Below are 57,671 nucleotides of genomic sequence, written 5' to 3'. Positions count from 1 at the left end.
CCAGTTGCACCAGATCCGGGGCCGGGTGGGCCGGGGCCGGGAGCGGGCGTACGCGTACTTCCTCTATCCGCCGGAGAAGCCGCTCACCGAGCACGCGCACGAGCGGCTGGCCACCATCGCCCAGCACACCGAGTTGGGCGCCGGCATGTACGTGGCGATGAAGGACCTGGAGATCCGGGGCGCCGGCAACCTGCTCGGCGGCGAGCAGTCCGGGCACATCGAGGGCGTCGGGTTCGACCTCTACGTCCGGATGGTCGGCGAGGCGGTGCAGGCGTTCAAGGGCGAGCGTCCCGAGGAGGAGACGGACGTCAAGATCGACCTTCCGGTGGACGCGCACCTGCCGCACGACTACGTGAGCGTGGAGCGGCTGCGCCTGGAGATGTACCGCAAGCTCGCCGAGGCGCGTGACGAGGAGCGACTGCGCGAGGTGGCGGCCGAGATGACCGACCGCTACGGCGAGCCGCCCGCGCCGGTGCAGAACCTGATCGCGGTGGCGCGGTTCCGGCTGCTGGCCCGGCAGTACGGCCTCACCGACGTCAGCATGCAGGGCAAGCACCTGCGCTTCGGGCCGCTGCCGCTGCCCGACTCGAAGCAGATGCGGCTCAAGCGCTACCACCCGGACTCGGTCTACAAGGCCGCGCTCGACCAGGTCAGCGTGCCCCGGCCGACGACCCGTCGGATCGGTGGCGAGCCGCTGCGCGACCAGGCGCTGCTGGAGTGGTGCGCGCAGTTGCTCTCCGACGTCCTCGGTGCCCCCGCGGTGGCCGTGGGTGCTGGTGGCACCGGTGGGTAGGGGGCATGAGAGAGTGACGGGCATGCGTGCTCGCCGTCTTGTCGCCGTCGCCAGCGTGGCGGTCGGCCTCGTCGCCCTCTCCGGTTGCCGTTCCGAGCCCGGTGTCGCCGCGTACGTCGGTGACCACCGGATCACCGAGGACGCCGTCACCGAGGTCATCGACGACGCCCGGGCCAAGAACCCGGAGCCGACCGAGGCGGCCGAGCCGGTGCCCGGCCAGCAGGTTCGACTGCCCGCACGCGGCGAGGTGGTGAGCACCCTGGTGCTCGGTCAGGTCTGCGAGCGGATCTCCGCCGCCGAGGGCTACCGCCCCCAGGGGCAGGCCGAGGCCGCCCAGGTGGCCCAGCAGCTCGGCATCAGCCCGGAGGCCACGTACGCGCGGCAGGTCGCCGAGCTGTACACCTGCCTGTCCGGCATCCCGGTCGGCTCGCCGGTGGCACCGACCGAGCAGGAGTTGGCCGACCTGGTGGCGGCGGGCAAGCGCGCCGGTGCCGTACCCGCCGACGTGACCGTGGAGCAGGCCGCCCCGCAGCTCGACGGCGAACAGCTCCGCCAGGCCCTGGCCACCCGCGACGCCCTGGCCGGGGCGGTCGAGACCTACGACGTGACGGTCAACCCGCGCTACCGTCCGCTGGAGTTCCCGGTGCTCAGCTTCGCCGGTCAGGCGGTCGCGGTGGGTGTGCCGCTGGGTGAGCCGGGTTCCGACGCGGTCACCGACGTCTCCACCCCGAGGCCGGCGCAGACCGGCCCGGCCGACGGCTGACCGTGCCCCGGATCGTCCTGCTGGTGACCTCGCCCCGGTTGCCGGCCGGTCTGCTGACGGCGGCCGCCTGGGACGTCGTACGCGCCGCGCCGGTGCTCGCCGGTGCGGAGAGCGAGCTGACCAACGCCCTGCGGGTCGCCGGTGCCGAGGTACGGGTGCTCGACGGGCCGGCGGTGCCCGCCTTGCTGGACGCCTCGGCGACGCACGAGACCGTGGTGTGGCTGGCCGGACCGGCCGGCGACGAGTCGTTGGCCCGTCAGTTGGGGCTGCGGTTGGCCCGCGAACCGGGGCTGGCGGAGCTGGAGCTGATGTACGGCTCCTGGGATCCGCCGGGTGCCCGGCTGCTCGATGCGGTGGCGGTGCTGGACCGACTGCTCTCCCCGGGTGGTGATCCGTGGAAGCGGGCGCAGACCCACCAGAGTCTGGCCGGGTTCCTGCTGGAGGAGTGCTACGAGGCGTACGACGCGATCGGCGCCGGGGACACCGACGCGCTGCGCGAGGAGTTGGGTGACGTGCTGCTCCAGGTGGTGCTGCACGCCCGGCTGGCCGAGGAACTGCCCGAGGGCGAGCGGTGGACCGTGGACGACGTGGCCGGTGGCCTGGTCGACAAGATGGTCCGGCGCAACCCGCACGTCTTCGCCGACGCCGAGGCGGGCAGCCTGGAGGAGATCACCGCGAGCTGGGAGCGGATCAAGCAGGCCGAGAAGTCCCGGGACTCGGTGCTCGACGGCATCGCGGTGAGCCAGCCCGCGCTGGCCCTGGCCGCCAAGATCCTGGAGCGCGCCACCCGGGCCGGGCTCGGTGTGCCGCTCCCGTCGGCGGAGGCCCAGCCGGACGCCGAGGCGGCCCTGGGCGCCGCCCTGCTGACCGTCGTCGCCGAGGCCCGCGACGCCGGCCTGGACCCGGAGACCGCCCTGCGCCGCGCCACCCTCGCCCACGCCGAGTCCATCCGCAAGGCCGAATCCACCTCCCGTCCGAGCTGACGCACCGACCCAGTCGACTAACGACGGTGCCGGGATCGTGGCAGTGCAACTGCTCCAGGCCCGGCGTGTCGAACAGCTACGCTGCCACGCTGTTGCCAAGGGAGGCGGGGGCGCATGAAGAAGCCCCCAGCATCGCGCTGAGGGCTTCTGCGGACGGGTCAGCCCAGGGGGCCGATCTGCTTGGCCAGGTTGACGAACCCCTGCCAGTTGTTCGGGCTGACGTGGAGGGTGCCGCCGTCGCGGTCCTTGGTATCGCGGACCAGAACGACACCGGGCAGGTTGTCGGCCACCTCGACGCAGTCTCCGCCATTGGCGTTGCTTCGGCTGGACTTGCGCCAAGCGGCGTGGGTCAGGTCCATGTCTCCGCCACTTCCCTTATCAACTCGATCGACTGCCGGTGGGACAGGGCCTCACCGCGCACATTCTCCCACGCACCCATCAGAGTGACCAGGTCGCCCGGATCACTGACCACGTGGCCGTGCAGGGGCGTGTCCAGGTATCCGGCGGTGCGGTGCGGCCCGGCGAAGCTGGTCCTTCTCCGTGAGTACGCGGGTCACACGCTGGCGTTGGTCTTCTACCTCGCGCTTTTGATGCGGGATGCCGTGGACGACATCGCCGCGCTCGGCTTCACTCCCGACCTTGCCGCGCTGAACGACCGGTTCATGCGATGGATCAACCGACCGATCGACCTGAACGAGAGGGCCGCACGTGAGCGCCCGAGCCCCGGCAGCTCTGGCGCATCCCCGCGCTCTGAGTGAAGTGATGTCGTCGAACGTGCGCAGGGCAGGGCGCCGCCGACGAGCGCGCCTGGACCCGGCCCGGCCTGCGCAGCGGTGCGCCGGAGGTGGACCCGCACCCGGACCTGGTTCCGGCCGACCCACCATGTGACACCTAACCTTTCGCCCGCCCCGGGTCGCCGATCTCTTCCGTGGTGCGCGACGCTAGCGAGGCCAGCGAGGCATGGTGACAGCACAGACGGTTCAGCTCGATAGGCCGCAAGGGAAGGAGAAGACCCTCCATGGCGCGGCTGTCGTCGCCACCTCCGCCGATCCGCCGCGCGACCCGCCGCGCTCCCGGCGTACCAGCACCGGCGACATACCCCCGACCACCTGGCGGTGGCGTGGCTCCGTGATCAAGAGGTTTGCGTCGGAGAACCGTGTCGGCACGACGCAAATTCCTTGATCAACGGGGTGGGTGGCCTGTTTGCGGTGGGCGGGGTTTATCGGCGTGCTGGGCGTCGGGGGCGGGGGGTGGGTGGGGTGGTTAGGGTCGGGGGGTGGAGAAGTTCGGGGTGGTGGCGGAGCGGATCGTCGAGGCGTTGCTGGTCAGTCGGCCGGGGGTGGCCACCTCGGTCGGAGACCACCGGTACGACGACCGGTTGCCGGATCTCTCCGCCGACGCGGTGGCGGCCGACCGGGCAATGCTCGTGGACGCGGCCAGCGTGCTGTGCGAGATCGACCCGGATCCGGGCGACGTCGAGGAGCAGGTGGACCACGCACTGCTGGCGGCGGCGGTCGACCGGGAGTTGTTCGAGCTGACCGAGATCCGGGCACACGAGTGGGATCCGCTCGTGCACAATCCTGGCCCGCTGCTGCACGCCCTCGTCGCCCGGCCGTACGCGCCGGTCGAGGAGCGGTTGACCGCGCTCGCCGGTCGGCTCGCCGCCGTACCGGACGCGTTGGCGACCGCGCGGGCGACGCTGCGCGACATGCCCCGGATCCACGCCGAGACGGCGGTCGGGCAGTTCACCGGCACCGCCGCGCTGGTCCGGGACGAGGTGCCGGCGCTGCTGGCGCAGGCACCGGCGCTGGTCGACCGGGTCGAGCCGGCGGCCACCGCGGCGATCGCCGCGCTGGAGGAGTTCGTCGCCTGGCTGCGCACCGGGCTGGCCGCCGAGGACGGGCCGGGGCGGGATCCCCGGTTGGGGCGGCGGCGCTGGGAGGCCCGCCTGTGGCACACCCTCGACACCGAGCTGGGCGCCGCCGAGATCCAGCGGCGGGCGTGGGCAAACCTGGACCGGATCGGTGCGGAGATCCGCGCGGCGGCGGTCGAGCTGGTCGGCGGTCCGGCCGACGACGAGACGGTACGCCGCGCGCTGGACCTGCTGGCCGCCGAGCACCCCGACGACCACACCATCGTCGACCTGGCCTCGATCACGATGGACGAGGCGAGCGACTTCGTCCGCGCGCACGATCTGGTGAGCGTGCCGGACGACCCCTGCGTGATCCAGGTGATGCCGCAGTTCGCGCGCGGCGTGGCGGTGGCCTACTGCGACGCGCCGGGCGCGCTGGAGACCGCCGAGCTGCCCACCTTCTACTGCATCGCGCCGACTCCGGCGGACTGGCCGGCGCATCGCGTGGACTCGTTCTACCGCGAGTACAACGACCACATGATCAGGAACCTGACCGTGCACGAGGCGATGCCCGGTCACTTCCTCCAACTCGCCCACGCCCGCCGTCACCGGGGCACCACCCGGGTCCGCGCGCTGACCCGCTCCGGTCCGTTCGTCGAGGGTTGGGCGGTCTATGCCGAGGAGCTGATGGCCGGGCACGGATTCGGTGGGCTACCGGTGCGGTTGCAGCAGCTCAAGGTGCAGTTGCGGATGACCCTCAACGCGTTGCTGGACCAGTTGGTCCACGCCGAGGAGGCGTCCGAGGCGGAGGCGATGGCGCTGCTGACCGGGCGCGGCTTCCAGGAGGAGGGCGAGGCGGCCGGCAAGTGGCGCCGCTCGCTGCTCACCTCGGCCCAGCTCTCCACCTACTTCGTCGGGTACGCGGAGGTCGCCGACATCGCCGCGGCCCGCCCGTCCGAGGTGCCGCTACGGGACTGGCACGACGAGATGTTGGCGCACAACTGCCCGCCCCCGCGCCATCTGCGGACCCTGCTCGGGATCTGAGCCTCAGGTGGCGGGTCGACGGTCGACCACGCCCGCGCCCGGCGGTACCTCGAACGCGGCGCCGTCGACCTGCTCCTGGTAGCGGCTCAGTGCCAACTCCACCGGCACGCCGTCGATCTGGCCGGTGAAGCTGCCGAGCACGCCCTCCGCGGTCACGCAGGCGTTGAAGCTCTCGGCGGTCTGGCGTACGTCGACGCAGGTCGCGTGGTGCCCGGCGATGGTGTTCTCGCGCTGGGTGATGACCGCGCCGGGATCCAGGGCGGCACTGGTCAGCAGGCCCATCACCAGCGGCGGCGTGACCAGTCCCTCGCGTTCGGCGGCAGCGAAGACGACCACCGGCGGTTTGCTGTTCGGGGCGGGCGGCGCTTCGAGCGTGCAGACCGTCCGCCCGTCGTCGGCCTCGCAGCGGGTGGTCGCCTCGGCGGTGACGGTCAGCTTGCCGTCCGGCCACTCGTACGCCGACCGGGCCGGGTCCTGCGACTGGTTGATCGACGCGGTCCGGCCGCCGGAGAGTTGGTACTGCGCCGAGTAGGTCAACTCCAGCGCCCGATCGATCCGGGCGGCGAGGTCGTTGACCACGTCGGCCCGTCCCATCGCCCGTCCGGCGTCGTCCAGAGCCTGACAGCCAGTGACGGTGAGCAACGCGATGACCGACACGGCGAGCGTACGGAGGGTGGTCGAGGCGGCGGGCATGGCGCCAAGCCTGATCGATCAGGTCCCGCTCGTGCAAACTCGTTGCCGGTTGCCGCACGAGAATTCGGGAATGTCCGACCCGTCGGCGGTCACAGAGCGGGTCGTGGCCCGCCCGGTCGCGGTGCGCGGGAACGGGGACCGATACGCTGCGTTCAACACCTGCCTCAGCCGCACCGTCGCGGCCCATACCGCACGAGACGACACGAACGAGGAGCGACTCAGTGGCAACCATCGAGGTAATCGAGGCTCGGGAGATCCTGGACTCGCGGGGTAACCCGACGGTCGAGGTCGAGGTCGGGCTGGACGACGGCACGGTCTCCCGGGCGGCGGTGCCCTCCGGCGCCTCCACCGGCGCCTTCGAGGCGGTCGAGCTGCGCGACGGTGACAAGGGCCGCTACCTGGGCAAGGGAGTGGAGAAGGCGGTCGCCAACATCGAGGACCGCATCGTCGACCAGCTCATCGGGTACGACGCCAGCGAGCAGCGGGTGATCGACCAGAAGATGCTGGACATCGACGGCTCCGACAACAAGGGCGAGCTGGGCGCCAACGCCATCCTCGGCGTCTCGCTGGCGGTGGCCAAGGCGGCGGCCGGCAGCGCCGGACTGAGCCTCTTCCGCTACCTGGGCGGGCCGAACGCGCACCTGCTCCCGGTGCCGATGATGAACATCCTCAACGGTGGAGCGCACGCCGACAGCAACGTCGACATCCAGGAGTTCATGATCGCGCCGATCGGCGCGCCGAGCTTCCGGGAGGCGCTGCGCTCCGGTGCCGAGGTCTACCACGCGCTCAAGACCGTGCTGAAGAAGAAGGACCTGTCGACCGGGCTCGGCGACGAGGGCGGCTTCGCCCCGAACCTGCCCACCAACGCCGCCGCCCTGGACCTGATCGCCGAGGCGGTGGAGAAGGCCGGCTACACGCTCGGCACCGACATCGTCTTCGCCCTGGACGTCGCCGCCACCGAGTTCTTCGCCGACGGGCGCTACACCTTCGAGGGCGTCGCCAAGAGCGCGGAGGAGATGAGCGAGTACTACACCAAGCTCGCCGACGCGTACCCGATCGTGTCGATCGAGGACCCGCTGGCCGAGGACGACTGGAGCGGCTGGCAGACGCTGACCGCCGCGATCGGCGACCGGGTCCAGATCGTCGGTGACGACCTGTTCGTCACCAACCCGCAGCGCATCGCCCGGGGCATCACCGAGCGTGCGGCCAACGCGGTGCTGGTGAAGGTCAACCAGATCGGCTCGCTGACCGAGACCCTGGACGCGGTCGACCTGGCCCACCGGGCCGGCTTCAAGTGCATGATGAGCCACCGGTCCGGCGAGACCGAGGACACCACCATCGCCGACCTCGCGGTGGCCACCGGCTGCGGCCAGATCAAGACCGGTGCCCCGGCCCGCTCCGACCGGGTGGCCAAGTACAACCAGCTCCTGCGCATCGAGGAGGAGCTGGCCGACGCGGCGCGGTACGCCGGTGCGGGCGCCTTCCCGCGTTACCGTTCCGCCTGACGGGTGGTGAACCTCGGGGGAGGGGTGTGATGCAGCAGCGCCGCACGCCGGGTGGTCAACGTCCGGCCCGCCGGCCGGGCCGCACCGGTCGGCCCGGCACCGGCCGGGGCGCGGTCCGGGACGGCGGAGGGGTCCGCGCCGAGTCGCGTACCACCGCCGGCCGGGCGCCGTCGGCCGCCCGCGGTGCCGAGGGCGTACGCTCCGCCAAGCGGCCCGCCGCAGCCCGGCGCACCGCCGCAGGCGGCGTCACCCGGCTCTCCGCACCCCGATCCCGAGGTCTCACCGGCCGGGCCACCGTGCTGGTCGCGGTGCTGATCGCGCTCGCGCTCGCCTACACGTACCCGGTCCGGGTCTATCTCGACCAGCAGGCCGACATCGAGCGGATGGAGGCCTCGCAGGCCGCCCAGCGCAAGCTGATCGCCGAGCTGACCGAGGAGGCCGAGAAGTGGCAGGACGACGCGTTCATCGAGGCCAAGGCGCGGGAGCGGTTCTTCATGACCCGGCCCGGTGAGAAGTTGGTGGTGCTGCTCGACGACCCGGCCGGCGCCGCCCGGGACGCCGGCACCACCCAGCCCGGCACCCCGTCCATACCGGACCGCTGGTACGACACGCTCTGGTCGAGCGTGCGCGCCGCCGACGCGACACCGACCGTCGACTGAGCACCGATCCACCCCCGCACGAACGAGAGATGGCACCGTGACTGTCGTACCACCGCAGGAGCCGGCGGCGGCCTCCGTACCCCCACCGAAGCGGGAGCCGGCCACGGAGGCCGACCTCGCCGCGGTGGCCGCGCAGCTCGGACGCCCGCCGCGCGGCACCCGGGCGGTGGCGCACCGCTGCCCGTGCGGCCTGCCCGACGTGGTGGAGACGACGCCCCGGCTGGCCGACGGCACCCCCTTCCCGACGCTCTACTACCTGACCTGCCCCCGCGCGACCGCGGCGTGCAGCCGGTTGGAGTCGGCCGGGTTGATGCGGGAGATGGCCGACCGGTTGGCCGCGGATCCGGACCTGGCCGACCGCTACCGGGCCGCGCACGAGGACTACCTGGCCCGGCGGGACTCGATCGCCGAGGTCCCCGAGATCGCTGGCATCTCGGCCGGCGGGATGCCCGGCCGGGTGAAGTGCCTGCACGTCCACCTCGGTCACGCGCTCGGCGCCGGGCCCGGCGTGAACCCGTTCGGTGACGAGACGCTGGACCTGGTCGAGCCCTGGTGGGCGGCGGGCCGGTGCGTCGACGTGCCGGACGCCGAGTGAGCGGCGAGCCCGCTCCGGACCGGGCCGACGACATCCTGGTCCGGCCCGCCCGCACCGCCGACGTCCGCGCCATCCGTCGGCTGGTGGACACCTACACCGACGACCGGCGGCTGCTCAGCAAGGCCACCGTCACGCTCTACGAGCACGTGCAGGAGTTCCGGGTCGCCAGCCGGGTCGCCGACGGCGCGGTGGTGGGCTGCGGCGCGCTGCACGTGATGTGGGAGGACCTGGCCGAGATCCGGACGGTGGCGGTCGACCCGACCTGCCGGGGCCGGCGGATCGGGCACCGGATCGTGGCCGAGCTGATCGAGGCGGCGCGGGACCTGGGCATCGCGCGGATCTTCGTGCTCACCTTCGAGACCCGGTTCTTCGGCTCGTTCGGCTTCACCGAGATCGACGGCGCTCCCGTGCCGAACCCCGTCTACGAGCAGTTGCTGCGCTCGTACGACGAGGGCGTCGCCGAGTTCCTCGACCTGGAACGGGTCAAGCCGAACACGCTGGGCAACACCCGGATGCTGCTGCGTCTCTGAGGCCGGGTGCCCGGTCGGCTCGCCACTGTAGGGTGACCGTCGTGACGACGCGTGTGGCCGCCATCGACTGTGGCACCAACTCGATCCGGTTGCTGGTCGCCGACCTGCCCGACCCGTCGGAGGGGCCCTCGGCGCCGCTGCGCGACGTGTCCCGGCGGATGGAGATCGTCCGGCTGGGCCAGGGCGTCGACGCCACCGGCCGGCTCGCCCCCGAGGCGATCGAGCGGACCCGGGTCGCACTGGTCGACTACGCCGCCGAGATCGAGAAGTCGGGTGTCGAGCGGGTGCGGATGTGCGCCACCTCGGCCAGCCGGGACGCGGAGAACGCCGCCGACTTCCGGGCCATGGTGCAGCAGACGTTGGGCGTGGCGCCCGAGGTGGTCAGCGGCGACGAGGAGGCCCGGCTCTCGTTCACCGGCGCGGTACGCGGGCTGCCGTCCGAGGCGCGGTCGCCGTACCTGGTGGTGGACATCGGCGGCGGCTCCACCGAGTTCGTGGTCGGCAGCCGGGACGGCGGCGTCGACGCGGCGATCTCGATGGACATCGGCTGCGTCCGGATGACCGAGCGGCACCTGCACGGGGACCCGCCCGGGCTGGAGGAGATCGCCGCCGCGCAGGCCGACATCGCGGTGGCGGTCGACCGCGCGCTGACGGTGGTGCCGGGACGCGAGGCGGCCACGCTGGTCGGGCTCGCCGGGTCGGTCACCACCGTGGTCGCGATCGCCGAGGGCCTCACCGGGTACGACCCGACCCGCATCCACCACGCCCGGGTGTCGTACGACCGGGTGGCACAGGTGACCGCCGAGTTGCTGGCGGCCAATCGGGAGCAGCGGTTGGCGATCCCGGTGATGCACCCGGGCCGGGCCGACGTCATCGGTGCGGGCGCGCTCGTCCTCCGGGTGATCATGGAACGGGCCGGGATGGACTCGGTGGTGGCTTCCGAGCACGACATCCTCGACGGCATCGCCTGGAGCCTCGCTCCGGTAGGCTGAGTGCCTTCTGGGAAATGGCTGAACGGTTGATGCCCACGGGGCGACGGACGACATCGATGATCGCTTACGGTGTCGTCTGCTCATCCACCCTGGAAGGACAAACCGTGTCAGAGCAGGTCGCATCGGCTCCCGCGCCGAATGCTTCGCAGGACCCGTCGAGTGTCCCGGCACCGCCCTCCGGAGAGGCGGCGGGACAGCCGGCGCCGCCGACCGAACCGGCGCGTGGGTCCGGTGGCAAGAAGAAGCTGATCGGCATCGTCGGCGCGCTCGTCGTGTTCGCGGTCATCACCGGTCTGAAGTTCGGCCTCGCCAGCCTCTTCGACTCCGACAAGACCGCCGAGGCGAAGTCCGGTGACTGCATCGCCGAGCTCCCCGAGACGATCGGCGAGCAGGAGACCGAGGTCAGCGGTGCGAAGGTGGTCGCCTGCACCGACACCGACGCCGCGTACAACGTGGTCGGTCGGGTCGACGACCAGACCGAGGCCCAGGCCCGCACCGGTGAGGCGTGCGAGCCGTACTTCAAGGAGGGCGAAGACGGCTACGTCTTCTACAGCGTCAAGCCCGGCGCCACCGGCTACCTGCTCTGCCTGACCCGGAAGGCCTGACGGCAGGGCATGGCCCGGCACCATCGACGGCGGCACCGGCCCGGTGCCGCCGTCGGCGTGTCGAGCGGGGCGGGCGAACGGGAGGTGAACACCACTGCTCCCGCATCTTCCTAGCGATGGTCACCGCGTGGCAGGCTACCGACACGTACGACCACTGGGCGACCAGCCAACGATGACTGACCGCTAGGAGGATGGGCCGATGGGCGAGATGGTTACTTACCGTGGCGACGGAGGTACCGGCGAAGGGTATCTCGCGGTGCCCGCCAGTGGCACGGCCAGCCCTGCGGTCATCGTCATCCAGGACTGGTGGGGCCTGGTGCCGCAGATCCGGTCGGTGGTGGACCGCTTCGCCGAGGCGGGCTTCGTCGCGCTGGCGCCGGACTTCCGGCACGGCGAGCCGGCGGGCAAGCCGAGCGAGCCCCGTCGCCTGTTGAACGGTCCACAGATGGACGAGGCGGCCCGCGAGATCGCGGTGGCCGCCGACTACCTCGCCGGGCGTGCCGAGGTGACCGGAAAGGTCGGCTGCGCGGGCTTCTGCGCCGGGGCGAGCCTGGCGCTCTGGGCGGCCAGCCACTCCGAGCGGATCGTCGCCGCAGCCGCGTTCTATCCCCGGCTGCCCTGGGAGGGTATGCGTCCGGAGTGGACCGACTACGCCGGCAAGGACGCCCTCGTGCACTGCTCCGAGGCGGACGGCACCTCCACCGACCCCGGCGTCCAGACGGTCCGCCGGGCGATCGAGAACGCCGGCGGCACCTGCCAGTTGCACGACTATCCGGGCACCGCGCACGCCTTCTTCAACGAGGACCGGCCGGAGAAGTTCGACCTGCGTGCCGCCACCAGCGCCTGGGCCCGCACGCTCGAACTGTTCCGGGCCAAGCTTGGCTGAGTCGGGTACCCCGGCCGACGTGGTCGCCCGCGCCACGCGGGCGGCCGACCTGGCCGACCTCGACGCGGCCGTCGCCGACTGCTTCGCCTGTCCCCGGCTGGTCACCTGGCGCGAGGAGGTGGCGCGGACCAGGCGCGCCGCCTTCCGCGACCAGGAGTACTGGGGTCGGCCGGTACCCGGCTTCGGTGACCCCGAGGCCCGGATCGCCGTGCTCGGACTGGCCCCGGCGGCACACGGCGGCAACCGCACCGGACGGATCTTCACCGGCGACCGCTCCGGCGACGTGCTCTTCGCCGCGCTGCACCGCGCGGGCCTGGCCAACCAGCCGACCAGCGTGGCCGCCGACGACGGGCTGGCCCTGCGGCACACCCGGATCTTCGCGGCGGTGCGGTGCGCCCCGCCGGACAACAAGCCGAGCCCGGCCGAGCGGGACACCTGTGCGCCCTGGCTGCACCGGGAGGTCGACCTGATCCGACCGACGCTGCGGGTGGTGGTGGCGCTGGGCGCCTTCGCCTGGGCAGCGTGGTGGCCGGTGGCACGCCACGTGTACGGCGTCCGTCCGCCCAGCCCGCGACCGTCGTTCGGCCATGGGGCACACTGGTCCGGCACGGCCGTACCGGAACTGCTCGGTTGCTATCACGTCAGCCAGCAGAACACCTTCACCGGACGGCTGACACCAGGAATGCTTGACGATGTGTTCGCCCGGGCGAAACAACTGGCCGGGTTGGACTGACGCTGCGGGGTGGTGGAGATGGCGGACGCGACGCAGACGAGCCCGCCGTACGCCCTGGTGGAGCGAAGGTAGGTCGACGTGGACCTGCTGCGCAAGTGGTGGCCCGTCACCGCGGTGATCGGCCTGCTCGCCGTCGTCACGCTGGCCGCCGCGCACTCGTCGATCGGCGCGAGCCGGATCCCGCCGGCCGTGCAGGACGCCCCGTTCGTCCTGGAGTATCCGACCGGCGACCCGCGTCCCTCGATCCCGGTCGAGCCGCGCGACGCCGCCGAGCAGACTCGGGCCGAGATCCCGCCCTGGATCGGCACGCTGGCGCTGGTGCTGCTCGGGCTCGTCCTGCTCGTGGTCATCGGCTACCTCGCCTGGACGGTGATCCGGGGCATGGCCCGCCGGGTCACCCGGCGGCTGCCCGCGCGTCCGGCCCGCCGCAGCGCCGCCGGCACCGCCCGCGAGGTGGTCGCCGCGGTCGACGCCGGCCTGGTCGACCTGGACGACCGGGACACCGACCCGAGGACCGCGGTGATCGCCTGCTGGGTCCGCCTCGAAGAGGCCGCCGCCGGTGTCGGGGTGCCCCGACTGGCCGGTGACACCCCCACCGACCTGGTCACCCGGCTGCTGCGCGGGGACTCCGCCAACGGGGTGCCGGCGATCGTCAGCGCCGACGTGCTGGCCGAGCTGGCGCAGGTCTACCGCGAGGCGCGGTACGCGACCCGCCCGGTCGAGGAGCGCACCCGCGACCAGGCCCGCGCCGCCCTGCGACGGTTGCGCGGCGAACTCACCGCCACCGTCGAGCAGGACCAGGTGACGGCGTGAGTAAAACCAGTATCGACGACCTGCTCAGCTTCGAGGAGGAACGGCCGGTCCAGCAGGAACCGCCCCGGGGTGGGCGGCTGCGGAGCCTGCTCGGGTTCCTCGGCCTCACCGCCGCCGCGACCGTCGTCCTGATCGCCGGGTTGCGGGCGGTCGGGTTGCGGGTGTCCCTGGTGGTGCTGGTCGCCGGAGTGGTCACCGTGCTCGCGGTACGCCGCATCGTCGCCACGCTCGCCCCTCCGCCGCGCTCCGGACAGACCGTGGCGCGGCCGCAGCAGGACGGCGAAGAGGACGGGATGTACAACTGGGACGCCCGGGACGCGCTGCGCACCGCGATCAACGGGTGGGAGCTTCCCCTGGAGTGGTCCAAGACCCAGCCGGAGCGCTTCTCCCAGCTGATCCTGCCCCGCCTCGCCGAGCTGGCCGACGAGCGGCTCCGGCTCAAGCACGGCGTGACCCGCGAGTCGGATCCCGGCCGGGCCCGCGCCCTGCTGGGCGAGCGACTGTCGACGTTCCTGGACACCCCGCCCCGCCGTACCCCTTCGCCGCGCGATCTCGCGGCGATCGTCGCCGAACTGGAGAAGATCTGATGAACGACGTCGGCCAGACGATGCCCCCCGCCGAGGTCGGCCGCCTCGCCCGGGCGGTGTTGGACGCGGTGGGCCAGGTCGTGGTCGGCAAGCGGGACTCGCTGGAACTGGTCCTCGCCGGCATCCTCGCCGGTGGACACGTGCTCCTGGAGGACCTGCCCGGCCTGGGCAAGACGCTCACCGCGCGGTCCTTCGCCCAGGCGCTCGGGCTGGACTTCCGCCGGCTCCAGTTCACCCCGGATCTGCTGCCCGCCGACGTCACCGGCTCGTTCCTCTACGACCAGCGCAGCGGCGACTTCACCTTCCGGGCCGGCCCGGTCTTCACCAACCTGCTGCTGGCCGACGAGATCAACCGGACGCCGCCGAAGACCCAGTCCGCCCTGCTGGAGGCGATGCAGGAGAAGCAGGTCTCGGTCGAGGGGGTCACCTACCGCCTGGACGAGCCCTTCCACGTGCTCGCCACCGCCAACCCGATCGAGTACGAGGGCACCTATCCGCTGCCGGAGGCGCAGCTGGACCGTTTCCTGCTGCGGGTGTCGTTCGGATACCCGGAGCACGAGGAGGAGTGGGAGGTGCTGCGTCGGCGGATGGCCCGCCGCCGCGAGGAGGCCGAGATCAAACCGGTCGTGGACGCCGCCACGCTGCGCGCCATGCAGGCGGCGCTAGAGGACGTGGTGGTGGAGGACTCGGTCGGCCGGTACATCGTGTCGTTGACCGCGGCCACCCGGGAACACCCGTCGGTGCTGGTCGGTGCCTCGCCGCGTGGCTCGCTGGCACTGCTGCTGCTGGCCCGGGTACGGGCCGTGCTCTCCGGCCGGGACTACGTGGTGCCGGAGGACGTCAAGGACGTCGCGGCACCGGCGTTGGCGCACCGGATCACGCTGCGGCCGGAGATGTGGCTGCGCCGGGTCGACCCGTCCTTCGTCGTCGGCGAGGTCCTCGACGGCACCCCCGCGCCGGCCAGTGGCGCGCTGCCCAGTTACGCCGCCGGTGGACCGGGACACTGACCCGTCGTGACCGCTCCGGACCGACCGGCCCCGCCGAGCTGGACGCCGACTGCGGCGCTCGGCCGCGCGGTGCTGCTCACCGGCCTGCTGCTGGCCGCCGCGGTGCTGTTGGGCCGGGTCGACCTGGTCGTGCTGGCCGTGCCGTTCGCGCTCGGCACCGCGTACGCGCTGCGTCGCCGACCGACCGAGCTGCCCCAGGTGTGGATCAGTGCCGACGAGGCGCACCTGGTGGAGGGCTGCGACGTGAGCGGCACGATCAGCGTCGGCAACCCGGGCACCGTGCCGTACGACGTGGCGGTGCTGCGTACCCGGGTCTCGCCGTGGCTGCGGGTGACCCGGGCGGCCCTCGCCGGTGGTGACGCGCCCGCCGGCCGGCGGTCCTCTCCGACCGACCGGCCCTTCGTCACCTCGGTTGCCCCGGACACCGCAGTCGACCTGGAGCTGTCCGGCACCGCGTTGCGGTGGGGACGGCACCGGATCGGCCCGGCCGGTGCCCGGGTCGCCGCCGCGCAGGGCCTGCTGACCTCCCGTGCGGTCTACGCCGAGCCGATCAGGTCCAAGGTGTACCCGAAGACCGAGCCGTTCGACGCGGTCGAGGCGATGCCCCGGGCCGCCGGCCTGGTCGGCGCGCACCATTCGCGTCGGCCCGGCGAGGGCGGCGAGCTGGCCGGTGTCCGCGTGTTCGCCCCCGGCGACCGGCTGCGCCGCATCGACTGGCGGGTGTCGCTGCGGGCCCGGCAACTGCACGTGGCGTCCACCCTCTCCGACCGGGACGCCGAGGTGGTCGTGCTGCTCGACGTGCTCGCCGAGGCGGGCCGCTCCGGCGGGATCGCCGGCACCGCCTCGGTGCTGGACACCACGGTCCGGGCCGCCGCCGCCATCGCCGAGCACTACCTGCACCGGGGCGACCGGGTGGCGTTGCTGGAGTACGGCCCGAGCGCCCGGCGTCTTCGCCCGGCCACCGGACGCCGCCAGTACCTGACCGTCCTGGAGTGGCTGCTGGACGTGAAGGCGCAGTCCTCCCCGCACGAGCCCTACGACCAGGTGTTCGGACCGCAGGTGCTCTCCGCCGACGCACTGGTGGTGGTCCTCACGCCGCTGCTGGAGGAACGGTCGGCGCAGATGCTGGCCCGGCTGGCCCGCTCGGGGCGGTTCGTGGTCGCGGTGGACACCCTGCCGGCCGACCTGACCCCGCCGACCGACCGGGGCTGGGCCGAGGTGGCGTACCGGCTGTGGCGGCTGGACCGGGAGACGATGATCGCCCAGCTTCGCGAACACGGGGTGCCGGTGGTGCCCTGGGCCGGTGCGGGCAGCCTCGACCAGGTGCTGCGGGACGTGGCCCGGCTGGCCACGGCACCCCGGGTGGGTGGCCGGTGATCGCGCGGCTCAAGGCGGTACGCACGGCGGCCGGTCGGATCACCCTGGCCCCGATCCTGGTGCGCTTCGGCGTCTTCCTCGTCACGTTCGCCGGGTTGCTGCTGTCGTACCCCGTCCAGATGCTCCAGGGGCAGACGCTCGGCGCGCTGGCCGTGGTCGCGGTGGCGCCCGCGGTGTCACCGCACCGGTTCTGGCCGAGTTTCGCCGCGCTGGTCACGGTCGCCGGCTGGGTGCTCGCCACCGACCTGCACGAGCGGCCGATCGCGCTGTGGCGGCTGCTGTTCGTGGCGGCGCTGCTCTATCTCGCGCACACGCTGACCGCCCTGGCGGCACTGCTGCCGTACGACGCGGCGGTGGACCCGGATCTGATCGTGCGTTGGCTCACACGGGCGGGCACAGTGGTGCTCGCCACGTCGGTCCTCGGGGTGCTGCTGGTCGAGTTGGCCCGGGTCGGCAGCGACGGCACCGGACGGATGCCGGTCACGATCGCCGGTCTGCTGGTGGTCGTCGGGTTGACCGCGATGCTGGCCTGGCTGCTGCGACGCAGGTGAACGGCGGTTCCGACGGGATCGCCGGGGCCTGCGGTGCCGCTGTGATTCGTCCGGTTTCGTCCCTGCGGTAGCGCGGGTCACACTGAGGTTGTGCTCGGTCACAGAAGGGTGCCGCGAGCGGGGTTACCGGCGCTGGCACGGGAAAGATGTAAGCGTGAATCCGAAGCGGATCCTTGTGGTGGGTGCCGGGCACGTCGGGCTCTACGCGGCCCTGCGCCTGTCGAAGAAGCTCAGCTCCCGTGAGGCCGAGGTCATCGTCGTCGACCCGCAGCCGCACATGACCTACCAGCCGTTCCTCCCCGAGGCGTCGGGAGGGAACATCTCCCCACGGCACTCCGTGGTGCCGCTGCGTCGCGAGTTGCGGCGGTGCACGGTGGTGTCCGGTGCGGTGACCCGCATCGAGCACGACCGCAAGACCGCCACCGTGCAGCCGATCATCGGACCGCCGCGCGAGATCGCGTACGACCACGTCGTGGTCGCACCGGGTTCGGTCTCCCGGACCCTGCCCATCCCCGGCCTGCACGAGCACGGCATCGGGTTCAAGACCATCGGCGAGGCCATCTATCTGCGCAACCACGTGTTGGAGCAGTTGGACGTGGCGGCCGCGACGACCGACCCGGAGGTCCGGCGTCGCGCCCTCACCTTCGTCTTCGTCGGCGGCGGGTACGCCGGCATCGAGGCGCTCGCCGAGATGGAGGACATGGCCCGGCACGCCCTGAAGTACTACCCGGAGCTGACGGCTTCGGACATGCGGTGGGTGCTGGTCGAGGCCACCCAACGGGTCCTTCCCGAGGTCGACCGGGACATGGGTGCCTACACCGTGCAGCAGTTGCTGAAGCGGGACATGGACATCCGGCTGGACACCCGCCTGGAGTCCTGCGTCGACGGGGTGGTGAAGCTCTCCGACGGGGACAGCTTCAGCTCGGACACCATCGTCTGGACGGCGGGCGTGAAGCCGGCGCCGATGCTGGACGCCACCGACTTCCCCCGCGACGAGCGGCGTCGGGTCACCTGCCGGCCCACCCTCCAGGTGGTCGACGGTGACCGGGTGGTCGAGGGCGCCTGGAGCGCCGGGGACTGCGCCGCCGTACCGGACCTGACCAAGCCGCCGGGCAACTTCTGCTCGCCGAGCGCCCAGCACGCGGTACGCCAGGCCCAGCGGATGGCCGACAACATCGTCGCCGTGGTCCGGGGCGGGCAGCCGGTCGACTACAAGCACAAGCACGCCGGCAGCGTGGCCAGCCTCGGCCTGCACAAGGGCGTGGCCCAGGTCTACGGCGTCAAGATGACCGGCTGGCCGGCCTGGTTCATGCACCGGACGTACCACATGAGCCGCATCCCCTCGTTCAACCGCAAGGTCCGGGTGGTGGTCGACTGGACGTTGGCGTTCTTCCTCAAGCGTGAGGTGGTCGCCCTCGGTCAGTTGCACGACCCGCGCGAGGAGTTCGCCGAGGCGTCCTACCCGGGCTCCAAGGCGTAGTGGTCCGAGCCCGCGCGGCCCACCGGCCGCGCGGGCTCAGACCCGCCAGATCCAGGCGTCGGCCACCCGGGTCGAGGGCCCGTAGAGCGCCTCCAGGGTCAGCCGCAGGCTGTCCGCGTGCGCGGTGGCGACCGCCAGCACCACGCAGGAGGCACCCCAGTGCCGCACGTCCTCGGCGGCCCGGCGGCGCTGGTTCTCGCCGACCACCGGGCGTAGGCCGCTCCGGCTCACCTCGGCGAGCAGCGCGGCCGTGGGCCGTGGGGCCACCCCCATCGCGGCGCTGCCGCCCCGGCCGTGCGGGCCGATGAAGAAGCCCTCCGGCATGCCGAACGCGGCGTCGGCCGCCGTCGACCATCGCATCGGCCAGGGGTCCTTCGGCGTCGCCAGCGGCACCGGCACCAACACGCCGCCCGGTTCGACGCAGGTCCGCCAGTGCCCGGCGGTGACGAACTCGGGCACCGGCGTGCGCGCGGCGGTGGGCAGCGGCGTCGGGACCAGTGGCAGGAGCACCACACCGGCCGTCACCAGCGCCATCCGTCGGGCGCGCCGCCCCGCGCGCAGCGCCCGGTCCAGCGCGACCACCAGGATCGTCGCCGCCAGCGGCGGCACCGCCAGGGCGAAACGCATCGGCAGCGCACCGTCCACCACCGGCAGCCCGGCCAGCAGCGCGTACGGCCCGGGTAGGCCGGTGCTCTCGCCCGCGTGGACCACCTCCGGGCCGAGCGAGAGCGTGCCCATCACCAGGATGCCGGCGAGGCAGGCCAGCACCAGCGGGCGACGCCGCAGCCGGAGCGCACACCCGGCGGTGACCACCAGCAGGGGCCAGCCCAGGAAGGTGTTGTACTCCGCCGGCCCGGTGGTCAGCTCGGCCGAGCGTTCGTCACCGAGCAGGGTCAGCGGCGAGACCGCCCACCAGCTCCGCAGGTCGGCCGAGAAGTAGTGCGGGCTGAACATGCCGTCGGCGACGCCGAGCGGCCCGGCGAACTGGAGCCACAGCGGGCGGGCGAGCACCAGCAGGGCCAGGCCGGTGGCGAGCGCCATCCCGCCGACGAAGGCGGGCAGCGCGCGGCGGGTCAGGTCCCGGTCCACGGCGGCCACGGTCGCCGCCATCACCAGCAGGGTGACGGTGGCGAGGAAGAGCACCTCCTCGCCGACGAACACCTGGACGCAGACCACGGCGGCGAGTCCCACGGCGGAGGTCACCAGCCGCCGCCGGTCCGGCCCGGCGCGCCCGGTGCTGTCGGCGGCCCGGAGCAGGCGCACCACCAGCCAGACCACGACCGGCAGCAGCCACTGGGCGGTCATGTGCAGGTGGCTGTTGGTCTGCGAGACCATCCCGGGGCCGAAGCCGCACAGCGCGCCGCCCAGGACGGCCGCCAGGCGGTGGACGCGCAGCACCCGGGCGAACAGCAGGTACCAGGCGGTCGCGGTGGCGGCCAGGTTGCCGGCGGCGAGCAGGGCGAAGGTGACCGGCGCGCCGAACGCCAGGGTGACCGGCGCGAACAGCAGGCCGAGGGCGATGACCGAGGTGTTGGCCATCAGGTTCACCCCGTCCGGGGCGTTTAGTCGGTCGGTGTGCAGCCCGAAGTCGCCCAGCAGGGCCCGCGCGTCCACGGTCAGGAACCACTCGTAGAGGACCTGGTCCTCGGGGTTGAGGGCGAGCACCCGGCCCGTCGGGTCGGGCCAGAGCCCGTGCGTCAGCCATCCCGCCAGCACCACGAACACCAGCCCCACCAGCAGGTCGGCCCGGTGCCGCGTGACGGCCGCCACCAGGCGGGTCCGGCGTGGCAGGCGTACCCGATCGGTGGTGCGGATCGCCCGCTCGGACACGCCGTTCTCGCGTGCGGTGGGTGCGGCGCTGCTCACGGCCTCGACCCTAGTGCGGGTGCTCCGCGCGGGACGCCGCAGCGAGCGGGAAACCGCTACCGTGGCACTGCACCACGCGTGTCTTCGCGTCGGGGTCACCCGCCCGGGTGGTGGAACGGCAGACACGGCCGCCTTAAAAGCGGCTGCCGCAAGGCGTGCGGGTTCGACCCCCGCCCCGGGCACTCTCAGGGTTCCCTCAGCATTCCGATCGACATGCCGCCGCTCCGGACGTTTACTCTTGTAGCGCGCGTTGACGTGCCACGACCCCCTTAGGGAGGCCAGAGAGTGAAGACTTCGAACCCGGTGCTCGCCCGGCTCGGTCAGGCGGCCGAGCGGGAGCGTGCCGCCGGGTACGCCCCGACCGGGCCGTACGGACAGCCCGGATACCCCCAGCAGCAGTACCCGCCGCAGGCCGGTTACCCCGGTGCGCCGGGTTACCCGTCCGCGCCGCCGGCGGTCACCCCCATGTCGATCGACGACGTGGTGGTCAAGACCGTCATGCTCCTGGCCATCGTCGGTGTGACCGGCGCGGCGGCCTGGGTGATGGTGCCCGACGCGCTGCTCGGCGTCGCCTGGATCGGTGCCGCCGTCGTGGGCCTCGTGCTCGGCATGATCATTTCGTTCTCCAAGATGGCGAACCCGGCTCTGGTCGTCGCGTACGCGGTGGTCCAGGGTGTGCTCGTCGGCGCGGTGAGCAAGTTCTTCGAGTCGCTGTACGACGGCATCGTGATCCAGGCGGTGACCGCCACCTTCGGTGTCTTCTTCGTGATGACCATGCTCTACCGGGCGAAGGTCATCCGGGCGACGCCGAAGTTCGTCAAGGGCATGGTCGCCGTGATGGCGGGTCTCTTCGCCGTCATGCTGATCAACCTGGTGCTGGCGATGTTCGGTGTGAACACCGGTCTGCGTGACGGCAGCCCGCTGGCCATCGGGTTCAGCATCGTCTGCATCGTGGTCGCCTCGCTGAGCTTCATCCTCAGCTTCAAGGAGGTCGAGGACGGCGTCCGGATGGGCCTGCCGCAGCGCTACTCCTGGGTCGCCGCCTTCGGCATCCTGGTCAGCCTGATCTGGCTCTACATCGAGATGCTGCGCCTGCTGAGCTACTTCCAAGGCGACGACTGACCATCGCCGCCCAGCGACCGACCGGCGCCCGCCCCACCCGGGGCGGGCGCCGTCGTTCGTCGCCACCCCCGTCGCCCGGGCCGCAGCCGTCGGCGGCCGCCATGATCGCCGGCTCCGGGCCGGTGCGTACAGTGCGGGGATGGGTGATTCGCCGGGGCGGGACGAGGTGGGCCGAGGCGTGGAACTGCTGGTGCGGCAGGTGGGGCACTGGCAGCACGCCCGCTGGGCGGCCGCCGCCTCCCGAGGCAACGTGTCGCGGGCGGACCTGGTGCACCGGTTGGTGCAGGAGATCGCCAACCTGGCCGCCGACGCGGAGGGGCAGCCCCGGCGCAGCGTGCCCCGGCTCGACAACGACCTCGTCCTGCCCGACCAGCTCCGGGTGGTCGCCGCCGACCTGCTGGCCGCCGGCCCGCCCGAGGAGACGCTGACGCGGGCCGCGACCGAGGTGGCCGCGACCCGCACCGCGCTCTAGGGCCTGTGTCAGTTCAGGCGTTCGAGGACCATCGCCATGCCCTGCCCGCCGCCGACGCACATGGTCTCCAGGCCGATGGTCTTGTCGTGCCACTGCAACGCGTTCAGCAGCGTGCCGGTGATCCGGGCACCGGTCATCCCGAAGGGGTGACCGACCGCGATCGCGCCGCCGGCCACGTTCAGCTTCTCCTCGGGAATGCCGAGCTGCCGGTACGACGGGATCACCTGAGCCGCGAACGCCTCGTTGATCTCCACCAGGTCGACGTCGTCGATGGTCATGCCGGCCCGCGCCAGCGCCTGCCGGCTGGCCTCGACCGGACCGAGCCCCATGATCTCCGGCGAGAGCGCGGTGACGCCGGTCGAGACGATCCGGGCCAGCGGGGTGACCCCCAGCTCCTCGGCCCGCTGGGCGCTCATCACGACCACGGCGGCAGCGCCGTCGTTGAGCGGGCAGCAATTGCCGGCGGTGATCCGCCCGTCCGGCCGGAACACCGGCTTGAGCGCGGAGACCGCCTCCAGCGTCACCCCGGCACGCGGACCGTCGTCGGCGGAGACCACGGTGCCCTCCGGCGTGGTGACCGGGGTGATCTCGCGAGCCCAGAAGCCGTCGGCGATCGCCTTCTCCGCCAGGTTCTGGCTGCGGACGCCGAAGGCGTCCATGTCGGCGCGGCTGACGTCGTGCACCTGGGCCAGGTTCTCGGCGGTCTGCCCCATGGCCAGGTAGACGTCGGGCAGCGCGCCCTGCTCACGGGGGTCGGTCCAGACCGGGCTGCCGGCCTCCGTACGGCTCTTGGAGCGGTCCCGCGCCTCGGCGAACCGGGGGTTCTCCCAGCGTCCCAGCAGGGCCTGCGCCTCCGGGGGCAGGACGTCGGAGTTGCCCCGGGCGTAGCGGGAGACGGTCTCGACACCGGCGGAGACGAAGACGTCGCCCTCACCGGCCCGGATCGCGTGCATCGCCATCCGGGTGGTCTGTAGGGACGAGGCGCAGTAGCGGGTGGTCGTGGCGCCGGGGAGGCCGTCGAGGCCCATCAGCACGGCCACCACCCGGGCCATGTTGAAGCCCTGCTCGCCGCCGGGCAGACCGCACCCCAGATAGAGGTCGTCGATCTCGCGCGGGTCGAGTTGGGGGATCTTGTCCAGGGCGGCCTGCACGATGGTGGCGGCGAGGTCGTCCGGCCGGACATCACGGAGGGAACCCTTGTGGGCCCGGCCGATGGGGGAGCGGGCGGTGGCGACGATCACGGCGTCGCGGGACGACTCAATCGGCATGGGCACACGCTAACTCGGTGGTAACTTGCAGCGGAAGTTTTCCGCAGTCGGGAAATGTCACCCCGCCGGGGCGGCCGATCGACCCAGGTCAGCGGCGAGGCGTCACCGCCGCTGCGGCGACCACGGCCGGCAGCAGTGCGTGCGCCCAGACCCGGTAGCCGTCCGCCGAGGGGTGGTAGCCGTCGTGGCAGAACGTGCCCGCGTCGGCCCGGAACACCGGACCGGTCTCGGTGGCCAGGTCGACGACCGTGCCACCGGCGTCCAGGACCGCGCCGGTCTGCGCCCGCGCCACCCAGCGCCCCACCAGGCCGACGACCTGACGCAGGGGAGGGGCGATCGCGCGTACCGCGCCCAGGTCCGGGCAGGTGCCGACGACGACCTCCACGCCCGCCTGGCGCAGCCGGTGCACGGCCGCCCCGAGGTAGGCGGCGGCGTCGGCCGGGCGGCGCATGCCGGTCACGTCGTTCGCGCCGACCAGGATGACCGCGACGTCCGGCCGCTCGCCGAGCAGCGCGCGGGCCACCTGAGTGGCCAGGTCGGTCGAGCGGGAACCGGAGACGCCGACGCTGGACAGGTGCACCTGCCGCCCGGCGGGCCCCTCGGCGAGCAACTCGGCCAGTTGACCGCCGATGGTGTCGCCCAGCCGGTCGACCCCGACGCCGAGCGCCGAGGAGTCGCCGAGCAGCACCAGCCGCAGCACCGGCGCGTCGCTGCGGCCGACCGTGGCCCGCAACGCGAGCCCCAGCTCCGGCTGGGCGTACCGGCGGTTGCGCGCCGCCACGGCCTGTCCGGCCAGGACGGCGGCACCACCGAGCGTGCTGGCGAGCAGGGAGACGGCGGCGGTGCGGGCGACCCGGGCACCGGGAGAGAGCCCGGTCATCGTGTCGCTCCCAGGCGCGTACCGGCACACCGTGACCCGTGCTGCGGCCTGATCCGCTCAGTCATCTGAGTCCCTCCACTGCGGGTGAGTCGATCGCGGAGGCCGGCTGTGGCGTCGCGCCGCCTCCGAAGAAGCCCCGGCGGCGAAGCTGTGCCCACCGACCGGCCGGCCCGCTCTCCCTGCCGCGGACCTGCGTGCCGCTGACCTCCGTCCCCGGGTGCTGGGCCGCTTCCTGAGCAGCCTTCGGCAATGACCGTACGCCTTCCGGGCGTGTGCGCGAAGGCCCGCGTTCGGGGCCCTGCGAGAGCGCGGAGACCACCGTGGGCAACAGGGCCGCGGCGGCGGCCGCGTAACCCTCGGCGGACGGGTGGAACCGGTCCCAGGCGAACATCCGCCCCGGCTCGGCGTCGAACCGGGGACCGAGCAGGTCACCGAGGGAGACCGTCCAGCCGCCCGCCGACACGACCGCGACGGTCTGGGCGGCGGCGAGCTGCCGACTCCACCGACGGGCCAGCCAGCGCAGCGGCGGCTGGATCGGCCGGATCGCCCCCAGGTCGGGACAGGTGCCGACGACCACCTCGGCCCCGGCCGCCCGCAACGCGCGAACCCCCTCGGCGAGATGGCGGATGGCCAGGGCGGGCGGCGTCCGGTTGGTCACGTCGTTGGCGCCGATCAGGATCACCGCCACGTCGGGATCGCAGTCCAGGGCTGCCTCGACCTGGAAGCGCAGACCCGCCGAGATGGCGCCGACCACGGCGAAGCGGTGCAGCCGGACCGGCCGTCGCAGCCGCCGGGACAGGCCGGTCGCCAGCAGCGCACCGGGCGTCTCGCGGCGGCGGTGCACGCCGAAGCCGGCGGCCGAGGAGTCACCGAGCACGACCACGGTGATCGGCGTACCCGGGAACTTCGCACCGTAGACCCCGTCGCAGCGCGGCGGTGGCGCCTCGGCCATCGGGATGGTCCGCCGGGCCTGCCGGGCCTGGCCGAACAACACTCCGGTGGTGGCCGCCGCGGCGGCGACCGAGGCACCGATGCCGATGGCCGCGAGGCGGGCCACCCGCCGCGCGCGCTGCCAGCGCGGACGCTCCGAGACGACGGAATCAACCACCCCCATGAGGCGACACTAGCGCGCGGGTACGACGGCTCGCTGTCGTCGAGCACTCTGCACGGATGCCTGGAAAACGACCGATCTGGGTACTTGGCGCTGCGGCGTCGTGTGACGGATCGTGGAGGTTGCGCCGGGTCGTCACGCTGCACGGTGGAGAGGAGCACGACGATGGCTAAGACGTTGAAACGGGGTGCGGCGTTCGTCGCCCTGGCCCGGGCGCTGACGGCCGGTGCGCGGGGCGGCCCGTCGATCGGCGCACGGGTCGGGGCGCTGCCCCGGATGATCGGGGCCACCGCCCGCGGACAGTACGACGGCGGCCTGCGGTTGGCCATGATGACGGCGGCCACGGCCTACATCGTCTCGCCGATCGACGCCGTACCGGAGATGTTCCTGACGGTGTTCGGGCTGATCGACGACGCGGTGATGGTGACCTGGTTGGCCGGCGCGGTGCTGGCCGAGACCGAGCGTTTCCTGGAGTGGGAGGCGCGGGGCGGCTCCGTGGTCCCGGGGCACGTGGTGCCCTGACCCGACGTACCCTGGGCGCGGGAATCACGCGATCACCCGCCCGGCCTCCGGCGCCGGCGCCGGAGGAAAGGGCACAACGAGGTGCAGTACTACGACAACGTCGTCGAGATGATCGGCAACACCCCGCTGGTACGTCTGCGTACCGTCGCCGAGGGCATCCAGGCGACCGTGCTGGCGAAGGTGGAGTACCTCAACCCCGGCGGCTCGGTCAAGGACCGGATCGCGGTGCGGATGGTCGAGGACGCCGAGGCCGCCGGCATCCTCCGGCCCGGTGGCACCATCGTCGAGCCGACCAGCGGCAACACCGGTGTCGGGCTGGCCCTGGTGGCGCAGCTCAAGGGCTACCGGTGCGTGTTCGTCTGCCCCGACAAGGTCAGCCAGGACAAGCAGGACGTGCTGCGGGCGTACGGCGCCGAGGTGGTCGTCTGCCCGACCGCCGTCGCGCCCGAGGACCCCCGCTCGTACTACAACGTCTCCGACCGGCTGGCCCGGGAGATCCCCGGCGCCTGGAAGCCCAACCAGTACGCCAACCCGGCCAACCCCCGCTCGCACTACGAGACCACCGGGCCGGAGCTGTGGAAGCAGACCGAGGGCCGGATCACGCACTTCGTCGCGGGCGTCGGCACCGGAGGCACCATCTCCGGCATCGGGCGCTACCTGAAGGAGGCGTCCGGCGGCAAGGTCAAGGTCATCGGCGCGGACCCGGAGGGCTCGGTCTACTCCGGCGGCACCGGCCGGCCGTACCTGGTCGAAGGGGTCGGTGAGGACTTCTGGCCGGAGACCTACGACCGGGACGTGGCCGACGAGATCATCGAGGTGTCGGACAAGCAGTCCTTCGAGATGACCCGGCGGCTGGCCCGCGAGGAGGGGCTGCTGGTCGGCGGCTCCTGCGGGATGGCGGCGGTGGCGGCGCTGGAGGTGGCCCGCGCCGCCGGACCGGACGACGTGGTCGTGGTGCTGCTGCCCGACGGTGGCCGGGGCTACCTGTCCAAGATCTTCAACGACGCCTGGATGGCCCGCTACGGCTTCCTGGACAACTCCGGCTCGGAGCCGACGGTGGCGCAGGCGCTGGCCGCCAAGCCCGGTCAGCTCCCCGAGCTGGTCCACGTGCACCCCACCGAGACGGTCCGCGACGCGGTCGACTACATGCGCGAGTACGGCGTCTCGCAGCTCCCGGTGCTCAAGGCCGAGCCGCCGGTGGTGACCGGCGAGGTGGCCGGCTCGATCGCCGAGAAGGACCTGCTGGACGCGCTCTTCACCGGCCAGGCCCAACTGCACGACACGATCGAGCGGCACATGGGGCCGGCGCTGCCGATGATCGGTGGTGGCCAGCCGGTCAGCGAGGCGGTGAACCTGCTGGAGAAGTCCGACGCCGCGCTGGTGCTGATCGACGGTAAGCCCAAGGGCGTCCTCACCCGCCAGGACCTGCTCGCCCACCTCGGCGCCCGCTGAGGTGTAAGGAAGGGCACCTTGTTAACGCCTCGTGCATAGCAGGGGTCCCCTGCTAACGCGCAGAGTTGCCCGCTGGACGTCGGACAACAACCCGGCGTCTGACTCCACCGTTGTCTGGCGGTCCGCCGACGCACAGCAGTTGCACAAGCGGGCCAAAGCGGACGCTTACCTCTCGTTTCTATCGTCGCTGCCAGGGCAACGATCGGGAGGAACAGATGGGGTACGACCACCATGAGGGGCAACGGGTCAGTCGGCGGCGCATCATCGCCGGGATCGGGTCGGTCGGGCTGGCCGGCCTGCTGGCAGCCTGCGGCCGGGGCGGCGGCACCGTCACCACCTCGACCGGTGAGACCGTGGCCCCACAGGCGACCACCGCGAACGATCTCACCGCGTTGTTCGACGGCGCGAACACCTGCACGCTGACGGCGAGCGCCACCCAAGGGCCGTACTACTTCGACGCCGACAAGATCCGCAGCGACATCCGGGAGGACCGCGAGGGCGTACGGCTCCGACTGGCCATCCGGGTGCAAGACAGCGAGCGGTGTGGGCCGCTGCCGAATGCGCTGGTGGAGATCTGGCACTGCGACGCGGCCGGTCTCTACTCGGGTGCGGAGGCCCAGTCCTCGGGCGCGAACGGCGCCTCCGGCGGCGGCACCCCGCCCGATGGTGGCCCCGGGGGCACCCCGCCGAGTGGCACACCCGGGGGTGGAGGTCCTGGTGTCAGCCCTCCCGGGGGCGACTCCGGTGGCGGGGACATGGCCGATCTGAACCCGACCGACGACCAGCGGTACCTGCGCGGGGCGCAGGTCACCAACGCCGACGGTATAGTCGAGTTCGTTACGATCTGGCCCGGCTGGTACCGGGGTCGTACCGTCCACATCCACGCGATGGTGCACGTCGACAACTCGCGGGTGCTGACCACCCAGGTGATGTTCGACGAGATGCTGAACAGTGAGGTCTACGCCAGCCAGCCGTACGCGGCACACACCGGGCGGGACACTTTCAACGACGACGACTCCATCTATGCCGACAGCATGCGGATGACGGTCAGCCAGGACGGTGACGGTTACCTCGGAGTCATCAACTTCGGAGTCGACGCCGACCAGGACGGCGCGTGATCCGGTGTCGTGGAGCTGTGAGATCGACTGTTAGCAGGGACCCCTGCTATGCACGAGGCGTTAATAAGGTGCCCTTCCTTACACCTTAGAGAAGCCGGGTGTAGCGCAGTTGGGGGGTCTGCGTCGTGCCGATCAGCTCGACGCGTTCGACTCCGGTGGGGGACCAGCCGCCACGCTCGTAGAAGCGACGGGCCGGCTCGTTCTCGCGTAGCACCCAGAGCGCCGCACGGCGCCAGCCCCGCGTACGCATGCCGGCCAGGGCGTCGACCATCAGCTCCCGGCCGACGCCCCGGCCGCGCTCGGCGGGAGCCAGGTGGATCGCGCACAGGAGCCCGGTGTCCGGGTCGTCCTCGTCGTCCGGGCCGGAGTAGCTGAATCCGGCGACGGTGTCGCCCCGCATGGCCAGGATCATCCGGTGACTGTCGCGTTCCCAGATCCATCGTTCGGCCCAGTACGCACCCATGGCCTCCGGAGTGGGGTCGGCCAGCGCCTCAGGCGGCAGGAACGACGAGTACGCGGCGACGCGTGAACGCTGGTGCAGGGCGCCCACCGCCATCAGGTCGTCGACGGTTGCGGTACGCAGCGTGACAGTCACTCAGCCGAGGGTACCCGGCGGGGTGGCACCTGAACCGTGGTCAGATCCTCGGCGATCACCAGGTCCCCGTCGAAGTGTCGGCGCGCCTCCTCGGCGAAGCGGAGCGGGTCGCCGTAGCGCTGGGAGAAGTGGGTCAGCACGAGTCGGCGTACCCCCGACTCGGCCGCCACCCGCGCGGCCTGGCCGGCGGTGAGGTGCCCGACCTCGGCGGCGAGTGCCGCCTCCGACTCCAGGAACGTCGACTCGATCACCAGCAGGTCGGCCTGGTCGGCCAGCGCGTACACCCCGTCGCAGAGGCCGGTGTCCATCACGAAGGCGAACCGCTGCCCGGGGCGGGGCACGCTCACCTCCTCCCGGGTGACGCGACGCCCGTCCCGGTCGAGGTGGCCGACGCGCTGCAACTCGCCGACCGCCGGCCCGTCGACGCCGTACGCGGCCAGCTTCTCCGGCAGCATCCGGCAGCCGTCCGGCTCCACCAGCCGATACCCGTACGTGTCGACGGGGTGCCGCAGTCGGCGGGCCTCCAGCGTGCCGCAGCGCAGCGCGATGCGCTGCCCGTCCGCCTCGATCGGCGTGACGGCCAGCTCGGCGGTCTCGTGGAAGGAGCTGGCGTGCCGCAGTCGGGCGAAGTATTCGGCGCCCTCGGCGGGGAAGTGCACCGCCACCGGCCGCGAGACCCGGTCCAGGGAGAGGCGCTGGATGGTGCCGGGCAGGCCGAGGCAGTGGTCGCCGTGGAAGTGGGTGACGCAGATCCGGGTCAGGTCGGTGGCGGTGACCGTGGTGTGCAGCAGTTGCCGCTGGCTGCCCTCGCCCGGGTCGAAGAGGATCACCTCGTCGTCCCAGCGGAGCACGTACCCGTTGTGGTTGCGGGCCCGGGTCGGTGCCTGACTGGCCGTCCCCAGCACCACCAGCTCGCGCATCGACACGGCGACCTCCAGGGAGGGGACCCGGACAAAGGGCGACCCCCGGGGTTTCCGCGCGGACGCGGACCGACTGGACTGAGTCGGCACCCCGGGGGTCGGGTGGCTTGTCGTGGATTCGCCGCACCGCTGCCACACGGTCTCGACGCTTGTCACTGCCCGCCTGCGGAACAGACGGTCACTGTCGAGGACAGCGGCTAGCGGACAGCCACCTCACGAGTCCGATTGCTATACAAGTCTGGACCACCTCCTTTCACGTGTACCGCCACGTTATCCAGCGGCGGCCGCACCGGCAACGGATTTCGATCACATCTGTCGGGACGGCCCGTGCCGGACGTCCCGGTCAGTCCTGGGCGATGCCGATCGGGCCCTTGCGGGGGCCGTCCGCGCTGGCCGGCTGCACCGCCAGCGACGGGAAGTCGGCCAGGTCACCCTCCGGCTCGGCGTCCCACTCGGGGAACACCAGGTCGCTCTGGAGATAGAGGCAGAGCAACTGGGCCAGGTGGTGCAGCCCGTCCAGGTGGGTGCGCTCGTGCCCGTGGGTGGCGTCGACACCGAAGCCGAGCAGGGCCACCCGCGCGTGGGCGCCTGCCTCGACCGCCGCCGCCACGTCCGAGCGGTAGTAGTCGAAGACGTCGCGGACCAGGTCGACGTCGTGTTCACGGGCGATCGCCGCGAGGTTGCGGGTCAGGTGGTAGTCGAACGGCCCCACCCCGTCGCCCATCGCCAGGGTGGCGGCGTTCTCCCGGGACTGCTGCCCGGGGGCGACCACGGCCGCGTCCACCGAGACGATCTCGGCCACGTCCGGGTCGAGCCCGTGCGACGCGCCGTGGCCGATCTCCTCGGTCACGGTGACCAGCAGGTGCGCGGTGACGGCGGGCTTCACCCCCGCGTCGACCATCGCCTTCATCGCCGCCAGCACCGCCGCCACGCCGGCCTTGTCGTCCAGGTGCCGGGACTTCACGTAGCCGCTGGGCGTGACGGTCGGGTTGGGCAGGAACGCCACGAAGTCCCCCGCGTCGATGCCGAGCGCCCGCAGCCCGGCGATGTCCTCCACCGGCTCGTCGATGCGTACCTCGACCTGATCCCAGCCGATGCCCTGCTCGTCCACCGCCTCGTTGTAGCGGTGCCCGCTGGCCTTGAGCGGCAGCACCTGACCGGTGACCACCCGGTCCAGGTCGTCGGTGAAGACCCGGACGTGCGCGCCCTCGGCGAACCGGGCGCTGTGTGTACCGATCGGGTTCAGCTCCAGCCGACCGTTCTCCTTGAGCCGCTTGACCATCCCGCCGATCGTGTCGGTGTGTACCACGATCGCCCGGTCCGCCCCGGTTTCCCGGGGACCGGGCAGGCAGGCGCTGAGCGCGCCCCGGCGAGTCAGCGTCGACGGGATGCCGAGCGCCGACAGGCGCTCGCCGACGTACTGCTGCACGTGGTCGGTGCGCCCCGACGGGCTCGGGATGTCCAACAGCTCGACCATCACCTGACGCAGATAGTCGAGGTCGATGGGGAGCGGAGTGGTCTTGCGTACGGTCATGCCCCAGATGGTGCCGCACCGGCCGGGGTCCACAGCCGTTGCGGTGCCCGAGTCCCGGGGAAAAGCAGGTCCACGAAGCGTTCGGCGGTCGGCTGGGGCTCGTGGTTGGCCAGCCCCGGCCGCTCGTTGGCCTCGATGAAGACGTGTTCCGGCCGGTCCGGGGCGGGTACCAGCAGGTCGAGCCCGGTGACCGGGATGTCCAGCGCCCGACTGGCCGCCACGCACGCCTCCGCGATCATCGGGTGCAGCTCCCCGGTGACGTCGTGGATGGTGCCCCCGGTGTGCAGGTTCGCGGTCCGGCGTACGGCCAGCACCTGACCCTCGGGCAGGACGTCGGTGAGCGCGTACCCGGCCTCGGCGACCACGTCCCGGGTCATCTCGTCGAGCGGGATGCGGGACTCACCACCCGTGGCGGCGGCCCGACGCCGGCTCTGCCGCGCGATCAGCTCGGTGATGTCGTGCACGCCGTCGCCGGTGATCGAGGCGGGTCGGCGTACGGCGGCGGCTACCACCTCGTGGTCGATCATCACGACGCGCAGGTCCTCGCCGGTGCACAGCTCCTCCAGCAGCACCTCGGGACAGAACCGGGCGGCCAGTTCGACGGCGGCGGCCAGCGCCTCGTCGGTGCGTACGCCGACGGTGATGCCGTTGCCCTGTTCGCCACGGGCCGGCTTGACCACCAGGTGACCCACCTCGGACAGGAACTCGGCGTCGGCGGCGTCACCGGTGGCGGTCCGGCCCCGCGGCACCGACAGGCCGGCCTCGGTCAGGATGCGACGGGTGACCCGCTTGTCGTCGCAGCGGCTCATGGCCACCGCCGAGGTCAGCTCGGAGAGCGACTCCCGGGTGAGGATGGTCCGGCCGCCACTGGTCAGCCGCAGCTCACCCCAGGCCGCGTCGGTCACCTCCACCCGGATGCCCCGGCGCATCGCCTCGTCGGCGACGATCTTCGCGTACGGGTTCAGCTCGTCGTAACCGGCCGGCATGGCCGGCAGGAACAGCCGCTCGTTGATCGGGTTCTTCCGCTTCACACAGAGCGTGGCGGTGCGATAGAAGCCGAGCCGCTCATAGAGCCGGATCGCCCCGGCGTTCTCGGCGAGCACCGAGAGGTCGACGTACGCGCGCCCCCGGGCCACCAGCCGGGTGGCCAGCTCGGTGATCAGCGCCTGGCCGGTGCCGGGCGGCGCCTGGTTGAAGTCGACCGTGAGGCACCAGAGGCTGGCCCCGTTGTCCGGGTCGTCGAAGACCGCCACGTGGTCGACGCCGGTGATGGTGCCGACGATCTCACCGGTCGCCGCCTCCGCCACCAGGTGCAGGAACCGGTCCGTGGCGGCGTTGTCGACCAGGATGTCCACCGGGGCGGTGACCATGCCGTTGGCCGCGTAGATCCGGTTGACCGCGTCCGCGTCGGCCGCGTCGCGCAGCCGGCGGATGCGTACCCCGGGCAGCTCGCCACGCCCGTTCACGGCGGCCGGGGTGTCGGCGTTACCGGCCTCCTCGCTCGTCCCGTCGGCCCGACGCGGACCCGACCGGGTCCCGCCCAGCGGCAGCCGGAAGGTCAGCGACGGGTCGATGAACAGCTCGTCGGGCAGCCGGGAGACCAGCACGTGCGGGTCCCGCAGATAGATGCAGATGTCCCGGGCGCCGGCCGCCTCGGAGCGCAGCACGTCGGCGACGGCGGCCTGGTCGGCGAAGGTCTGGCCGAAGACCAGCCGTCCCCACCCGCAGTCGAGGATGACGCCCTCGTCGCCGCCGGCACGGTCGTCGTCGGTGGCGTCGCCGGTGTTCGCGGCGATCGGATCACCGCCCGGCCCGACCCGCTCGTACCGTCGTCCCGCGCCTCGACCTCGGTCGGTCCGGGCCACCCCGGTCGCCAGGGTGTCGGTCACGGTCAGTCGATTCCGTGGCTCTGGAGCCACATTTCCAGGAGTCCGAGTTGCCACAGCTTGTTTCCGTTCAACGGGGTCAGTTCGGCGTTGGGCGCGTCGAGCAGGGCGTTGACGTAATCGGTGCGGAACAGGTCGCGGCGGCGGGCCTCGGGCGCGGAGAGCGCGTCCCGTACCCGGTCGAGGAGCTTGCCCTCCAGGTGGGTGAGGCCCGGGACCGGGAAGTAGCCCTTCGGCCGGTCGATGACCTCGTGTGGCAGCACCCGACGGCCGATCTCCTTGAGCACCCCCTTGCCGCCCTGAGCCAACTTCAGCTCCGGCGGGCAGGCGGCGGCCAGTTCGACGAACTCGTGATCCAGGAAGGGCACCCGGGCCTCCAGCCCGTGCGCCATGGTCATGTTGTCGACCCGCTTGACCGGGTCGTCGGTGAGCATGATCTGCGTGTCGAGGCGCAGGCCGGCGTCGACGGCGGTCTGCGCGCCGGCCCGTGCCAGGTGCGCGGCGACGAACTCCCGCGCCGGGTCGGCGTCGGTGAGCCACTCCCGGTTGAGCACCCGGGCCAGGCCGCTCGCGTCGCGGTCGAAGAAGGCCCGGGCGTACGTGTCGAGAGCCTGCTCGCGACCGACCTCCGCCAGCGGCGGGTACCAGTGGTAGCCGCCCAGGATCTCGTCGGCGCCCTGGCCGGACTGGACCACCTTGACGTGCCGGGAGACCTCCTGGCTGAGCAGGTAGAACGCGACACAGTCGTGGCTGACCATCGGCTCGCTCATGGCCGCGACGGCGGCCTCCAGCGGCGGCACCAGGTCCTGGGCGGCGATCCGGAGCTGGTGGTGGTCGGTGTCGAAGGTCTTGGCGACCACGTCGGAGTAGCGGAACTCGTCGCCCTCCCGGCCACCGACCGCGTCGAAGCCGATCGAGAAGGTGGAGAGGCCGCGCTGCCCCTCACCGGCCAGCAGGGCCACCACCAGGCTGGAGTCCAGGCCGCCGGAGAGCAGTACGCCCACCGGCACGTCGGCGACCATGCGACGCCGTACGGCGGTGGTCAGCGACTCCAGCAGCGCGTCCTGCCAGTCCTTCTCCGACCAGCCGGAGTGCTCGTCCCGGCGCAGGAAGGACGGGTCCCAGTAGACGCGCTCGTGGGTGGCGCCGTCGGGCTCGTAGACCCGGACGGTGGCCGGGGGCAGCTTGGTGACGCCGCGCAGGATGGTGCGCGGCGGCGGCACGATGCTGTGGAAGCTGAGGTAGTGGGCGAGCGCCACCGGGTCGATGGTGGTGTCCACGCCGCCACCCGCGACCAGGGCGGGTAGGGTGCTGGCGAAGCGGACCACGCCGGGCGACTCGGCGAGGTAGAGCGGCTTGATGCCGAGCCGGTCCCGGGCCAGCACCAGGCGGCCGGTGTCCCGTTCGGTGATCGCCACGGCGAACATGCCGATCAGGTGGTCGACGAAGTCGAGCCCCCACTCGGCGTACGCCTTGATGACCACCTCGCTGTCGCCGCTGGAGAAGAAGTGGTGGCCCTTGGCCGCCAGTTCGGCGCGCAGCTCGCGGTAGTTGTAGATGCAGCCGTTGAAGACGCCGGTCAGGCCGGCGGCCGAGTCGACGATGGGTTGGCCGCTGGCGGCCGACAAGTCGATGATCTTCAGACGGCGATGGCCGAGGGCGACCGGCCCCTGAGCCCACACACCGCCACCGTCGGGCCCCCGGTCGCACATCGTGGCGGCCATTCGCTCCACCGTCCCGACGTCGGCACGCGACGCGTCCCGTCGGAACTCCCCAGCCAGTCCGCACATGCGAGCCAATGCTGCCAGACGTTGTTGCGATTCGCCTGTTGAGACCATGACGGTCGTGTAACAGCATTGCTAGAATCCGCGCCCGCACGATCAGCCGGACGACATCTGCCGATGAGAGCGGGCAGAAGATGCCCGACTGCGGATATCTGTCCGACTTGCCCCGGCTGCCGGTCTGTGACGAGCGCCGCAATTTGGATCATCGCGCCCGGTGCGTACCGGCCCGCCCATCGGGCGAGCCGGTCGCTGGAGGGTCAGCCGGTGGTGCGCGCCACGCCGACCGGGCAACTCAGCCCGTTCGGGCCGTGGTTGCAGTAGCCGTTCGGGTTCTTGGTGGGTGCCAGATACTGCTGGTGATAGTCCTCGGCCAGGTAGTAGTCGCCGAGGCGGCTGATCTCCGTGGTGATCTCGCCCTTGCCCGCGCGGGCCACGATCGGCGCGAACGCCTCCCGGGACGCCTCGGCGGTGGCGAACTGCTCGTCGGTGGTGGTGTAGATCGTCGAGCGGTACTGCGTACCGACGTCGTTGCCCTGGCGCATGCCCTGGGTCGGGTCGTGGTTCTCCCAGAAGACCTTGAGCAGGTCCTCGTAGCTGATCGTCGCGGGGTCGTAGACGACCTGGACCACCTCGGCGTGCCCCGTCCCGCCGGAGCAGACCTCCTCGTAGGTCGGATTCGGGGTGTAGCCACCCGCATATCCGACGGAGGTGGTGTAGACGCCCGGGAGGGTCCAGAACAACCGCTCGGCACCCCAGAAACACCCCATGCCGAACACGGCGACCTGCGAGCCCTCGGGGAACGGCCCCTTGAGCGGGGTCCCGAGCACCTCGTGCCGGTCGGCGACCGGCATCGCGATCGGGCGGCCGGGCAGGGCTCGGTCCGGGGAGATCATTTCGGCCTTCATGCTGCGGAGGAACACGGTGGAACTCCTTTCGTACCTTCCCCGCGTGCAACACCGGCGGACCCCACTTCCTTACCCGCCCCGCGCGCGCTCAGGCGCTGTCCGGCACGGCGTCCCGCACACGCTCGGCGTACGCGGTCGCCTCGGCGTCGTCGGCGTAGCGGGTACGCGGCCAGAAGAAGCCGCGCAGGCCGTCGCCCTTGGTCCGGGGCACCACGTGGGTGTGCAGGTGGGGTACCGACTGGGACACCTTGTTGTTCATCGCCACGAACGTGCCGCCCGCGCCCAGACCGCTCTCCACCGCGACGGTGAGCCGTCGGACCAGCCCGAAATAGCCGGCGAGTGACTCCGGCGGCAGGTCGGCGAGGGTGACCAGGTGGGTGCGGGGCACCACGAGCACGTGTCCCTTGAACACCGGACGGGTGTCCAGGAACGCCACACCGTCGGCGCTGTCGACCACCCGGAACGCCGGCACCTCGCCCGCCACGATCCCGCAGAACACACATCCCGCCATCGGCTCAGATTATGGCCGTACCCACGTGTCCCGCTCGGCGCGTTGATTCGACTTGCTAAGAAGTCTGAAAAAGTTCAGAATTTAGGCATGGCTACTACCACCGAGGTGCAGTGGAGTGAGCTGCAACGCGACCCCAAGAGCGTGGCGGCCCTCGCGGACTCGGGCGACGTCCGGGTCCGCCGCCGCGACGGTGCCGCATTGCTGCTCACTCGGGAGGACCGGGTGATCGCTGCGGGGGAGGGAGCGATCGCGGCGGCCCGCACCCTCCGCAATGCCCTGGTGTACCTTCCCGTCGATGTGGCTGCCACCGTGCTCGCGGAGGAATTCCCCTGGTTGCGGTTGCTCCCGGACGTCGATCTACCGGAGTTCATCTCGGACTTCACGACGGCGGCCAGGATCTCGGCCGACCTGGGGCAATGGTCGGTGCTGACGCAGACTCTTCGTGAGTGGAAGGCGACCGCAGCCGTCTACACCGATCCGGCGCTGGTGCGCGAACTGACCCAGCCGTTGTCCGACGATCACGGCCCGGTGCCCGGCCCTTCGGAGGAGTGAGGGTGCCGGCCAAGCGAGGGGACCGCGTTGCGCCGCCCGGCCGGCCGGGCGGATGGGAGGCGAGGTTTGCCTCGTCCGAGGCGGCCAAGGGCTGGGACCACCTGTGTCAGACCGCCCGGTCGAACACCTGGGAGGCGTGGGTCGTCCTCACCGAGCGGCCCGTCGATCCGGAGAATCCCGCCCGTCAGCACCGGCTTCGCGGCGGGCTGTCGCATCGCGAGGTCGGAGGGAAGACGCTGGTGCAGTGGCAGTACGAGGTGACGGCAGGCGGTCGGATCTGGTACTGCCCGGATCCCGACCGCCGGATCGTGTGGATCGTGGCGGCGGGACCGGGACATCCCAAATCCACCGAGTGACCGGCCCACGATCGGGTTCCATGGGCTGGGACGCGGGGGAGGACTAACGTCTGCGTCATGACCCACGGCTTCGAGACGCTCGCGATTCACGCCGGCCAGGACCCGGAGGCCCGCACCGGCGCGGTGATCCCACCGATATACCAGACCAGCACCTACGCCCAGGACGCCGTCGGTGCGCCCCGGCTCGGATACGAGTACAGCCGTTCCGGCAACCCCACCCGGGACGCGCTCCAGGAGTGCCTGGCCGCGCTGGAGGGCGGGCCGGTCGGTCTCGCCTTCGCCAGCGGTCTGGCCGCCGAGGACACGCTGCTGCGGACCGTCTGCGGCCCCGGCGACCACGTGGTGATCCCGGACGACGCGTACGGCGGCACGTACCGGCTGTTCGCCAAGGTGGCGCAGCGGTGGGGGCTGACGTACACCCCGGCGAAGGTCTCCGACCCGGACGCGGTGCGGGCCGCGATCCGGCCCGGCACCACCAAGGTGGTCTGGCTGGAGACGCCGACGAACCCGCTGCTCGGCATCGCCGACATCGCCACCCTGGCCGCCGTCGCCCACGACGCCGGGGCGCTGCTGGTGGTGGACAACACGTTCGCCTCGCCGTACCTGCAACAGCCGATCGCCCTCGGCGCGGACGTGGTCGTGCACTCCACCACCAAGTACGTCGGCGGCCACTCCGACGTGGTCGGTGGGGCGTTGATCGCGGCCGACGCCGGGCTCGGCGAGGAGCTGCGCTACCACCAGAACGCGATGGGCGCGGTCAACGGCCCGTTCGACGCCTGGCTGACGCTGCGCGGCATCAAGACCCTCGGGGTACGGATGGACCGGCACTGCGACAACGCCGAACGGATCGTCGGCTACCTGGACGGGCACGCCAAGGTGGCCGAGGTCCTCTATCCGGGCCTGCCGTCGCACCCCGGTCACGAGGTGGCCGCCAAGCAGATGCGCCGGTTCGGCGGCATGATCTCGTTCCGGGCGGCCGGGGGTGAGGAGCACGCCGTCGAGATCTGCAACCGGGCCCGACTCTTCGTGCTCGCGGAGTCCCTCGGTGGGGTGGAATCCCTGATCGAACACCCGGGTCGGATGACACACGCCAGCGCTGCCGGCTCGCCGCTTGAAGTTCCCTCCGATCTCGTGCGACTGTCTGTCGGCATCGAGACGGTCGAAGACCTGCTCGCCGATCTGGAGCAGGCGTTGGGCTGACCGCTGGCTGGGGAGGGTGGCCGTGCAGGACATCATGCCGACCTGGGTCGGGGCGACCGCCAAACAGATCGCCCGGGGCGTACGGCGGGGCGACGTCTCCGCCACCCAGGTCCTGGCCGACCATCTCGACCACGTCGCGAAGGCCGACGTCGACCTCGCCGCGTTCCGCACGGTACGCGGCGGGGAGGCGGTCACCGAGGCGGAGAAGGTCGACGAGCAGGAGGACCTGGGCAACCTGCCGCTGGCCGGGGTGCCGGTGGCGGTCAAGGAGAACACCCCGGTGGCCGGGGTGCCCACCTGGAACGGTTCGGCCGCGGTGCGTACCCCGGTGGCCGAGGCCGACCACGAGGTGGTCCGCCGGCTGCGCGGCGCGGGCGCGGTGATCCTCGGCGTCACCCGGATGCCCGAGCTGGGCCTCTGGGGGGTGACCGACGACGGCACCGCGGTCACCCGCAACCCCTGGGATCTGGGGCGTACCCCGGGCGGCTCGTCGGGTGGCGCGGCGGCGGCGGTCGCCGCCGGGCTGGTGCCGATCGCCCACGGCAACGACGGTCTCGGCTCGATCCGCATTCCGGCGGCCTGCTGCGGCCTGGTCGGCCTGAAGCCCGGCCGGGGCGTGGTGCCCTGCCAGCTCGGTGCGGAGGACTGGTTCGGGCTGACCGAGCACGGCATGCTCGCCACCACGGTCGCCGACGCGGCGGTGGGTTTCCAGGTGCTCGCCGGCCGGGCCCAGGAGAAGCTGGTCCCGCCGCAGCGGCTGCGGGTCGGGGTGTCGCTGCGCTCCCCGGTGCGCGGGGTCTCGCCGGACGCACCGAACCGCGACGCGGTCGCCGCCGCCGGTCGGCTGCTCGCCGCCGCCGGGCACGACGCCGTCCCGGCCGACCCGGTCTATCCGACCGCCCTCGGTCTGCAGGGCATCGCCACCTGGTTCGCCGCCGCCGCCGCTGACGTGCGGGCCGCCGGCATCGACCGGCGCGACCTGCAACCCCGTAGCCGCCGGCACGTCACGTTCGGCGAGTGGGCCTGGCGGCGCGGGTACGTCCGGGAGGCCGACCGGTCGGCCTGGCGTGAGCGGTCCATCGGCTTCTTCGCCGACCACTCGGTCGACCTGCTGCTCACCCCGGCGCTGGCCAGCGCACCGCCGCCGGCCACGAGCTGGTCGGCCCGGTCCTGGCGGGCCAACATGCTGGTCAACATCCGTTACGCCCCGTACGCGGCACCGTGGAACATCGCCGGCCTGCCCGCTCTGGTGGTCCCGGTGGGCCGCCGCCCGGACGGGTTGCCGCTGGCCGTGCAACTGGTCGGGCCGCCCGGGTCGGAGCTGCTGCTGCTCGGCGTCGCCGGACAGTTCGAGATGGCGGCCCCGTGGACTCGGCACGCTCCCGGCTACCCGCGCGTCGGAACGGGGTCGCCGGCCAGCGCGTGACCGTGCGTACCGACGCGGGCGGCTCGGCCGACGAGGTCGGCCCGGTCGACCTGGCCGGCGCGGCCGGTGGACGCTGGCCGGCGCCGTACCGGACGTGCCCTGGTCTGCGTCTGCGCGGGTCCGGGCCGTGGGGAACCCCGGTGGGGCGGGTGGCACGATCGGGGCATGACGGAACTGGTCAGCCTGGACGACGTGCGGGCCGCGCGGGAGCTGCTCGCCGAGGTCACCCGCACCACCCCGCTGGAACCCTTCCGCCCGCTGAGCGCGGCGCTCGGCGGGCCGGTCTGGCTCAAGTGCGAGAACTTCCAGCGCGCGGGGTCGTACAAGGTGCGTGGCGCGTACGTGCGGATCTCCCGGCTGTCGGCGGCGGAGCGGGAGCGGGGGGTGGTGGCGGCCAGCGCCGGCAACCACGCGCAGGGGGTGGCTCTCGCCGCCGGCCTGGTCGGCGCGCACTCCACCGTCTTCATGCCGGTCAACGCGCCACTGCCGAAGGTGGTGGCCACCAAGGGGTACGGCGCCCAGGTGGAGCTGGTCGGTGCCACGGTGGACGAATCCCTGGTGGCGGCGCAGACGTACGCGGAGCGCACCGGCGCGGTGCTGATCCACCCGTTCGACCACCGGGACGTGATCGCCGGCCAGGGCACGGTCGCGTTGGAGATCCTGGAGCAGTGCCCCGAGGTCAGGACGATCGTCACCGGGGTGGGCGGCGGCGGCCTGGTCTCCGGGATGGCGGTGGCCGCCAAGGCGTTGCGCCCCGACGTCCGGGTGATCGGGGTCCAGGCGGCGGGCGCGGCGGCCTTCCCGCCCTCACTGGTGGCCGGCGAGCCGGTACGCTTGCCCGACTTCTCCACCATCGCCGACGGGATCGCGGTCGGTCGACCCGGTGACGTCACCTTCACCCACGTCCGCAAGCTCGTCGACGAGATCGTCACGGTCACCGAGGAGGACATCTCCCGGGCGCTGCTGATGCTGTTGGAGCGCGGCAAGCAGGTGGTGGAGCCGGCCGGTGCGGTGGGGGTGGCCGCCTTGCTGGCCGGTGCGGTCGAGGTGGAGCCGCCGGTGGTGGCGGTCCTCTCCGGCGGCAACATCGATCCGCTGCTGATGCTGCGGGTCATCGAGCACGGCCTGGCGGCGGCCGGGCGCTATCTCCGGGTGACCGTCCGCTGCTCGGACCGGCCCGGGCAGCTCGCCTCGCTGCTGCGGCAGATCGCCGAGCACCGGGCCAACGTGGTGGACGTGGAGCACCAGCGGGCCAATCCGCACCTGCGCCTCGGTGAGGTCGAGGTGGCGCTGTCGGTGGAGACCCGGGGTGTGGAGCACTCGGACACGCTGATCAGTGCGTTGCGGGCCAGCGGCTACCAGGTCTCGATCGCGCCAGAGGCGTGACACCGCCCGGTGTCACGCCTCTGGGTTGCTGCGACGGCCGCCCCCTGCCGGGCGGCGAGTGGCTCAGCCGGAGAAGGGCTCGAAGCTGACCACGGTCACCTTGATGTCCGCGCCGCTGGGCGCGGTGTAGGTGCAGGCCTGGCCCGCCTTGCCGCCCAGGATCGCCTGGCCGAGGGCCGACTCGGGGCTGTAGACGGTGAGATCGGTGGTCGAGGAGATCTCCCGGGAACCGAGCAGGAAGGTCTCTGTGTCGTCGGCGTCGTCGTCGAAGTAGATCGTCACGACCATCCCGGGTGCCACGGCGTCGACGGTCGGCGCCTCGCCGACCTGGGCCGTGCGGAGCAGCTCCTTCAAATAGAGGATGCGCCCCTCGGCCTTGCCCTGCTCCTCACGGGCGGCGTGATAGCCGCCGTTCTCGCGCAGGTCACCTTCCTCGCGCCGCGCGTTGATCTCGGCGGCGATGACCGGCCGGTTGGCGATCAACTCATCGAGCTCGGCCTTCAGGCGGTCGTAGGCGTCCTGGGACAGCCAGGTGGCGGGCGCCTCGTTGCCATTGGACACAGGCGGTCCTCCTCGGTTGTGCGGGCTGGCTGACAGGTGAACCTCCAAGTTACCAGTGCCGTACGACAAGGAGTGTCGGTGATCACGCTGGTGCGCTGGGCGGCCCCGGGCCGCGCGGCGCCTCGACCGTCGCCGCCCCGCCGCAGGCCGGGTGGGTCCGGCCCGTCGTCGCGATGGGTTCGGGCCACCGTCACGGGTGGGTTCGGACCACCGTCACGCGGGCGTTCGGCCTGTCGTCCCGGCGGGTGCGACCGGCCGTCCGGGATGGGTTCAGACCGCCGGTCGGCAGCGGACGACCTCGCCGATGAAGGGGCGGGCGCTGGTGGCGAGCGTGTGCCGGACGGTGACGCTGCGCTGCCCGTCGGCGGCGGTCACCGGGATCTCCTCCCGGGCCACCTCCGCCCCGGCGTGGTCGCGGGCCCGCAGCGCGCAGACCGCCGAGCCGCCCGCCGGCAGGTTCACCCGGAAGTTGACCACCACCTGCTGGTCGGTGATCTCGCCGTAGGTGATCACCTGGGCGTCGTAGGCCGGGTCGCCGTACTGCCGGTAGAGCCGGAACGAGACGGCGGTGAGCGCCACCAGCACGGCGATCACCAGCAGCGTGGTCAGCAGCCGCCGACGTCGACCCGGCGTGCGGCGGCGACCGTACCGGCCGGGCGGGAACACCGGCGCGGTCGATGCAGGTGTGGCGTGCGTCTCGGTCACCGGCGGGTATCTCCTGGCGTCGTTGTCGGGCCTATCGGCAAGAATGGCAGAGCGCCGTCGTTCCTGTCCGATCGGGCAGTGCTGGTCGTGAAGGCAGTGCTGGTCGTGAGGGCAGTGCTGGTCCTGGGGTCAAATATGACAGGCCGGCACGGGCCGGGACTGCGACGGGGGAGGATTCCGGCAGGTCAACGGTGTGGCCCGTGGCCCGCCGGTGGGGCAGAGACGAGGAGCGCCGACCGTGGCAGAACAACTCCGGCTCATGGCCGTGCACGCGCACCCAGACGACGAGTCGAGCAAGGGCGCCGCGACCATGGCCAAATACGTCGCCGAGGGGGTGGACGTGCTCGTCGTCACGTGCACCGGCGGCGAGCGGGGCAGTGTGCTCAACCCCAAGCTGGACCGGCCCGAGGTGTGGGCCAACATCGCCGACATCCGCCGGGCGGAGATGGACGCGGCCCGCGCCATCCTCGGCATCGAGCAGGCCTGGCTGGGCTTCGTCGACTCGGGCCTGCCCGAGGGCGACCCGCTGCCGCCGCTGCCGGAGGGCTGCTTCGCACTCCAGGACGTCGAGATGGCCGCCGGTCCGCTGGTCCGCCTGATGCGGCAGTTCCGCCCGCACGTGGTCACCACGTACGACGAGGAGGGCGGCTACCCGCACCCGGACCACATCATGTGCCACAAGGTCAGCGTGGCGGCCTTCGAGGCGGCCGGTGACCCGGAGCGCTACCCCGAGCTGGGTGAGCCGTGGCAGCCGCTCAAGCTCTACTACGACATCGGCTTCTCCAAGGGCAAGATCCTCGCCCTGCACGAGGCGGTCCTGGCCACCGGCGCCGCCGAGTCGCCGTACGCGGAGTGGATCACCCGCTGGGAGGACCGGCCGGACAAGGGTCCACGGATCACCACCCGGGTCGAGTGCGCCGAACACTTCCCCGTCCGGGACGACGCGTTGCGGGCCCACGCCACCCAGGTCGACCCGGACGGCTTCTGGTTCCAGGTGCCGATGGAGCTGCAACAGCGCGCCTGGCCGACGGAGGACTTCCAGCTCGTACGCTCGCTGGTCGACTCGCCGCTGCCCGAGTCGGACCTGTTCGCGGGCATCCGGGAGACGGCCCATGCCCGCTGATCCGGCGGCGGGCTACCCTGGTCGGACATCGCACTCCGGAGGAATCCCATGTTGACCGCTGCCCAGGTGCTCGCCCAGAACAATTTCGGGGACACCCGCACGGGGGGCCTGGCCGGTCCGATGGGCCTGTTCCTCATCCTCGTCCTGGGCACCGCCACCGTGCTGCTGATCCGCAACATGAACGCCCGGCTGCGCCGGCTGCCCGACCACTTCCCCGGCCAGGAGCCCACCCCCGCCGAGTCGGGCACCGCGCAGCGAACGGTCGGTGATCCGACAGATGAGAACGTGATGCTGGATTCATCCGGTGACGCTCCCAACCGGCGTCAGCAGCGTCGCGACGGCTGATCGGGGCATGATTCACGCTGAACCGGATGGTCGCCCCCTGTTGCGACCATCCGGTTTGGCTTAGCCTTCCGCCGGGAGGACCAGACGTCCTCATGCCGTGCGCGGGAGGGGGCGCCGATGACCATCGCAGTCGTTTCGGCCCTCCGCGCGCCCTGTTCCCGCCCGGCGGGAGTGGGTCGGTGACCTCCGGCAGGGCCGGTCATCCGCTCGATCGGCCCGAGGGCCGTCGCACCCCGATCGGGGTGCACCTGCTGACGGCCGCCGTCGTCCTCACCGCCGTGGTGGCCGCCGTGGTGGGGCTCAGCGTGCCGGTCGGGCTGCCGGCCGACGACCCGTTCGGGCCGTACGGCGGGCTGACCCGCTTCGGCATCGCGATCGCACTCTTCGCACTGTCGCAGTTGGCTCGGCTGCGGTTCCGGGCCGCCGCCGGGGTGGTCTCCATCACCTGGGCCGAGGCCGCGCTGATCGTCTGTCTCTATCTGGTGCCGCCCGGGTGGCTGCCGGCCGCGGCCCTGATCGGCATGATGCTGGCCTGGACCACCCTGTCCGTGGTGGACGAGGGCAGGTCCACCTGGGACGTGGTGCGCATCGCCGCCTCCCAGACCGCCGCCGTCGCCCTCGCGGTGTCGGTCACCACCTCGCTCGGCGAGCCGCTGCTGGCCACCCCGACCCCGGCGCTCGCGCTCGCCGTCGCCGCCGGTGCCCTCACGTACCTGCTGGCCGGTGCCTGGCTCGGTGGGGTCATGCTGGCGCTGCGGCACGACATGCCGATCGGGCGACCGCTGCTGGCCGCGTTGCGGGGCAAGCTGCTGATGTTCGTCGGCAACGTGGTGGCCGCCCTGCTCGTGGTGGCCCTGATCGAGTTCGATCCACGGTGGCTGGTGCTGCTGCCCGCGCCGCTGTGGCTGCTGCACCAGACCTACCGGCAGCGGCTGCGCGACGAGCGCGAGCGGCGTATCTGGCGGTCGTTCGCGGAGGCGACGGCGGCGCTCAACCAGCTCGACGAGCGTGGTGTGGCGACCGCCGGGGTGACCGGCGCGCTCACCGTGTTCGAGGCGGAGCTCGTGGACGTGGAGGTGGTCCGGGGAGACGGTCGCTGGCGCCGATATCGGGGCGATCCCAGCGGTCAGGTGGTCGACCGGGAGATCGCGCCACCCGGCGACGACGAGTCCTCCCCGGACGAACTGCTCCGGGACCTGTCGGTCGGTGAGAATCGAGTCGGCCGACTACGGATCCGGCTGCCCCGCACGGCGCCGCCCACCGACCGGGAACGGCACGCGCTGGCCGCCTTCGCCGAGACGCTCTCCGCCGCCCTGCACGACGCGGCCACCCACCGCGAGCTGCGGGTGGTCACCGCGCGTTCCTCGTACGAGGCGGTGCACGACCCGCTGACCGGGCTGGCCAACCGGACGGCCATGCTCGGCCAGGGCGACCAGACGCTGCGGAAACTCGGGCACGACCACCCGGTGGCCCTGCTGCTGCTCGACATCGACCAGTTCAAGGAGGTCAACGACACGCTCGGGCACGCCGCCGGTGACCAGCTCCTGCGGTTGACCGCCAACCGGCTGGGCGCTCTGACCCGCGCGGGCGACCTGCTCGCCCGGCTCGGCGGTGACGAGTTCGCACTGCTGTTGACCTCGGTCCCGGTGCTCGGCGACCGCACCGCCCCGATGGCGTACGCGCTGCGCCAGGCCCGCGAGATCACCGAGCGGCTGGCCGCGCCGACCGAGGTGGCCGGGGTACGCATGTCCGTCGAGGTGTCCGTCGGCGTGGTGGTGGCGTCGGCCGGCACCGCCGACCTGACCGAGCTGATGCGCCGGGCCGACATCGCGATGTACCAGGCCAAGTCCGGTGGCGGCAGCGTGGCGGCGTACGACGGCACCCGGGACGCGGCCAGCACCGACCAGCTCGCGCTGCTCGCCGAGCTGCGTGAGGCGTTGCTGACCGACGATCAGCTCGTGCTGGTGTTGCAGCCGGCCGTGGACCTGGCCACCGGCGCACCGACCGGGGTGGAGGCGCTGATCCGCTGGCGACATCCGCGTCGGGGCTGGCTGGGGCCGGCCGACTTCATCCGGCCGGTGGAGAACAGCGAGCAGTTGGGCACCTTCACCCGCTACGTGCTGGACAAGGCGCTCGGAGTGGCGGCCGGCTGGGCCCGGGAGGGCCTGGACATCCCGATCTCGGTCAACCTCTCCGCCCGCAGCCTGCTCGACCACCGCCTGCCAGCGGAGATCGCCGACGCGTTGCGCCGGCACCAGGTCCCGGCCGACCGGCTGGTCCTGGAGATCACCGAGACCGTGGTGATGAGCGAGTTGGAGGTCATCGACCAGGTGCTCAGCGCGCTCCGGTCGATGGGCGTGCAACTGGCCGTGGACGACTTCGGCACCGGCTTCTCCTCACTGGCCTTCCTCACCCGGATCCCGGTCGACGAGTTGAAGGTGGACCGGTCGTTCGTACTCAAGATGGCGGACTCCCCGGAGGCGGCGGCGATCGTCCGCAGCACCGTCGGGCTCGCCCACGAGCTGGGCCTGCGGGTGGTGGCCGAGGGCGTGGAGACCGCCGCCCAGCGGTCGGCCCTGGCCGAGCTTGGCTGCACCGCCGCCCAGGGCTACCACTTCTTCAAGCCGATGCCCGCCGACAAGATCGGTGCCGTGCTCGGCTCGCTGTCCCGCCAGAGCCCCAGCAACGTCCTGCCGCTGCGCGCCGACGGCGCCTCCTGACCGCGACCCGCCCGTCCGCCTTTCGGACGGGACGGACGGGCGGCGGCACGGGCGGGACGGCGGACGGTCAGGCGCGCGGCAGGGTGCGGGCGACCACCTGAGGGATCGGTGCCCAGTCGGCGGAGGCGATGGTGGCGTGCCGGGCGGCCAGCGCGGTGAGGCGGGCCAGGGCGGCGTCCGGGTCGGTGTTGCCGATCGCGGGCGGGACCTTGTGCGCGTCGGTCATCACCAGCAGGTAGTGGTTGGCCGAGTACCAGGCGGTGTCGATGGACCCGGTGACGTACGCGCTGGCGTCGCCGTCGAAGACGACGAACCAGGGACGCAACGCGGTCTCGGCGTACTGGGTGCGGGGGTCACCGGCCCGCGCCCGGTGCACGGCGGGGAACGCCTTCGCGCTGCCGAGGGTGCCGGCCGCGTCCAGCGCGACCAGGTGTCGGGCGTACTCCACGTCGGTGCGGAGCACGTCGGTCGGGTTGCCGTGCTCGACCGTGCCCGGGATCAGATAGACGATCACCTTCCCGGCGAGCTGCCGCCGGGTCGGCCAGGCGTCGGCACGGGCTGCGGCGTCCAGCGAGGCGTGGCCGCCGCGCAGCTCGGCCGGGGTGAACAGCCGGTCGCCGAGTCGGGCGGCGAGGACCGCGTCGAGCTGGGTCGGCCCCTGGCCGGTACGGGCACTGAAGCCGGTCTTCAGCTCGATCTTGAGCAGTAGCGGCCCGGCGTCCGGATGTGCGGTCAGCCACAGCCGGATGTTGTCCAGGCAGTGCTCCAGGTTGCGGTTGCGGGTGCCGGAGTAGAGCTGGCTCGCGCTGGTGGCGGCGACACAGTTGTTGTCGTTGCCGAGCGGGTTGGAGTGGCTGACCCGCCACTGCCGGGTGAGGATGTCCGGCCAGACGTCCAGCTCGATCAGTCCGGGGCGGGCGTCCAGGGACTGTGCCAGATAGGAGTAGGTCGCCTTCTCGTACGCGTTGTGCGTACCGACGCCGGTGGTGGCCGAGATCCGGGCGTCCGGGTCGACGGCGGCGGCCGAGGCCGGTGACGCCGCCACCAGCACACCGGCGGTGAGGGTCGACAGGGCCACGCCTGCCGCGAGGGCGGACCGGGCCACGCCGGCCGCGAGGGCGGACCGGAACCGGGATCTGCGCATGGGGGTACCTCCTCGTCACCCGGCGGGTCGCCGGGAATATGCACAGATCTAAATGGACCGACGTGAACGGCGGAAGGCGTTCCGGCGCACGGCGTCCGACCGCCGGCCGGTCGCCCGGCTGGATATGGTCGTCGGGTGAACCGACTCGCGGATGCCACCAGCCCGTACCTCCTCCAGCACGCGGACAACCCGGTCGACTGGTGGCCCTGGTGCGAGGAGGCGTTCGCCGAGGCCAAGCGCCGTGACGTGCCGGTGCTCATCTCGGTCGGCTACTCCGCGTGTCACTGGTGTCACGTCATGGCGCACGAATCGTTCGAGGACGCGGGCGTCGGCAAGCTGCTCGACGAGGGCTTCGTGTCGATCAAGGTGGATCGCGAGGAGCGGCCCGACGTCGACGCCGTCTACATGACCGCCACCCAGGCGATGACCGGCCAGGGCGGCTGGCCGATGACGGTCTTCGCCACCCCGGACGGCACCCCGTTCTTCTGCGGGACGTACTTCCCCCGGGCGAACTTCGTCCGGCTGCTGGAGTCGATCGGCACCGCCTGGCGGGACCAGCGCGACGCCGTACTGCGTCAGGGCGCCGCGGTGGTGGAGGCGATCGGCGGGGCCCAGGCCGTCGGCGGGCCCACCGCCCCGCTCACCGCCGACCTGCTCGACGCCGCCGCCGACCAACTGGCCGACGAGTACGACGAGCGGCACGGTGGCTTCGGCGGCGCTCCCAAGTTCCCGCCGCACATGAACCTGCTCTTCCTGCTGCGGCACCACCAGCGCACCGGCTCGGCGCGGAGCCTGGAGATCGTCCGGCACACCTGCGAGGCGATGGCCCGGGGCGGCATCCACGACCAGCTCGCCGGTGGCTTCGCCCGGTACGCGGTGGACGAGCACTGGACCGTGCCGCACTTCGAGAAGATGCTCTATGACAACGCCCTGCTGCTGCGCGTCTACACGCAGCTCTGGCGGCTCACCGGCGACGCGCTGGCGCTGCGGGTGGCCCGGGACGTCGCCCGGTTCCTCGCCGACGAGCTGCACCGCCCCGGCCAGGGCTTCGCCTCGGCGCTGGACGCGGACACCGAGGGCGTCGAAGGGCTCACGTACGCCTGGACGCCGGCCCAACTGGTCGAGGCGCTCGGCGAGGAGGACGGCCGCTGGGCCGCCGACCTCTTCACCGTCGTCGAGAACGGCACCTTCGAGCACGGCACGAGCGTGCTGCGGCTGGCCCGCGACGTCGACGACGCCGACCCCGAGGTCCGCGCCCGCTGGCAGGACGTGGTCCGCCGGCTGCTGGCCGTCCGCGACACCCGTCCGCAGCCGGCCCGCGACGACAAGGTGGTGGCCGCCTGGAACGGGCTGGCCGTCACCGCGCTCGCCGAGTTCGTCCGGCTCGTCGAGACCGCCGGCCGGATCGGCACCGAGGGCGAGGCGAACCTGCTCGACGGGGTCGCCATCGTCGCCGACGGTGCGATGCGCCAGACCGCCGAGCACCTGGCCCGGGTGCACGTGGTGGACGGGCGGCTGCGCCGCGCCTCCCGGGACGGCCGGGTGGGGGAGCCGGCCGGCGTGCTGGAGGACTACGGCTGCGTGGCCGAGGCGTTCTGCGCCATGCACCAGGTCACCGGCGAGGGGCGGTGGCTGGAGCTGGCCGGTGAGCTGCTGGACGCCGCCCTGACGCACTTCGCCGCCCCCGACGGGGCGTTCTACGACACCGCCGACGACGCGGAGCGCTTGGTGGCCCGGCCCGCCGACCCGACCGACAACGCCACTCCCTCCGGCCGCTCCGCCATCGCCGCCGCCCTGGTCAGCTACGCGGCGCTCACGGGCGAGAACCGGTACCGGGAGGCAGCCGAGGCGGCGTTGGCCACCGTCGCGCCGATCGTCGGGCGGCACGCCCGATTCACCGGGTACGCGGCCACCGTGGGCGAGGCGCTGCTCGCCGGCCCGTCCGAGATCGCGGTGGTCACCGGGGACCCGGCGAACGATCCGCTGGTCGCGGCGGCGTACCGGCACGCCCCACCCGGTGCGGTGATCGTCGCCGGGCAGCCCGACCAGCCGGGGGTGCCGCTGCTGGCCGGTCGGCCGTTGCTCGACGGCGGGCCCGCCGCGTACGTCTGCCGGGGTTTCGTCTGCCAACGGCCGGTGAGCGGCGTGGACGACCTGGTGGCGCAACTGCGCTGACACCGGTGTCCGCCGACCGGCACCCCGACCGGCCCGGATAGGCTGACGCCGCTATGGATTCCCGTACCGGTCTGCCTGTTGTCGGCATGGTGGGTGGCGGCCAGTTGGCCCGGATGACCCACCAGGCCGCGATCGCCCTCGGCCAGTCGCTGCGCGTGCTCGCCCTCACCCCGGACGACGGCGCGGCGCTGGTCGCCGCCGACGTCCAGTACGGCGACCACACCGACCTGGCCGCGCTACGCACGTTCGCCAAGAGCTGCGACGTGGTCACCTTCGACCACGAGCACGTGCCCACCGAGCACATCCGCACCCTCACCGCCGAGGGGGTGAAGCTGTTCCCGCCCGCCGACGCACTCGTGCACGCCCAGGACAAGCAGGTCATGCGGGAGCGGCTCGGCGGGCTCGGCGCGCCCAATCCGGCCTGGCGACCCGTCACCACCCCGGCCGACGTGGTGGACTTCGGCGACGAGGTGGGCTGGCCGGTGATGCTCAAGGCGGCCCGGGGTGGGTACGACGGCCGGGGTGTGTGGCCGGTGGCCGACGCCACCGTCGCCGACGACCTGGTGCGGATCCTGCTCGACGGCGGGACGAAGCTCATCGTCGAGGAGCGGGTGGCGTTGCGCCGGGAGCTGGCGGTGCAGGTGGCGCGCTCGCCGTTCGGGCAGGTCGCGGTCTATCCGGTGGTGGAGACGGTGCAGCGGGACGGCATCTGTGTCGAGGTGCTGGCACCCGCGCCCGACCTCGCCGAGGAGCTGGCGGTCTCGGCACAGCAGCTCGCCATCGACCTGGCCACCGCGCTCGGTGTGGTGGGCCTGCTCGCGGTGGAGCTGTTCGAGGTGGCCGATCCGGCGGCCCCGAGCGGCAGCCGGGTGGTGGTCAACGAGCTGGCGATGCGTCCGCACAACTCCGGGCACTGGACCATCGAGGGCGCCCGGACGTCGCAGTTCGAGCAGCACCTGCGGGCCGTGCTCGACTACCCGATGGGCGACACCGCGCTGACCGCCCCGGTGGTCGTGATGGCGAACGTGCTCGGTGGCGAGCCCGGCGGCATGTCCATCGACGAGCGGCTGCACCACCTCTTCGCCGCCGTACCGACCGCCCGGGTGCACCTGTACGGCAAGCAGGTCCGTCCCGGTCGCAAGATCGGGCACGTCACGGTGCTCGGCGACGACCCGGACGAGGTACGCGCCCGGGCCGCCCGCGCCGCCCGCTGGCTCCGCGACGGCGCGGAGTGACCGTAGCGGCCGTCTGACCGTACGGGCGTCCGCTGCCGGCTTCGCGACGCCGTGGAGCGACCGTGCGGACCCCGCAGTTCGTGAACGAGAGGGAGAACAGCGTGAGCACGGTCGGTGTGATCATGGGTAGCGACTCGGACTGGCCGACCATGAAGGCGGCTGCCGACGTGCTCGCCGAGTTCGAGGTGCCGTACGAGGTCGAGGTGGTCTCGGCCCACCGCACTCCGGTGAAGATGATCGACTACGGTCGGGCCGCCGCCGGGCGGGGCATGAAGGTGATCATCGCGGGTGCCGGTGGTGCCGCCCACCTGCCCGGCATGATCGCCTCGGTCACGCCGTTGCCGGTGATCGGCGTGCCGGTGCCGTTGAAGCACCTCGACGGCCTGGACTCGCTGCTGTCCATCGTGCAGATGCCGGCGGGGGTGCCGGTGGCCACGGTGTCGATCGGCAACGCGCGCAACGCCGGGCTGCTCGCCGTACGCATCCTGGGCATCGGCGACCCGGCGCTCGTCGATCGGATGTCGGCGTACCAGGCGGATCTGGAGCAGCTCGTCGCCGAGAAGGACGCGGCTCTGCGCGCTTCGCTGTAGGGGCGCTGTGTGTTAGGAGGGGTCCCCTGCTATGCACGAGGCGTTAGCAGGGGACCCCTCCTTACATCCGACCGGCCCGGTCACCGCATGCCGCGCAGCGCCGTCTGGAGGCGTTCCTGGGCGCGGCGGCGGCGTTCGTTGCTGGCGCCGAGCACGAGCAGCAGGAGACCGACCGGGATCAGCACCAGCCACGGCCCGAGGCTGAACAGGGCGTGTACGGCGGCGATGGCGGTGACCACCGCGCCGACGATCACCGGCGCCTGCTGACGGGTCATGGAGCCGAAGACCAGCACCGCCACCGCACCGAGCAGCAGCAGCACCTGCCGCAGCGTGCTGGAGTCGGTGGCCAGCACGATCGCCAGGGTGGGTACGAAGGCCGCGACCAGCGCCGGCCCGTACGCGACCCAACTGCTCAGGTCGGCCCGCTGCCGCAACTCCAGCACGCCGACCAGCAGCGCCAATGCCGCGAACGGCAGCGTGTACGCCTCGGGCAGCGCCACGTCGGCGACCCACATCAGGATCCACCAGGCGGTGATCTCGCAGATCACCACGCCCCAGAACAGGATGCGGCGTTCCATCGGCCGTCGACCGGGCCGGGTGGCGGCGAGCCCGAGGACCGCACCCCAGGCGGCCAGCAGGGCGGCGATGTGCCGGGGCGAGTCGAAGGCCAGCGCCAGCGCGATGAGTGCGGCGGCGTACCCGCTCCACTCCACCGTCGCCGCCTCGCGCCGCGCCTCGGGGCGACGGAACCGGGGCAGGGTCGCGGCGAAGACCTGGAGGGCCGCACCGACCGCGAGTACGCCGAACGCCGACCAGACCGGGGCGAGACCGGCCACCAGCCCGGCGGTGAGCACCAGGAGCTGTGCCTTGAGCGAGGCGAACAGCCACCCGAGGATGCGCGCCCGGGAGGTGGTGCCGTACAGGGCGGCGACCACCCCGACGGCGACCCCACCGGCGAGGGTGAACAGGGTCAGCTCCCGGGTGGCGAGGCTGCCGGCGAGTCCCGCCCCACCGGCGGCCAGTCCGATCACGAAGACCAGGACCCGGGCCAGCCGGATCGAGCGGGCCCGCTCCTCGATCGGGGGCGGCGGTGTCAGTGCCAGCCCCAGCATCGAGATGGCGAACACCGCCAACGCCGAGAGGGTGCTCGACGGCCAGCCGCTGCCGAGCGCGACCGGGGCGATCAGCAGGGTCACCGCGGCGCCGGGCAGCACCACCGGCACCGCCCGGGTACGCCGACCGCCGCTGAACCCGGTGGCGGCCAGGGCTGCGGTGACGGTGAGCAGCAGCGCGGTGAGCACATGGGTGGGGTTCACCGCCGCCGGCGGAGGGTTCAGCAGCTCCGGTGGGGGGCCCTGCCAGATCCGGCGGAGCGTGCGGTGCGGGTCGACCAGCGCGGCCAGCAGCGCCGGGGCGATCGAGACCAGTGCCAGGATCACCGGCAGGGTGGCGGCGGCCAGCGCCCCGGCGGCGGGGCTGACCCGCCACCGACGTCGTCTGCCGTCGTCGGGCAGCCGACGCAGGGCGCCGTCCAGCAGGACCGTCCACCGACGGACCGGCTGCGCCGCGCCGACCGGCGGTTCGGTGGCCCCCCGGACCAGTTCGGCGAGCACCCCGAGCAGGGCTGCGGCGGCGGCGTACACGCCGATCGGCAGGTGCACGGGCACGGCGGCCAGCGCGGTCACGCTCGCGCCGCCGACCACTCCGGCGCTCGCCCAGGGCAGGTACTGCGGGACCTGGCGGCGGACGGCGGCGATCGCGGCCAGCCCGAGACTGGACGCGGCCAGGCCGGCGGTCAGCACCACCTGGGTCGGGTGCCCGAACTCGACGGCCAGGGCGGCGGTGGCGCCGGGCAGCGCCAGCAGCGCGGCACCGGTGCCGGCTCCGCCGATCTGCGCCAGGTGCGGCGGCATCCCCTCGACGTGGATGTCGTCGACCAGCGGCTCCGCCATCGACCGGGCGAGCATCGCCACCACCGCACCGATCAGCACCACGCTGGCCAGAGCCAGCGCGGTCGTCCACGGCCGGACCAGACCGGCGCCGGTGGCGTGCAGCGCCACCACCCCGGCGGCGGTGATCCGGGACAGCCCGGCCCGGGGGTCGACGGCGGCGACGGCGGCCATGCCGAGGACTGCGGCGACCATCGCACCGATCACCACCGGTGACCACCAGCTCAGGTTGAACGCGGCGGCGGCGCCGATGGTGGCGAGCACCACCGCCACGTTGGCGACGTCGTAGCGCCAGGGCGACGGCAGCAGGATGCCGGCGGCCAGCGCGAGCAGCAGCAGTGCGATCGGTCCCTGCCACGTCGTACCGCCGGTCGGCGCGGCGGGCCAGCCGCTGAGGTCGCCGTTCCAGATCGGTCCGGGAGTGGCCAGCACGCCCACGCCACCGCGCAGCGCCATCCACCCGGCCAGCAGCCCGATCAGCACCCCGCCGACGGCGAGGCCGAGCACCGGTCCGCGCCGCCACTGCTCGGGCATGGCCCGCGCGGCCACCGAGACCACCAGGACCAGCGCGGCGGCGACCGCGAGTTGCCCACCCGGTGCCAGCACCGTGCCGATCCGCAGCAGGGTGGCGACCAGCGCCGCAGTGACCGCTGCGGCGGCCAGGTCGGAGCCGTCCATCGTGGCGTCGGCGCGACGGCCGCTGTCGATCGACGGGGCCAGGAAGAGCAGCACGGCGGAGACCAGCAGCAGCGCGCCCACCCAGGCGTCGGCCACGGTGGCGCCCGGTGCGCCGAAACCGGCGGCGGCGACCACCAGCGCGCCGAGGCCGGTACCCACCGACAACGGCGTCGGAATGTGGCGCTGGGACACCTGCACGATGGCCGCGTAGCCGAGCGTGACGCAGACGGCGAGGAAGCTGGCCGCCAGCACCGGGACGGTCACCTCCCGCAGCGCGGCGGGGGTGAGTATCGGGTCGGTGGGCAGGGTCGCCGCGACGAAGGCGGCGACCGCTCCGGGCAGGGCGAAGGCCGCGCCTCCGGCAGCCCAGGCGGAGACGGTGTCGGCCGTCGCCGGGGCGAGCCGGATCCGGGGGGCGGCAGCGATCAGGATGCCGGCCAGCACGAGGGCGAGCAGCACGGCGGCGGTCGACGCCGGGCGGGCCAGGGCCGCGCCCGCACCGGCCAGACCGACGCCGGTGGCGGCGATCGCGTGCGCCAGGGCGGCCCGAGGGGTACGGGCGGAGAGGCCGACCGCCCCGATCCCGATCGCGGTCACCACCATCGGCCAGGGCGCCAACGCCCAGGACAGCCCGAAGGAGGCGGGTACGGCGAGCGCGGTCAACGCGGCACCGGTCACCGCGAACTCGCGGCGGATCTCCGGCGGCAGGGCCAGCACGGCGGCCACGGTCAGCAGGAAGGCGCTGGTGGCGAGCTGCCAGGCGGCCGGTCCCACCGAGGCGGCGAGTTCGGCCGGATACCGGTCCAGGTCCGCCGCCCAGGCCGGCAGGGCGGCCTGGATCGGGGCGAGCCCGGCCCGCAGGGCGCTGCCGGCGACCAGCACTCCGGTGACCGTCAACGCGATCGCGGAGGCGAGTTGCGGGCCACGGCGGGCGGACTCCGGCACCGCCCGGACGGCCAGGCCGGTGACCGTGATCACCGCTGCGATCAGCAGCAGGGCGCGGCCGGGCAGGGCCACCGAGGCGATCCGGCCGAGTGCGCCGATGACGGCCAACGTGAGCACGCCCGCGCCGATGTCGGGCAGCGGCGGCCGTCGAAGCACCAGCGTCCCGGCCAGGCAGACGGCGGCGGCCAGCAGCAGCACCAGGCCGGCCACGGTGGCGCCCGGCACGGTGATGGCCCGCACCAGGGCGGTCACCGCGTACGCGATGGCGACCGCGACCGCGACGCCGTGCAGGACCCAGGTCAGCTCCCGCAGCCCGGGTACCGGCCGGGTCGGCGTGGCGGTACGCCCGGCGTTGGTCGGGTCCAGCAGCTCACCGGCCTCTTCCGGCGCTCCTTCGGGCCGTCCCTCGGCCTGCCGCTGGCGGGGCGGGTGCGTCCGGCCGGGCGGGCTCGCGTCGTCGGCGGGCAGCTGCTCCACGGTGACCGGGGAGCGGGCCAACCAGAGGTCGAGCAGAGCCACCACGGTCAGCACCAGCGCCCAGCCGACCGGTCCGCTGATCCGGTCGTACGCCAGCAGCGGCACCACCGGCTGGGCGGCCAGGACGGTCGCGAAGCGGGGTGCGCGCAGTCGCGTCCAGCCGGCGTACCCGACCGAGACGGCGGCGGTGACCGCGAAGATCACTCCGGCGAAGACGGCACCGGAGGCACCGCCGGCGCCGATCGCGTCGACGGCCCAGAGTGCGTACCCGGCCAGCGGCACCAACAGCAGGCCCACCGCCGCGATGGTCTCGGCGGTGGAGGTCAGTCCACGCCGGACCAGCACCGGCGGGGCGAGCAGCATGAGGACGGTGGCGAGCAGCAGGATGCCGAGCCGGGACCACGCGTCCATCGAGCTGGTCGCGACCACCGCGAAGACCACCGCGGCCACCCCGAGCAGCAGTGCGCCGAGCCCGAGCGGGATGTTCTGCACCTCGCGCGAGGAGGCTTCCGGCGGGTGCTCCGGGTCGTCGGCGTCCAGCCAGACCGGCGCGTCCGGAGGCGGCTCGCCGGCCCCGAAGGCGGCACCCTGCCGGGGCACCCGTGGCGGGGCGTCACCACCGGCCGGGCCGTACGTCGCCCGGCCGCTGCCGTCCACGGGGGGCCGACGCCTGCCGTCGACGGGTTGCTTGCGGGCCGTCGAGGTGCCGCCGTCACCGGCCGGCGTCCGCGTCGACCGGGTGGCACCGTCACCGGACGGCGCGCGCGTCGCCCCGGGGAAGTCGTCAGCGAAGCGCGTCGGACCGGTGACCCCGTCTCTGGAGGACATGTGCGTCGAGCCGGTGACACCGTCATCGGTGGGGACCCGCGTGGACCCGGTGGCGTCGTCGCCGGCAGGCATGCGGGCCGTCGAGGTGGCGTCGCCCGGTGGCGTACGCGTCGCTCCGGTGGCGCCGTCGGACGGCTGCCGCCGTGGCGGCGGGGTGCGGTCGGTCGTCGCGGCCGTGGTGCCGTCGCCCGGAGCGGTGCGCGGCGGGCGACGGCGCAGCACGCGGCGTGACCGGCCGGACTGCTTGAGACGTTCGTCACCCGAGTTGCCGGCGTGCGAGAGGATGTCCCGCTGGAAGATCGCGGCCTGCATCTTGGACGCGAGTTGCCGTTGCTCACTGGCGATGGCGGCCTCGCGGGCCTTCATCTCCGCGATGGACCGCTCGATGTCCGCCAGGTGCTCGGCCCATTGTGGCTGGTGGGCACCGCAGCGCGGGCAACGGACGGCCGGCTTGATCTCCTGGCCGCACGAGGAGCACTGAAAGTTCGCCACGACACCCCTCCACCCGCAGTGTGGATTCCCACTGTCGCAGCATGCCCAATGCAGCCCAGGAATTCGACCGTTGTCGGCGGGTCACACCCACCCACGATCACCAACCCCGAACCGGTCCGCCGAATCCCCGACGACCGCCGAGCAAAGCAAAGGCCCAGATCCCACCCCCCGCCGGGACTGAGCCCTGCGGGAGTCAGGTTCCCGCGAAGCCAGATCCCACCCCGCCGGGTTGGGCCGCCTCACGCAGCCTGCGGGAGTCAGGTTCCCGCGAAGCCAGATCCCACCCCGCCGGGATGGGCCATCTCACGCAGCCTGCGGGAAGTCAGGTTTTCCGGGGGAGCCCACCCGCTCCGGGCGGTCAGGCTCGATCCCTGCGCGGGTGCGTTCGAC

At 72.6% G+C, this 57,671-nt stretch carries 52 protein-coding genes, 1 tRNA gene and 1 pseudogene (1 of these 54 running past the window's edge); 36 read left to right on the top strand and 18 right to left on the bottom strand.

Annotated elements, in window-relative coordinates:
* The 3 genes in view from mfd to ACWDVW_RS20455 are tightly spaced (at most 22 nt apart) and all read left to right on the top strand, a layout consistent with a single transcriptional unit that may run on beyond the window.
* Positions 1–793, top strand: partial view of a transcription-repair coupling factor gene (mfd, locus tag ACWDVW_RS20465; protein ID WP_449951175.1) — the 3' end only. 2,936 nt of this gene lie to the left of the window's left edge; only the last 793 of its 3,729 coding nucleotides appear in the window; its start codon lies off the left edge, out of view; it ends in the stop codon at positions 791–793.
* Positions 794–815: 22 nt separating this feature from the next.
* On the top strand, positions 816–1,556 hold the full coding sequence (locus ACWDVW_RS20460; protein ID WP_449951173.1) for a hypothetical protein: 741 nt from the start codon (positions 816–818) through the stop codon (positions 1,554–1,556).
* Between the two features lie 2 nt (positions 1,557–1,558).
* Positions 1,559–2,539, top strand: a complete 981-nt coding sequence (locus ACWDVW_RS20455; protein WP_449951171.1) for a nucleoside triphosphate pyrophosphohydrolase — start codon at positions 1,559–1,561, stop codon at positions 2,537–2,539.
* Positions 2,540–2,697: 158 nt separating this feature from the next.
* Here ACWDVW_RS20455 and ACWDVW_RS20450 read toward each other — a convergent pair whose 3' ends face one another.
* A complete protein-coding gene (locus tag ACWDVW_RS20450; RefSeq protein WP_449951168.1) occupies positions 2,698–2,898 on the bottom strand; it encodes a DUF397 domain-containing protein in 201 nt (66 codons plus the stop codon).
* Positions 2,889–3,053 (bottom strand): annotated as a pseudogene (locus tag ACWDVW_RS20445) (Scr1 family TA system antitoxin-like transcriptional regulator); the annotation flags it as partial. The pseudogene ACWDVW_RS20445 and the gene ACWDVW_RS20450, both read right to left, overlap by 10 nt.
* Before the next feature lie 52 nt (positions 3,054–3,105).
* On the opposite strand from ACWDVW_RS20445, the gene ACWDVW_RS20440 reads away from it, so the two are divergent.
* On the top strand, positions 3,106–3,297 hold the full coding sequence (locus ACWDVW_RS20440) for a hypothetical protein (RefSeq protein ID WP_449951165.1): 192 nt from the start codon (positions 3,106–3,108) through the stop codon (positions 3,295–3,297).
* Between the two features lie 518 nt (positions 3,298–3,815).
* On the top strand, positions 3,816–5,435 hold the full coding sequence (locus tag ACWDVW_RS20435) for a DUF885 domain-containing protein (protein ID WP_449951163.1): 1,620 nt from the start codon (positions 3,816–3,818) through the stop codon (positions 5,433–5,435).
* Positions 5,436–5,438: 3 nt separating this feature from the next.
* On the opposite strand, the gene ACWDVW_RS20430 is transcribed toward ACWDVW_RS20435, so the two are convergent.
* Entirely contained in the window at positions 5,439–6,128 is a 690-nt protein-coding gene (locus ACWDVW_RS20430) for a hypothetical protein (protein ID WP_449951160.1), read from the bottom strand.
* A 221-nt stretch (positions 6,129–6,349) separates the two neighbouring features.
* Between ACWDVW_RS20430 and eno the strand changes: the two genes are divergently transcribed.
* The 14 genes from eno to ACWDVW_RS20360 all read left to right on the top strand — a co-directional run bounded on the left by eno (position 6,350) and on the right by ACWDVW_RS20360 (position 18,448).
* Positions 6,350–7,633, top strand: coding sequence for a phosphopyruvate hydratase (gene eno / locus ACWDVW_RS20425; protein WP_396740605.1), 1,284 nt, complete (start codon positions 6,350–6,352; stop codon positions 7,631–7,633).
* Positions 7,634–7,662: 29 nt separating this feature from the next.
* Positions 7,663–8,292, top strand: a complete 630-nt coding sequence (locus ACWDVW_RS20420) for an FtsB family cell division protein (RefSeq protein ID WP_449951157.1) — start codon at positions 7,663–7,665, stop codon at positions 8,290–8,292.
* A gap of 37 nt (positions 8,293–8,329) precedes the next feature.
* Positions 8,330–8,887: a DUF501 domain-containing protein gene (locus ACWDVW_RS20415; RefSeq protein ID WP_449951154.1), complete on the top strand. Its 558-nt coding sequence runs from the start codon at positions 8,330–8,332 to the stop codon at positions 8,885–8,887.
* A complete protein-coding gene (locus ACWDVW_RS20410) occupies positions 8,884–9,417 on the top strand; it encodes an amino-acid N-acetyltransferase (protein ID WP_449951151.1) in 534 nt (177 codons plus the stop codon). Before ACWDVW_RS20415 ends, ACWDVW_RS20410 begins: the two co-directional genes overlap by 4 nt.
* Before the next feature lie 53 nt (positions 9,418–9,470).
* Positions 9,471–10,409 carry a Ppx/GppA phosphatase family protein gene (locus tag ACWDVW_RS20405; protein ID WP_449951247.1) on the top strand — a complete coding sequence of 313 codons (939 nt, stop codon included), beginning with the start codon at positions 9,471–9,473 and terminating at the stop codon, positions 10,407–10,409.
* A 104-nt stretch (positions 10,410–10,513) separates the two neighbouring features.
* Entirely contained in the window at positions 10,514–11,014 is a 501-nt protein-coding gene (locus ACWDVW_RS20400; protein WP_449951149.1) for an LppU/SCO3897 family protein, read from the top strand.
* A 199-nt stretch (positions 11,015–11,213) separates the two neighbouring features.
* Entirely contained in the window at positions 11,214–11,900 is a 687-nt protein-coding gene (locus ACWDVW_RS20395) for a dienelactone hydrolase family protein (protein WP_350695688.1), read from the top strand.
* A 19-nt stretch (positions 11,901–11,919) separates the two neighbouring features.
* Positions 11,920–12,633: a uracil-DNA glycosylase gene (locus ACWDVW_RS20390; protein WP_449951244.1), complete on the top strand. Its 714-nt coding sequence runs from the start codon at positions 11,920–11,922 to the stop codon at positions 12,631–12,633.
* A 78-nt stretch (positions 12,634–12,711) separates the two neighbouring features.
* Positions 12,712–13,446 carry a DUF4129 domain-containing protein gene (locus tag ACWDVW_RS20385; RefSeq protein ID WP_449951146.1) on the top strand — a complete coding sequence of 245 codons (735 nt, stop codon included), beginning with the start codon at positions 12,712–12,714 and terminating at the stop codon, positions 13,444–13,446.
* Complete coding sequence (locus tag ACWDVW_RS20380) at positions 13,443–14,033, top strand: hypothetical protein (RefSeq protein WP_449951143.1); 591 nt, start codon at positions 13,443–13,445, stop codon at positions 14,031–14,033. Before ACWDVW_RS20385 ends, ACWDVW_RS20380 begins: the two co-directional genes overlap by 4 nt.
* Positions 14,033–15,040, top strand: coding sequence for an AAA family ATPase (locus tag ACWDVW_RS20375; protein WP_350695684.1), 1,008 nt, complete (start codon positions 14,033–14,035; stop codon positions 15,038–15,040). Before ACWDVW_RS20380 ends, ACWDVW_RS20375 begins: the two co-directional genes overlap by 1 nt.
* A 6-nt stretch (positions 15,041–15,046) precedes the next feature.
* Positions 15,047–16,417, top strand: a complete 1,371-nt coding sequence (locus ACWDVW_RS20370; protein ID WP_449951140.1) for a DUF58 domain-containing protein — start codon at positions 15,047–15,049, stop codon at positions 16,415–16,417.
* On the top strand, positions 16,414–16,968 hold the full coding sequence (locus ACWDVW_RS20365) for a hypothetical protein (RefSeq protein ID WP_449951138.1): 555 nt from the start codon (positions 16,414–16,416) through the stop codon (positions 16,966–16,968). Before ACWDVW_RS20370 ends, ACWDVW_RS20365 begins: the two co-directional genes overlap by 4 nt.
* Positions 16,969–17,122: 154 nt before the next feature.
* Positions 17,123–18,448, top strand: coding sequence for an NAD(P)/FAD-dependent oxidoreductase (locus ACWDVW_RS20360; protein ID WP_449951136.1), 1,326 nt, complete (start codon positions 17,123–17,125; stop codon positions 18,446–18,448).
* 36 nt (positions 18,449–18,484) lie between these two features.
* Here ACWDVW_RS20360 and ACWDVW_RS20355 read toward each other — a convergent pair whose 3' ends face one another.
* A complete protein-coding gene (locus ACWDVW_RS20355) occupies positions 18,485–20,314 on the bottom strand; it encodes a hypothetical protein (protein ID WP_449951133.1) in 1,830 nt (609 codons plus the stop codon).
* Between the two features lie 101 nt (positions 20,315–20,415).
* Between ACWDVW_RS20355 and ACWDVW_RS20350 the strand changes: the two genes are divergently transcribed.
* From ACWDVW_RS20350 to ACWDVW_RS20340, 3 genes are all read left to right on the top strand, one after another.
* A tRNA-Leu gene (locus tag ACWDVW_RS20350) sits at positions 20,416–20,496 on the top strand.
* A gap of 103 nt (positions 20,497–20,599) precedes the next feature.
* Positions 20,600–21,436, top strand: coding sequence for a Bax inhibitor-1/YccA family protein (locus ACWDVW_RS20345; protein WP_350695676.1), 837 nt, complete (start codon positions 20,600–20,602; stop codon positions 21,434–21,436).
* 139 nt (positions 21,437–21,575) lie between these two features.
* Positions 21,576–21,908, top strand: a complete 333-nt coding sequence (locus tag ACWDVW_RS20340) for a hypothetical protein (RefSeq protein WP_449951129.1) — start codon at positions 21,576–21,578, stop codon at positions 21,906–21,908.
* A gap of 8 nt (positions 21,909–21,916) precedes the next feature.
* On the opposite strand, the gene ACWDVW_RS20335 is transcribed toward ACWDVW_RS20340, so the two are convergent.
* The 3 genes from ACWDVW_RS20335 to ACWDVW_RS20325 form a co-directional block, all read right to left on the bottom strand.
* The gene (locus tag ACWDVW_RS20335) at positions 21,917–23,176 is read right to left on the bottom strand and encodes an acetyl-CoA C-acetyltransferase (RefSeq protein ID WP_449951125.1); all 1,260 of its coding nucleotides are present in this window, start codon (positions 23,174–23,176) and stop codon (positions 21,917–21,919) included.
* An 88-nt stretch (positions 23,177–23,264) separates the two neighbouring features.
* Positions 23,265–24,056 (bottom strand): SGNH/GDSL hydrolase family protein, encoded by a 792-nt coding sequence (locus ACWDVW_RS20330; protein WP_396740577.1) that lies wholly within the window; start codon positions 24,054–24,056, stop codon positions 23,265–23,267.
* Positions 24,057–24,117: 61 nt separating this feature from the next.
* Positions 24,118–25,170: an SGNH/GDSL hydrolase family protein gene (locus ACWDVW_RS20325; RefSeq protein WP_449951122.1), complete on the bottom strand. Its 1,053-nt coding sequence runs from the start codon at positions 25,168–25,170 to the stop codon at positions 24,118–24,120.
* A 162-nt stretch (positions 25,171–25,332) separates the two neighbouring features.
* On the opposite strand from ACWDVW_RS20325, the gene ACWDVW_RS20320 reads away from it, so the two are divergent.
* The 3 genes from ACWDVW_RS20320 to ACWDVW_RS20310 all read left to right on the top strand — a co-directional run bounded on the left by ACWDVW_RS20320 (position 25,333) and on the right by ACWDVW_RS20310 (position 28,259).
* Positions 25,333–25,689 carry a YkvA family protein gene (locus ACWDVW_RS20320; protein WP_449951119.1) on the top strand — a complete coding sequence of 119 codons (357 nt, stop codon included), beginning with the start codon at positions 25,333–25,335 and terminating at the stop codon, positions 25,687–25,689.
* A gap of 81 nt (positions 25,690–25,770) precedes the next feature.
* Positions 25,771–27,141, top strand: a complete 1,371-nt coding sequence (locus tag ACWDVW_RS20315) for a cystathionine beta-synthase (protein WP_350695667.1) — start codon at positions 25,771–25,773, stop codon at positions 27,139–27,141.
* A 215-nt stretch (positions 27,142–27,356) separates the two neighbouring features.
* Entirely contained in the window at positions 27,357–28,259 is a 903-nt protein-coding gene (locus ACWDVW_RS20310) for an intradiol ring-cleavage dioxygenase (RefSeq protein ID WP_449951116.1), read from the top strand.
* 85 nt (positions 28,260–28,344) lie between these two features.
* Here ACWDVW_RS20310 and ACWDVW_RS20305 read toward each other — a convergent pair whose 3' ends face one another.
* The 7 genes from ACWDVW_RS20305 to ACWDVW_RS20275 form a co-directional block, all read right to left on the bottom strand.
* A complete protein-coding gene (locus ACWDVW_RS20305; RefSeq protein WP_449951113.1) occupies positions 28,345–28,854 on the bottom strand; it encodes an N-acetyltransferase family protein in 510 nt (169 codons plus the stop codon).
* On the bottom strand, positions 28,851–29,780 hold the full coding sequence (locus ACWDVW_RS20300; RefSeq protein ID WP_449951110.1) for a ribonuclease Z: 930 nt from the start codon (positions 29,778–29,780) through the stop codon (positions 28,851–28,853). The genes ACWDVW_RS20305 and ACWDVW_RS20300 overlap by 4 nt, the downstream gene beginning before the upstream one ends.
* Positions 29,781–30,117: 337 nt before the next feature.
* Complete coding sequence (locus ACWDVW_RS20295; protein WP_131053544.1) at positions 30,118–31,308, bottom strand: osmoprotectant NAGGN system M42 family peptidase; 1,191 nt, start codon at positions 31,306–31,308, stop codon at positions 30,118–30,120.
* The gene (ngg, locus tag ACWDVW_RS20290; RefSeq protein WP_449951108.1) at positions 31,305–33,197 is read right to left on the bottom strand and encodes an N-acetylglutaminylglutamine synthetase; all 1,893 of its coding nucleotides are present in this window, start codon (positions 33,195–33,197) and stop codon (positions 31,305–31,307) included. The genes ACWDVW_RS20295 and ngg overlap by 4 nt, the downstream gene beginning before the upstream one ends.
* Positions 33,198–33,199: 2 nt before the next feature.
* On the bottom strand, positions 33,200–34,984 hold the full coding sequence (locus ACWDVW_RS20285) for an N-acetylglutaminylglutamine amidotransferase (RefSeq protein WP_350695656.1): 1,785 nt from the start codon (positions 34,982–34,984) through the stop codon (positions 33,200–33,202).
* Positions 34,985–35,235: 251 nt separating this feature from the next.
* On the bottom strand, positions 35,236–35,898 hold the full coding sequence (msrA, locus tag ACWDVW_RS20280; protein ID WP_449951105.1) for a peptide-methionine (S)-S-oxide reductase MsrA: 663 nt from the start codon (positions 35,896–35,898) through the stop codon (positions 35,236–35,238).
* A 73-nt stretch (positions 35,899–35,971) separates the two neighbouring features.
* Positions 35,972–36,394 carry an HIT family protein gene (locus ACWDVW_RS20275; RefSeq protein WP_449951102.1) on the bottom strand — a complete coding sequence of 141 codons (423 nt, stop codon included), beginning with the start codon at positions 36,392–36,394 and terminating at the stop codon, positions 35,972–35,974.
* A gap of 87 nt (positions 36,395–36,481) precedes the next feature.
* Between ACWDVW_RS20275 and ACWDVW_RS20270 the strand changes: the two genes are divergently transcribed.
* The 5 genes from ACWDVW_RS20270 (at position 36,482) to ilvA (ending at position 41,314) form a co-directional block, all read left to right on the top strand.
* Positions 36,482–36,946 carry a hypothetical protein gene (locus tag ACWDVW_RS20270; protein WP_449951099.1) on the top strand — a complete coding sequence of 155 codons (465 nt, stop codon included), beginning with the start codon at positions 36,482–36,484 and terminating at the stop codon, positions 36,944–36,946.
* Between the two features lie 2 nt (positions 36,947–36,948).
* Entirely contained in the window at positions 36,949–37,302 is a 354-nt protein-coding gene (locus ACWDVW_RS20265) for a hypothetical protein (protein ID WP_396740559.1), read from the top strand.
* Between the two features lie 57 nt (positions 37,303–37,359).
* A complete protein-coding gene (locus tag ACWDVW_RS20260; protein ID WP_449951096.1) occupies positions 37,360–38,502 on the top strand; it encodes a cystathionine gamma-synthase in 1,143 nt (380 codons plus the stop codon).
* A 16-nt stretch (positions 38,503–38,518) separates the two neighbouring features.
* Positions 38,519–39,928: an amidase gene (locus tag ACWDVW_RS20255; RefSeq protein WP_449951093.1), complete on the top strand. Its 1,410-nt coding sequence runs from the start codon at positions 38,519–38,521 to the stop codon at positions 39,926–39,928.
* A gap of 165 nt (positions 39,929–40,093) precedes the next feature.
* Positions 40,094–41,314 carry a threonine ammonia-lyase gene (ilvA, locus tag ACWDVW_RS20250; RefSeq protein ID WP_449951091.1) on the top strand — a complete coding sequence of 407 codons (1,221 nt, stop codon included), beginning with the start codon at positions 40,094–40,096 and terminating at the stop codon, positions 41,312–41,314.
* Positions 41,315–41,377: 63 nt separating this feature from the next.
* Here ilvA and greA read toward each other — a convergent pair whose 3' ends face one another.
* A complete protein-coding gene (gene greA / locus ACWDVW_RS20245; RefSeq protein WP_131053387.1) occupies positions 41,378–41,875 on the bottom strand; it encodes a transcription elongation factor GreA in 498 nt (165 codons plus the stop codon).
* A gap of 270 nt (positions 41,876–42,145) precedes the next feature.
* Positions 42,146–42,580 (bottom strand): DUF4307 domain-containing protein, encoded by a 435-nt coding sequence (locus ACWDVW_RS20240; RefSeq protein WP_350695644.1) that lies wholly within the window; start codon positions 42,578–42,580, stop codon positions 42,146–42,148.
* Positions 42,581–42,818: 238 nt separating this feature from the next.
* Between ACWDVW_RS20240 and mca the strand changes: the two genes are divergently transcribed.
* The 3 genes from mca (at position 42,819) to ACWDVW_RS20225 (ending at position 46,768) form a co-directional block, all read left to right on the top strand.
* Complete coding sequence (mca, locus tag ACWDVW_RS20235; protein WP_449951088.1) at positions 42,819–43,703, top strand: mycothiol conjugate amidase Mca; 885 nt, start codon at positions 42,819–42,821, stop codon at positions 43,701–43,703.
* A gap of 48 nt (positions 43,704–43,751) precedes the next feature.
* A complete protein-coding gene (locus ACWDVW_RS20230; protein WP_449951086.1) occupies positions 43,752–44,048 on the top strand; it encodes a hypothetical protein in 297 nt (98 codons plus the stop codon).
* 179 nt (positions 44,049–44,227) lie between these two features.
* Positions 44,228–46,768 (top strand): putative bifunctional diguanylate cyclase/phosphodiesterase, encoded by a 2,541-nt coding sequence (locus tag ACWDVW_RS20225; RefSeq protein ID WP_449951083.1) that lies wholly within the window; start codon positions 44,228–44,230, stop codon positions 46,766–46,768.
* Between the two features lie 67 nt (positions 46,769–46,835).
* On the opposite strand, the gene ACWDVW_RS20220 is transcribed toward ACWDVW_RS20225, so the two are convergent.
* On the bottom strand, positions 46,836–47,912 hold the full coding sequence (locus ACWDVW_RS20220) for a phosphatidylinositol-specific phospholipase C domain-containing protein (protein WP_449951080.1): 1,077 nt from the start codon (positions 47,910–47,912) through the stop codon (positions 46,836–46,838).
* 135 nt (positions 47,913–48,047) lie between these two features.
* Here ACWDVW_RS20220 and ACWDVW_RS20215 point away from each other — a divergent pair, with 135 nt between their 5' ends.
* The 3 genes from ACWDVW_RS20215 to purE all read left to right on the top strand — a co-directional run bounded on the left by ACWDVW_RS20215 (position 48,048) and on the right by purE (position 51,912).
* Positions 48,048–50,087 carry a thioredoxin domain-containing protein gene (locus ACWDVW_RS20215; RefSeq protein ID WP_449951077.1) on the top strand — a complete coding sequence of 680 codons (2,040 nt, stop codon included), beginning with the start codon at positions 48,048–48,050 and terminating at the stop codon, positions 50,085–50,087.
* Positions 50,088–50,140: 53 nt separating this feature from the next.
* Positions 50,141–51,322 carry a 5-(carboxyamino)imidazole ribonucleotide synthase gene (locus ACWDVW_RS20210; protein ID WP_449951074.1) on the top strand — a complete coding sequence of 394 codons (1,182 nt, stop codon included), beginning with the start codon at positions 50,141–50,143 and terminating at the stop codon, positions 51,320–51,322.
* 101 nt (positions 51,323–51,423) lie between these two features.
* Positions 51,424–51,912, top strand: coding sequence for a 5-(carboxyamino)imidazole ribonucleotide mutase (purE, locus tag ACWDVW_RS20205; protein ID WP_449951071.1), 489 nt, complete (start codon positions 51,424–51,426; stop codon positions 51,910–51,912).
* 80 nt (positions 51,913–51,992) lie between these two features.
* Here the strand turns inward: purE and ACWDVW_RS20200 are convergent, their stop codons facing one another.
* A complete protein-coding gene (locus ACWDVW_RS20200) occupies positions 51,993–57,281 on the bottom strand; it encodes an SCO7613 C-terminal domain-containing membrane protein (RefSeq protein ID WP_449951069.1) in 5,289 nt (1,762 codons plus the stop codon).
* Positions 57,282–57,671 lie beyond the last annotated feature (390 nt).

The organism is Micromonospora sp. NPDC003241 (assembly GCF_053589795.1).
This window is presented reverse-complemented; position numbering and strand designations above follow the sequence as displayed.

Bases quoted from the DNA above. Each gene is read 5' to 3' on its own strand.
- ACWDVW_RS20310 (WP_449951116.1), top strand. From the start codon at position 27,357: ATGGGGTACGACCACCATGAGGGGCAACGGGTCAGTCGGCGGCGCATC.
- ACWDVW_RS20210 (WP_449951074.1), top strand. From the start codon at position 50,141: ATGGATTCCCGTACCGGTCTGCCTGTTGTCGGCATGGTGGGTGGCGGC.
- ACWDVW_RS20450 (WP_449951168.1), bottom strand. From the start codon at position 2,898: ATGGACCTGACCCACGCCGCTTGGCGCAAGTCCAGCCGAAGCAACGCC.
- ACWDVW_RS20275 (WP_449951102.1), bottom strand. From the start codon at position 36,394: ATGGCGGGATGTGTGTTCTGCGGGATCGTGGCGGGCGAGGTGCCGGCG.
- ACWDVW_RS20395 (WP_350695688.1), top strand. From the start codon at position 11,214: ATGGGCGAGATGGTTACTTACCGTGGCGACGGAGGTACCGGCGAAGGG.
- ACWDVW_RS20340 (WP_449951129.1), top strand. From the start codon at position 21,576: ATGGGTGATTCGCCGGGGCGGGACGAGGTGGGCCGAGGCGTGGAACTG.
- ACWDVW_RS20330 (WP_396740577.1), bottom strand. From the start codon at position 24,056: ATGACCGGGCTCTCTCCCGGTGCCCGGGTCGCCCGCACCGCCGCCGTC.
- ACWDVW_RS20335 (WP_449951125.1), bottom strand. From the start codon at position 23,176: ATGCCGATTGAGTCGTCCCGCGACGCCGTGATCGTCGCCACCGCCCGC.
- ilvA (WP_449951091.1), top strand. From the start codon at position 40,094: ATGACGGAACTGGTCAGCCTGGACGACGTGCGGGCCGCGCGGGAGCTG.
- ACWDVW_RS20375 (WP_350695684.1), top strand. From the start codon at position 14,033: ATGAACGACGTCGGCCAGACGATGCCCCCCGCCGAGGTCGGCCGCCTC.
- ACWDVW_RS20320 (WP_449951119.1), top strand. From the start codon at position 25,333: ATGGCTAAGACGTTGAAACGGGGTGCGGCGTTCGTCGCCCTGGCCCGG.
- ACWDVW_RS20285 (WP_350695656.1), bottom strand. From the start codon at position 34,984: ATGTGCGGACTGGCTGGGGAGTTCCGACGGGACGCGTCGCGTGCCGAC.
- ACWDVW_RS20430 (WP_449951160.1), bottom strand. From the start codon at position 6,128: ATGCCCGCCGCCTCGACCACCCTCCGTACGCTCGCCGTGTCGGTCATC.
- ACWDVW_RS20270 (WP_449951099.1), top strand. From the start codon at position 36,482: ATGGCTACTACCACCGAGGTGCAGTGGAGTGAGCTGCAACGCGACCCC.
- ACWDVW_RS20220 (WP_449951080.1), bottom strand. From the start codon at position 47,912: ATGCGCAGATCCCGGTTCCGGTCCGCCCTCGCGGCCGGCGTGGCCCGG.
- ACWDVW_RS20325 (WP_449951122.1), bottom strand. From the start codon at position 25,170: ATGGGGGTGGTTGATTCCGTCGTCTCGGAGCGTCCGCGCTGGCAGCGC.
- ACWDVW_RS20295 (WP_131053544.1), bottom strand. From the start codon at position 31,308: ATGACCGTACGCAAGACCACTCCGCTCCCCATCGACCTCGACTATCTG.
- ACWDVW_RS20260 (WP_449951096.1), top strand. From the start codon at position 37,360: ATGACCCACGGCTTCGAGACGCTCGCGATTCACGCCGGCCAGGACCCG.
- ACWDVW_RS20230 (WP_449951086.1), top strand. From the start codon at position 43,752: ATGTTGACCGCTGCCCAGGTGCTCGCCCAGAACAATTTCGGGGACACC.
- ACWDVW_RS20420 (WP_449951157.1), top strand. From the start codon at position 7,663: ATGCAGCAGCGCCGCACGCCGGGTGGTCAACGTCCGGCCCGCCGGCCG.
- ACWDVW_RS20460 (WP_449951173.1), top strand. From the start codon at position 816: ATGCGTGCTCGCCGTCTTGTCGCCGTCGCCAGCGTGGCGGTCGGCCTC.